The sequence below is a fragment of the Arthrobacter sp. TJ-265 genome, from assembly GCF_058269135.1.
The window spans coordinates 1-55,211 of sequence record NZ_JBZCND010000001.1; the positions used below are offsets into that span (position 1 = coordinate 1).

The following is a 55,211-nucleotide window of genomic DNA, read 5'->3' on the forward strand; positions in this document are numbered from 1 at the left end:
AGCACGCTGGGTAATCAGGTGGAAGCCAGCGCTCAACGCGTTCGCGATTACCTTCGCAGGACGCTTCGAGAAGACCACTTACTGATGAACCGCCGGACCCCACACACCGTTTATCGGACAGTCCCGGGCCACCGCGTGAGCGCCAGACCGAGCGCCATCAACAGGTAGCCGGCACGCAACAGGTAGAGACGTAGCAGGGACAATTGCTCCGGAGTCGTGGAGTCTGTTTTCGGGTTGGACTTGGACGTTGCCGGTAATGACATTGCAGTCTCCTTGTTCGCTTACCCGGATGGCTGAGGATTATTGGCAGATCCGGTCTACGCCCCGTCCGTTTGGGCTGGCGCGCTGGAGGCCTGGATTGCTGTTTGGGAGCGGCGGTGGATGACGTACTCCGCCACCGCCAGGCTGAGCACCCATGAGGCGCCTATGAGTAGCGCCCGGCTGAGCTGGTCAACGGGCCCGACCAGCAGAATCCAGGGGATGGTCACTACGACGATGGTTCCTTGGGCAATCCCGATGGCATAGGCCCGGGTCATCCATTCGCTGTGCCGGGTGTAGTCCCTGCGCCGCACCGCGAGGTAGCCCAGGATGATGCTCATGACCATGGCTGTGCCGAAGATCAGCCGGAGAATCAGTAGAAGCGGTCCGTCCAGGGGCGGAAGGTCGTAGAAAACTGCCATCCATAAACCGGACAGGGCGGCGAGCAGTCCGGTGGGAACGAGGATGCGTCCGGCGATGCGGTGCCAGCTGGTCCTGCCGCGTTTGCCTTGGCGGAGCGAGGGAACGAACTGGAACGATCCGAGCAGCAGGTAGACGGTGACAGTTGGAATGTGGATCAGCACGGGGATCGGAGCGTCGAAGAACCGCGCGTTGTCCGGTGTGACGGTACCTTCAGCCAACTCGGTCAAGCGCACCGACCCGGCGATCAAGGGGACGAGGCTGAGGAAGATCAGGGCGGCGGGTACGAGCCACTGAGTCCACCACACGTCACGGGGATTCCGGTGCGGGTGTGGCCGCGGGATGGTTCGAGGGTCAGTTGTGGCTGCAGTCTTTCTGATGGATTTCATTGAGGATCCCTTGTTCGGTGAACGAGGAGGGGCGTCTATCCGGGAGTAGTCGTTCGGTGACGGTGTCAGCCCAATTCCTGCCGGCCTAATTCCTGCTGGCTGAATCCAGCCGCTAGCAGCGCCGGGCCCGGGAGCAGCGGGTCGGAGTTGGCGAAGCCTGTGCGGGATCCTCCGGCCAGCAGGGCTCCCGTGACGACCACGAACATGTAGGCGGGTCTCATTGTCTTGAGGGGAGGCCGGAGGTGCCGAAGATCGTCAATCGGTTGGGTCGTCATGATCCTGGTCCTGGATCTCGTGATCATCGAAGTGAGCTGAATTGGATGCCATTTTCGGGCTGATGGTGGGTGACGGAGGGCATCACACGGTGATGGCGATTTTCGCTCGGGCGTGATCGTCCACGAAGGAGCGGATGGCCTCAGGGACTTGGGCCAAGGGATACGTTCTCTCGATAGTGGGTGTGACCTGACCTGATTCGATGAGCTCCCGCAACAGGTCCAGGCTCTCCCTGCCGGGCTTCGCGCTGAAGGTGCGGAGGTTCTGCCGGATGAACAATGACAGGAGCAGTGCCCTTAGGAGGCGTCCCATGGGCCCGAGGACACGACCGCCGGTACCGCTTGAGAGTACGAGCGTCCCGTGGGGCGCAAGTACCTGTCGCAGTGCCGACAGCGGGTGATTACCGATGGAATCGAAAATCAGGTCATACAGCACTTCACGCTCCGTGAGGTTCTCCTGCGTGTAGTCAATGACCTGATCCGCGCCGAGCGACCGCACCAGCTCGACGTTCCTCGTGCTGCACACACCGGTGACCTCAGCCCCCAGAGCCTTGGCGATCTGCACGGCGAACGTGCCGACACCGCCGGACGCACCATTGATCAGGACCTTCTGCCCCGCCTGAATGTTCCCGCCATCCCGCAAACCCTGCAGGGCGGTTCTTGCCGACAACGGCACCGTAGCGGCCTGCTCGAAGGTCAGGTTTGCCGGCTTCAGCGCCAGCAATTGTGCCGGTACGGCGGCGAATTCAGCGAAACTCCCGGCCTCGACCTCACCGTATACCTCGTCGCCTGGACGGAACCCGGTAACATCGGCGCCCACCTCCTCCACACGCCCCGCGAGGTCCTTGCCACGCACGATATGTTTTGGTTTGCGTACCCCGAACGCCAGACGCGCGATTAGGGGACGGCCGCTGGTGTAGACCCAGTCAGCGTGGTTGATGGATGCCGCCCGGACCCGGACCAGTACCTCGCCGTCCCCCATCGTCGGCTTGTCGATGTCCTGAAAACTAAGTGCATCCGTGGAGCCGTACCGGTCCTGGACCACCGCTTTCATGGCCGCGACCGTTGTATCTGGGCTTGTCGGTGAGCTCATGCTTTGCCTCGATCAGTGAAAATACCCTGGCAAGATAAGGCTGAGGAGTGAAGCTACCATACGCCGTAAGGTACGGTCTGCGGGCAGCCCAAATATTCTCGATCCGGCGCGCTTTCATACGCGATGGAGACAGTGTGGCACTAGCGAGACCAAAGTCAACCCCCAGGAAACCTGTCACTAGGGACAGGGCGATTCAGGTCGCTATTGGGCTTGCCGACGCCGGCGGGCTGGAGTCGCTGAGCATGCGCAGAATCGCCCAGGAACTCGGCGTCGAGGCGATGTCGCTGTACTACCACGTGAAGAGCAAGGACGGCATCATCGACGGCATCGCCGATGCTGTCATCAACGAAATTGCCCCGCCCTCTCCCGAGGATGGTTGGAAATTGGCGTTGCGGAAGCGTGCAGGATCTGCCAGAGCCGTTCTCGCCCGACATCCCTGGGCAGTAGCTCTCATGCGGAACACACCACGGCTGCAACGTTAGAACATTTTTATGCCACGATCGGCTGCTTGCGCGGTGCAGGATTCTCCCCGGCCATGACTGGTCATGCAATGTCTCGCTCGATCTCACCACTGATCACAGAAGCCGCCTGTACGCGAAGTACGCCGCCGTCAGTCTCGACGTTCGAGCGACAGGGGTATCGGGCACAATAACCTCGAGCGATCGAGCGTTCATCGAAGGAACCTACGCTCGACTGGAGAAACTACTCGACACGACGCGACCTCCCAGACAGTGGATGGTGTCGACCTGGTTCGGGATGGTCACCAGCGTCGCCCTCTCAGTCGCCGCGATCAGTTCTGCTCTGTTCTTCCTCGATCGATTCACATCACCTACGGGCAACGATGCCTGGACCGTTTCAGGGGTAGTAACGGCAGTGGTGGTGGTCGTCGTCGTCGTTCACGGAGTCCTCTGGAGTCGTTGGCGCCAAAATCTCCCGCCAGTTCAGGTCTATCGCGACGGAGAGAAACCCACCGCCGAACGAGCCAATCACTTGCTCACCAAAGAAATTATGTGGACAGTTGGCGTCGTTCTGGTTCCTGTCCTTCTCGGGATCCTCTTCGGCGCGTAGTCGCACGCCAGCCATGAGAGGCGGTTCAACGGACAAGTTGGACCGCCCCTCTTACGTGCACGTGCCCTTATACTTCCATTCCACCGGCACGGTTGAGGTCCGGCCGGCCATGGCTGTGCGCAACGACACCGCATGAGTAGCAGCCCATCGGCCCGGTAGGTGATTCGACGACGATCCGGACAACGCCGGCGTGTTCGCTGACGTCGACGACGTGAAATTCCTCCAAACCCGCGAGCAGATCACAACGAGGGCAGCTACTCGATGGTGCAGGACGTAGGCGCGCGCGGTCACACGCCGTAGGTTCAAACATTGTCGAAGCCTTCGGGATTGAGCGGCTTAGTCACTGCCGATCTTGGAAGACCTCGAGCCTCTTTCCCCTCAAGCACTCACACCGTGTCGCTCAGCCACCCCACCTCAAATAAGAAGAGCGTGTTCATCAGTGACCGCGCGGATGCTTCGGTTTGGAAAAAACATCGAAAAGTGAAGAAAAGGTGTAAAGCAGGAAATGGTTAATGAACTAATTCGGGTCGGTCGAGGAAGCCCGGGAGAAAAAACTCCACCAACTCTTGACCCCTCTCCAGGCCGAGGCATAATCTGAACCCCCACGCGGTGGGAACGTCCTTCTGATCGCCTTGTCGACCCCCTGGACACGTCGAACGTGCAACCGTGGTAATGCAGGTTGCACGGTCACCGGCCGTTCCTGGCAACCTCGCCCCAGCGAGGATGCCTGGAACGGTGGAGGCAGCAGACATAGCGCGGAAATGACGGCCGCCCGGTACAGGTTGCGGCGATTCCCGGCAAATTATCGACATGCTGGCCGGACTCTGTCGGTCCTCCCTGCAGCGCCTTCTTTCCGCTTCGAAGTATCGGGAACCAAGGTTGGAGCAGGTAATGAACAGAACAAGAGCGAAGATCACTGCGGTACTGGCCACCGCTGTCCTCGCTGCAGGGTTGACCCCCAGCGCGGCTTTCGCGCATGGTGGTTCGGGCGATTCAGGCTCATCGGAGCACGAGTCCAGCCGGAAAGTGGTGTACGAGATCCGCGAGTCCACCGAACGGTACCGGTCGATGGAAAAAGCCATCCGTGATGGGTATGTGACCACCCAGCCCGTCGAATGCGTCGAGGCTCCGGGCCTGGGAGCAATGGGCGTGCACTTCGTCAAGGGGTCCCTGCTGGACGAGCGCATCGACGCGTCGAAGCCGGAAGCACTGGTGTACATGCCCCGAAAGCTGGACAGGGAGGGCAAGTACACGCGCTACCGCCTCGTTGCGGTGGAGTTCCTGTCCACGGCACTCGAGGCACCGGTGCTCGGAGGAGTGAAGTTCGACTCGGAACCGGCTGGTTCGACGAGGCCGTTCAAGCACAGCCTGCATGCGTGGGTCTGGAAGTACAACCCGGAAGGGAAGTTCGCGCCGTGGAACCCGAGCATCAGCTGCCCGAAGGAGAAGACTCACTGACGCTGTAATCGGAAGCGGCGGCGTTCTCCATCAGGGGAACGCCGCCGTTCTCCTCGTTGTTGCCGACCTGCCGAGCGTGCTGGCAGCGGAACGTCGGACGTATCCCCTCAATCGCGGCGCGCAGTGACGAGGAGGTACTCCCAGTCCATGACCGCGCCGTCTTTATCGGCGCTGAATCTGCCGACGTGGCCGAGGAGGTCGGCGATACCGGCCACACAAGCCTAAAGACGCAGGCTTGTCAGAAGAGGGTAGGTGCTTCTGAATCGATGCCGGTGAGTAGGGGCCGGATGATCGGCTCGTTCCATCCGTGCTCGAGGAGGGCTGTGCGCAGCTCAACGGACCGGGCGCGGAAGTGGGCGCGGCCACCACCGCGCCACCGGAAAGTTGAGACATTGGCGTGCCGGCCCTTCCGGGAACGGTCCCGGGCCGCTCGAGAGCGGTCCTGCTCCCGGAACTCGACCCACTCTGTCTCGTTGGGCAGCAAAGCGAGTTCGACGACCAGATCGGGGATGTTGTTCTGAGGGACGGAGACGTTCTCTGGGGTCCTTTGCGAGGGGGCTTTCACTGCACCCCATGATTCCCCATTTCACGGCAAGTCCATGGACGTGTCACAAAGGGTTGGCCTCGATCGTGGCGCAAGGGCTAGCGATGTGCGGCTGGTCAGGTTGAGCAACAACAGGCTTTGGGGCACAGAAAGTACATTTCGAGGTTCCCGGTGTAGCGGCCGAGCAGCTCCATGACGCGGGCGCTCAGATCGCCGTAGAGTTCGTAGTTGCTCGAGCGCACCTGCAGGCCCCACGCGCGCGCCTGGCCGGCGATACTGAACCACGGCGTGCCCATCGTGATGCCGAGGGCCTTCGCCTCCGGACTCCGCGTGATCACGCAGCCGTCGTTGTTCGAGAGCACCACGAGGGGGCGGCCGTCGAGCGACGGGTCGAACGCCCGCTCGGCGGAGAGGTAGAAGTTGTTGACGTCGACGAGCGCGATACTGCTGCCGCGCTCAGACACGGTGCAGGCACCGGGTGGCGACGCCCCAGATCACCAGGGAATCAGGATCGGGGACGGGGATGGGCCGGTGGTCCGGGCTCGCGGCGACGAGCGACACCCCGGAGGATGCGATGTGGATCCGCCGGACGACGAGCTCGCCGTCGAGCACGGCGATGACCACCGAGCCGTCCCGCGGGCGCAGGGCGCGGTCGACGATCAGCTCGTCGCCGTCGGAGATCCCGGCGCCGTCCATGGCGTTCCCGGACACCCGGACGATGTACGTGCTCGTGATGTCCCTGATGAGGTGCCGATTGAGGTCGATCCGGTCCTCGAACCAGTCCTGTGCGGGAGAGGCGTATCCCGACGGCATGAGCGAACCGTCCTCGGCCCTGCCGACCGGTCGGCCCAGCGCCGCCCCGGAACCATCCATCTCCCTGCTCCTCACCGCCGTCGTCCCGCCGTCGGTTGCCCACCGACGCGTCGCCGGCCCGTCGGGACCGTGCCCGTCTTCGAAGCCTAGGCGGTGCCACCGACGCTGCCACCGACGCCGCCGGGCCCGTGACTGAGCGGCGTCAGGGGTGCTGTCCCGGGCACGTTGTTCCGGAGCAGTCGGAGCTGCCGCACAGCCCATGCGAAGACGACGACGAGAAGGTTGCGTGCCGAGAGGAGTAGCGCGACGCCGGGGTCCAGCGCCTCATGGAGCTGGGTGTAGAAGATCGGGTACACGAGGGTGGTCAGGACGGCGATCAGGACCATCAGGGCGCTCGGGACGATCCATCGACGGCCGTTCAGGGCGACGCCCACCGAGACCACGGCGACCAGCCAGATCATGAACTGGGGGGAACCTACCTTGTTGAAGACGATCAGGGCGCCGACGACGGCGAGGGTGCCGGTGGCGAGAAGCTCAGCACGGTCGACCCCTTTCTTCAGTGCGGCCACCATCAGCAGGGCGATGGACGCCACCGCGAGGCACAGGAAGGCGTCCATCCATGCGGCCAGGGGTTCCGCGAGGGAGCCGCGGATCTCCAGGGTGTGGATCTCGGCGTTGAACTCCACGGTGGTCGCGCCGGCGAGAATCGCCTGCCAGAGGCCGGGTGTCGCGAGGGGTGCCTCGAGCTGCATACCCCGCTCGCCCTGCGTCGACAGGAAGCCGAAGACGTTTCCGACTCCACCCCTGGAGGCGGCCGTTCCGACGATCACCCCGGACACCAGGAGGCCTGCAAGGAGGACCCGCACCCTCGCCTTCGCCGTCATGAGCAGCGCCAGCACGGCCGCTGCGGGCCAGACCTTGATCCAGGTCGCCAGCGACAGGACGGAGGACGCGACGACCGGGTACGCGGCCGCGAGGACCAGCCCGACGACGACGAGAGGGCCCGTGACACCGTCCACGCGGGAGAAGGCGACCGGCCCGAGGATCGCGGTGAGGGACATCCAGAGATAGGCGGCCTGCCACCCGTAGCGCGTGGAGCTGCTGGTCAGCAGTGCCAGCACGGCGGTCAGGTTGAGCACCAGGCACAGCAGGAACCACCCGAGCATGTAGAGCTGGTGCCCGAGCAGGCCGGACACGATCATCGGGAGCATCGCGGCGGCCGGGTACACCCAGGCATCATCGATTCCCAGCCAGATGCCCGTGCTGAAGCCGTGGAACGCCCAGTGGCGGTACAGGATCACATCGCCGTAGGTCTCGCCGGCGATGATCCGGGGAAGGAGCAGGGCGAAGGAGAGGATGTGGACTGCGGTGAAGACCGCGAGCACCGAGGACCTCCGGGCCCACCGTGCGGTGAGGTCCGGGCGTGGCGGGGTCATGGGGGGAGCTTCCTGCTGATAACGACCGGGCTGCACCACGATAGCAGCCGGTCCGCGTCGGCCTGGAGGAGGAGTCGCACGCGGGCCATCACCCGAGGAGGTCGAGCCGACGAGCGGCCCGAGGACCACGCGGTCAGCGCAGGCGGCTTCGCCAGTCCGCAGGGACGCGTCCTGCCGGTCCGGGCACCGGCTGATCCGCCGGGCGGCTGGTGGGCTCGGCCAGTGCCGGGCCGTCGACGAACTCCTGCGTCCGGTAGTCCCAGAACCAGTCCTCGCCCGGCTCGAAGGACGTGGCCACCGGATGCCCCGCCGCTGCCGCATGCGCGGAAGCGTGCCGGGACGGGGAACTGTCGCAGCACCCCACCTGCCCGCAGTCGGCGCACCGGCGCAGGTGGACCCACCAGCCGCCTGCGGCGTCGCACTCCCTGCAGCCGGTGCCGGAGGGGAGCGCGCTCGTATCGATGGCGTCCGTCATGATCGTCCTTCCTTCTCGACCGGACGGGCAGTGGGGGAGTACGCCCGCGTCGCTTCGAAGGCGGGAACCGCCTCCGCGGGAGCGGCCGCGGCGGCCACGAACCCGTCGGGTCGCACGAGGTAGAGCAGGCCTGCCCTGAGCGGAGTGGATCCGGTCGCCGCAAACGTGTGGAGGGGAAGTCCCAACTCGTCGGCCGCGACGCCGGCTTCCCGCGCCGCAGCGTCGTCCGCCGCGTACAGGTGCAGTTGCCAGGTGGAGGACCGGAGCGCCTCGACGTTGTCACCGATCCAGGGCAGGCGGCGGCCGACGACGGCGTCGCGGCGGCCCCGCCGGCCCGGGGGAGAACCGTCCATGCGGTAGTGGATGCGCACCTGGCCGAGGTACCCTGCGAGGCGACGGCCGATCGGCAGGCGGGGCAGGACGGCGACCGCGACGGGTACCACCACCCGCGGCACGAAGCGGCGCACCAGGACCGCCGTCCCCGACGTGGACGTGACCCCGCGGAAGACGGTGTCCGTCGTCTGCAGGAGGCGCACGGCCACCGGCCGGCGCTCGGCCTCGTAGCGGTCGAGGAGTGGCTCGGGGGCACGCCCGGACACGACGTCGTCGAGCTTGAACGCGAGGTTGTGGGCGTCCTGGAGCCCCGTGTTCATGCCCTGCGCGCCGACCGGGGAATGGACGTGGGCCGCGTCGCCGGCGAGCAACACCGGGCCGGTCCGGAAGTGCGCTGCGATCCGGTGGTGCACACGGTAGGTGGAGAACCAGCGGGAATCCTCGTACGTGACGCCGAAGACCTCGGCCATGCGGCGGCGTGCGAAGTCCTCGGTGATGGCCGGGGCGTCGTCATCGCCGGCGATACCGATCAGGCGCTGCCCGGTCCTGCCGTCATCGGCGGGCCGCATGGGGAACGCGAGGAGGAATGCGGTGGCGCCCAGGCGGACATTGATGGACGCGGGGATCAGCCCGCCGACGCCCACCGCGTCCACGAGGTAGAAGCTCTGCCGGCTGGTCGTCCCCTCGAAGGCCGTGCCGCACAGGGACCGGACGGTGGAGGACGCCCCGTCGCAGCCGACGGCGAAGCGCGCGCGGATCGTCGAGGACCCGTCAGGACCGTCGACGACGGCGTGGACGCCGCCGTCGGCCTGCTCCAGGGAGGACAGCCGGTGCCGCCACCGCACGGATCCACCGAGTGCGCGCAGGTTGTCGCCGAGGATGCGCTCGTTGGCGCTCTGCTCCAGGATGTAGATGCCGGGGTACGGCGTGATGCCCCGGCCCAGCCTCGCGAGCGGGACGGCCGCGAAGGAGGCATGCTCGAAGCCCTGCCGGATGGACTGCACGCGCACGGCCTCGGCCAGCACGCGGTCGACGACGCCGAGCTGGTCGTAGATCTCCATCGACCGTGAATGCACCCCGAGGGCCCGGGACTCCACGGTCGGTCCGTCCTTGCCGTCGACCACCGCGATGCGCACCCCCAGCTTCACCAGCCAGTTCGCCAGCATCAGGCCCGTGGGACCCGCGCCGACCACGAGCACGTCGACGTTCTCCTGAGCTGCGCCCTCGTGCGTCATGGTCGTCTCCCGGTGATCCGTTCAGCGTTCGAGCATGGTGCAGACACACGCCCGGTTGCCCTCGGCGTCCGCCAGCACCGTGAAGGCTGGCGCCGCGTCGTCATCGACCACGGTGCCCCCGGCGGCGACGGCGGCGGCGATGCGAACGTCCGCGGCGTCGTGCGGCACCCACACATCGAGGTGGAAGCGCTGCCGCGGGGTCTCGTGCGCATCCGTGTGCTGGAACCACAGGAGCGGCACCCGCCCTCCCGGGTCCGCGACGTCGTCCCCGTCCACCGCGCCGGCGTCGCCGGTCAGCAGGGCCGCCCAGAACGGACCGATGGCGGCCACGTCGGCCGTGTCGAGGGCGAGCTCGACGACGGCGGGCGCCGCGGGATCGGCTGCGACGCCCCGCTCGGCGGCGGCTGCGCTGATCCGGCGGGCGAGGTCCACGTCCCGCTCCGTCACCCCGGACGCGTCATGGCTCAGGAGCTTCACGTCGACGTGCGGGTAGGTCAGGACGACGTCGGGGTGGTGGCCTGCGTCCTCCGCGAGTTCGCCGATGGCCGAGACGAGCGCGAGGCCCGAGGCGAAGTCGCGCGTCAGGAAGCGGGCGTGCAGTGCCTGCGCGAGCTTGCGCCAGTCGACCAGGCCGGCATCGAGGATCTGCTGCGTGGTGAGGAGGGTCATGCGGCCAGTATGCCGCGTGACCGCATCCGGGAGAAGGGACTCCAAGGTTGGGCTGCCATACTGCAGGATGCCCACCCTCAGGATCCACCCGGGCCTCGGCGTGCTCGCCACCCGCTTCGACGGCGACCTCAGGGAGCGGCTGCGGGCAGCCGTGGTCAACCCGCAGCTCCTCCTGGCGGCCAAGGCGGCCCTCGCCGCGTCACTCGCCTGGACGATCGCCCAGGCCATTCCCGGGACGCCCGCAGAGTACCCGTACTACGCCCCGCTGGGTGCCCTGCTCGCGATCTACCCGACGGTGGCCGGCACCGTCAAGCTCGGCCTGCAGACCGTCATCGGGCTCACGATCGGGATCCTCCTCGCGTACGTCGCGGTGTGGGCGGGAGATCCGAACTGGCTGACCATCGCCTTCGTCGTCGGGATCGGCGTGCTCCTCAGCGGGGTGCTCAAGAGAACGGCCGGCGGCGGGTCGGGCATCGCCTCCGCGGGATTGTTCGTGCTCGTCATCGGGAACGAGAACCTGGGGTACTCGCTGGGGTATCTGGTCCAGACCCTCGTGGGGGTGGGCGTGGGCCTCGCGGTCAGTGCGCTCATCCTGCCCCCGCTCCACCTCAATGACGCGGTCGGCCAGATGAGCAGCCTGCGCAGGACGGCGGCACGCCAGCTCCAGGAGATGGGCGAGGCGCTCGAGGAGGACTGGGCGGGCGACGACCCGCGGTGGGCGGAACGCCGCGACGCCCTCACGGCGTCCGTCCGGAACGCGCGGAGCGCCCTCCAGTACGCGAACGAGAGCCGGAAGGGCAACGTCCGGCGGCGCTTCCACCCCCGGGACCTGCGCGGCGACTACCGCCACGTCGAGGTCCTGGAGATCGTCGCCTCGCACACCCTGAACATCACCAACATGCTGCAGGACGGTCTCCACGGGACGGCGACCGAGCAACCCCTCCCGGAGTCGGTCCGCGTGCCCCTGCAGGCGGCCTTCACCGCGACCGGGAACGTGCTGGACCTGTGGACGGTCGACGAGAACGACGACGAGGCCCTCGGCGAGGCCGAGCGGATCCTGAAGGTCCTCGAGACCGCGGCCTACGAGTCCTCGTCCGAGACCGTCCCCTTCGGGTCGGCCGCCGCGATCGGCATGAACCTGCACCGCATCCTGCAGACCGTCAAGCCGGAGTTGCGCAGCACGGCGCAGTCCTGACCCGGACGCGGGGAAGGGCGCCCCGAAGAGCGCCCTTCCCCGATCCCATGCGGCTCAGGTGAGATCGCGGGTCTTGGCGAACCGCTCGATGGCCTTCTGCGTGGACCGGTTGGTCAGCACCTGGATGGTGGTGCTGACCGCACCCGAGATGATGGCGAACACCAGCGCGGAGCGGAGCGTGTTCTCCAGGCCGTCCTTGCTCTTGGGCGGCGCCTCACCGGTGATCTTCTCCCACAGGAAGTCGACGAGCTTCGTCCCTACGAAGCCCGCGCCGACGCTCATGCCGACACCGAGCAACTTGAACACCACAGTCATGGTTTCTCCTTCTCATCCGAATAGTCCTGCAGCTAGCCTAGTCGGGCTCCGCACGCTCTGCGGGTGCGGGTCGCGGAGCGGCGAAGACCGGCAGGCGGCATCCCGATCCGCCGGTGTAGGATCGGGAGCGCTCAAGCAACACACGACAGGGGAGCGCCGATCCGCAGCATGCTGCCGGACCGGGCGCTGAGAGTGCGGACCGCCGCAGACCCTCGAACCTGATCCGGTTAGTACCGGCGAAGGGAGTCGAGTTCTCAGGGTGTCCGGCAACCGTGCACCCTCCCCTCCTGCAACCCAGGAGGAATCAGCATGGCATCATCGACGGCCCTGAAGGGCCTTTCTCCCCGCACCGGCCAGTGGCGCGTCGTCGACATCGTGGTGGCCTCGGTCATCGCCGTCGCCGTCGGCGTGCTGTTCTTCGTCTGGTCCGCGGGCTATTCGGGCATCAGCGTGCTCACCGCCGGCTTCCCGCCGCTCGCGGGCCTGTATTCCGGCGGCTGGCTCATCGCCGGCGTGCTCGGCGGGCTGATCATCCGGAAACCGGGCGCCGCGATCTACTGCGAGGTCCTCGCCGCGGCGGTCTCCGCCCTGATCGGCACCCAGTGGGGTATCGGCGTCCTCATCTCCGGCGCCATCCAGGGAGCAGGGGCCGAACTCGTGTTCCTGCTCTTCCTCTACCGGAGGTGGAACCTGCCGGTCGCCCTCCTCGCCGGACTCGGCGCGGGCCTGGCGCTGGCGATCAGTGAGAACATCCTCTACAACGCGCTCTGGAGCTTCGAGTTCAAGCTCCTGTACACCGTGTTCGCCGGGCTCTCCGGCGTCGTCATCGCCGGCCTGCTGTCCTGGCTGGCCATGCGCGGACTCGCGAGGACGGGCGTGCTGTCCTCCTTCGCCGCCGGCCGCACGGCGGACGTGTGACACCAGCGCAGGCGCCGTCCCCGGGAGCTGCCTCCGTCAGCGCCCGGGGATGGGGCTGGCGCCACGCCGGCCGGAAGGCCTTCGCCGCCCGCCACCTCGACCTCGACCTCCGGGCCGGTGAGCGCGTCCTGCTCCTCGGCGCGTCCGGTGCCGGCAAGTCCACCGTGCTGCACGGGCTGGCGGGACTGCTCGGCAGCCAGGACGAGGGCGAGCAGGAGGGCGCACTCCTGCTCGACGGCATCCGCCCCGCCGATGCCCGCGGCCGCGCCGGCCTGGTGCTGCAGGACCCGGAGACCCAGGTGGTCCTCGCGCGCGTCGGCGACGAGGTGGCGTTCGCCGCCGAGAACCTCGCGGTGCCGCGGGAGGAGATCTGGCAGCGGGTGCACCGCGCGCTCGACGACGTCGGGCTCGACCTCCCGCTCGACCACCCCACCACGGCGCTCTCGGGCGGCCAGAAGCAGCGCCTCGCCCTCGCCGCGGTGCTCGCCATGGAGCCGGGCCTGCTCCTGCTCGACGAGCCGACCGCGAACCTCGACCCCGACGGGGTGCTGGAGGTCCGGGACGCCGTCGTCCGCGTCCTCGACCGCACGGGCGCGACGCTCGTCGTCGTCGAACACCGGGTCGCCGTCTGGGCGGACGTCGTCGACCGCGTGATCGTGCTCGACGCCGCCGGAGGCGTCCTCGCCGACGGCGCCCCGGGCGCGGTCCTGGGCCAGGAGGGCACGCGCGCCCGGCTCGCGGAGGCGGGCGTGTGGGTCCCGGGCCGGCTGCCCGCCGTCGGCGGGCCCGTACCCGGCGGCGGCGGGGAGGTGCTGCTGTCCGCGCGGGACCTCACGGTCGCGCGGACGAAGCGGGGCCCGGCCGCCGTCGAACACCTCGCGCTGGACGTCCGCGCCGGGCAGGCGCTGAGCGTCACCGGGCCCAACGGCGCCGGGAAGTCCACGGCCGCCCTCACGCTCGGCGGCCTGCTGCGCCCCCGCGCGGGACGGCTCGAGGCATCACCGGAGCTCGCCGGTGCCGCGGGAACCGATCCCTTCCGCTGGCGCTCGGCGCAGCTCGTGCAGCGCATCGGCACCGTCTTCCAGGAACCCGAGCACCAGTTCCTCACCCCGAGCGTGGGGGAGGAGCTCGCGTTCGGGCCGCGGAGGGTCGGCGGCACCGCGGACCCCCGCCGCACCGGGGAGATCGCGGAGCGGCTGCGGCTCACCCACCTGCTGGGCGCCAACCCGTTCACGCTGTCCGGCGGGGAGAAGCGGCGCCTGTCCGTGGCGACGATGCTCGCCACGGCGCCGCGCATCCTGGTCCTCGACGAGCCGACGTTCGGCCAGGACGCCCTGACCTGGGCCGAACTCGTGACGCTCCTGCGGGAGCTGATCGAGGACGGCGTCGCGGTCGTCTCCGTCACCCACGACGCCGACTTCATCGCGGCCCTCGGCGGCGCGACCCTGCACGTCGCGGGCGGGGCGGGACGGCTGGTGTCCCCGTGAGCGGCGACCACCTGACGCCGGTCCTCACCGGCCGGACCCTCCTGCGGGCGAACCCGGTGTCCAAGCTGTTCGCCGCCGTCGTCATCACCCTCGCGCTCCTGGCGAGCATCGACTGGGTCAGCGCCGCGGTGGTCCTCGGCTGCGAGCTCGCCCTCATGCCGCTGCTGGGCATCAGCGTGGTCGGGCTCGCCCGGCGGATCTGGCCCCTGCTGGTCGCCGCCCTGCTCGGTGCCTACGGGACGGCGCTGCTCGCCGAGAAGACCGGCGGCGTGCTGCTCGACGTCGGGCCGTTCCTGTTCACCGAGGGCTCCGTCGCCGCGGGGATCGCCGTCGGGCTGCGCGGGCTGGCGCTCGCCCTGCCGGGGATCTTCATCCTCCTGACCACGGACCCCACCGACCTGGCGGACGCGCTGGCGCAGAAACTCCACCTCCCGCACCGCTTCGTCCTCGGGGCGCTGGCGTCACTGCGGCTCGTGGGCCTGCTCGTGGAGCAGTGGGAGATGCTCGGGCTCGCGCGGCACGCCCGCGGCATCGGTTCGGACGGCTCGCTCGTCGCCCGGACCCGGAACCTGCTGGGGCAGTCGTTCGGCCTGATCGTGCAGGCCATCCGGCGTGCCACCCGCCTGGCGACGGCCATGGAGGCGCGCGGCTTCGGCGGCGGGACGCGCACCTGGGCGCGGACGAGCACGTTCACGGCGCTCGACGTCGGCGTGGCCGGCGTCGGACTCGTCATCGCGGCGGGGGCGACGACGGCGGCCGTGCTCGCCGGGACCTGGAACTTCATCCTGTCGTGATCGCCGGGGCTCGATCGCCGGGGCCCGATCCCGGACCGGAAGTCCCCGGACACGGAACCGGGGGCCCGCTGGAGCGGACCCCCGGTGCCGGTCGACCAGGTAGGACGAGGTGCCTAGAGCACGTCCGAGAGGAACGACCTCAGGCGGGGCGTCTGGGCGTCGTCGAAGATCGCGGCCGGGGGGCCGGACTCCACCACGACGCCGCCGTCCATGAACGTCACGGTGTCCGAGACGTTACGCGAGAAGCCCATCTCGTGGGTGACCACGACCATGGTCATGCCCGCCGTCGCGAGGTCCGCCATGAGCGCCAGGACGCCCTTGACGAGCTCGGGGTCCAGGGCGGAGGTGGCCTCGTCGAAGAACATGACCTCGGGGTCCATGGCCAGCGCGCGGGCGATCGCGACACGCTGCTGCTGCCCGCCCGAGAGGTTGCCGGGGCGCACGTCGGCCTTGTGCTTCAGTCCCACGAGGTCCAGTTGCGCGAGGGCCTTGCTCCGCGCCTCGTCCGCAGACATCTTCCGGAGCTTGCGCAGGGCCAGCGAGACGTTGTCCAGCACGCTCTTGTGCGGGAACAGGTTGAACTGCTGGAATACCATGCCGATGCGCCGGCGCAGCTCGTCCGGGTTGTCCTTCAGGACAGACCGGCCGTCCAGCAGGATGTCTCCCTGATCAGGTTCGATCAGCCGGTTCAGGACGCGCAGGAGGGTGGACTTGCCGGACCCGGAGGGGCCGATGACCGACGCCGTCGTGCCCTGCTCCACGTGCAGGTCGATCCCCCGCAGCACGTGGTTGGAGCCGAAGGACAGGTGCAGGTTCCTGCCCGTCAGGGTCCCTGATTCTTGTGTCTTCACGCCTTCGCTCCTTCGCCGATCCTTGCGGCCAGTTCATCCGGTTCGGGCTTCTGCTTCCTGCCCACGCGCAGCCGGTTGTCGATGAAGTTGACCAGGTGCGTGAGCGGGATGGTCAGGCACAGGTAGAGCACGCCGGCAGCGATGAGCGGTGACAGGTTGCCGGTGTTGCTCGCGGCGTCGTTGCCCACCCGGAAGAGTTCGCGCTCACTGGCCACGAGGCCGATGAAGTAGATGAGCGAGGACTCCTTGATGAGCGAGATGAACTGGTTCACCAGGGCCGGCAGCACGCGCCGCACGCCCTGGGGGATCACGACGAGCTGCATCGACGAGCTGTAGCTGAAGCCGAGGGCACGCGACGCCTCCAGCTGTCCCTTCTCCACGCTCTGGATGCCGGAGCGGAAGATCTCACCGATGTAGGCCGAGGCGATCAGCGAGAGGGCGAGGATGCCCAGCGGGTACGGGCTCGTGCTGCCCGTGATCTCCCGGAGGATCGGGCCGAGCCCGAGGCCGATGAGCAGGATGATCACGACGGCGGGTAGCCCGCGGAAGATGTCCGTGTAGACGCGGGCGATCCACCGCAGCACGCGGTTGCGTGAGATCCCCATGACGGCGAGGATCATCCCGACGATCGTCCCGATGATCCCCGACGCCAGGGCGAGCATGATGGTGTTCGGCAGGCCGACGGTCAGGAGGTCCGGCAGGACAGCCGCCATCGCCTCCCAGTCGAAGAACGTCTTCCCGAGCTGTTCGAGGGCATCCATGCAGGGACCGCTACTTTACTTCCACGGCTTTGCTGCCGGGCTTCCAGTCGGAGGGCATCTCGCGGTCCGGGTACCACTCCTCGGTGAGCTCGGTCCACGTGCCGTCGGCGACGACGGCGTCGAGGCCCGCATTGAGGGCGTCGATGAGCGGCTGGTTGTCGCTGTTCACGGCGTACGCGGTGAAGTTCTCGGTGTTGATGATGGTCTCGGCGATCGTCGTGTCGTCGCCCTCCTTCACCTGACCGGTGGCCTGCTGCGACGGGGCCACCCAGGCGTCCACCTGCCCGTTCTTCACGTTCGCGTAGACGGTGTTGTAGTCGGGGAAGCGCACCGGCTCGAGACCGAGGGTGTTGGAGACGTAGTCGTCCTGGACGGTGCCCTGGACCACGCCGATGCGGGTGCTCTCCGAGAGCGAGTCGAAGCCTGTGACCGAGGAGCCGTTCTTCGTGACGACGGCCATGTAGCCGAAGTCGTAGCCGTTGGTGAAGCCCACGTTCTCGCGGCGCTCCGCGGTGGTGGAGATCGAGGAGGATCCGACGTCGAACTGCTTGTTCTGCACCTGGGCGAGGAGCGCGGAGAAGTCCGTGGACGCGAACTCGACCTCCAGGCCCAGCTTGTCGCCGATGGCGCGCAGCAGCTCGTTGTCGTAGCCGGTGAAGACGCCGTCCTCGAGGAAGATGTTCGGCGGGGCGTCCGAGAGCGTGCCGACGCGCAGCGTGCCGTCGGTGACGAGGCCGAGCTCGGCCGTGTCGATCTCGTCGATCGGCGTCGTGGTCTCGGTCGTGTACTGGTCGAGCGACTGCTGGTCGCTGCCGGCCAGGGCGTCCGTGGTCTCGGTGGGCTCGCTGCTGCCGCTGCCGCAGGAGACGGTCAAGGCGAGGAAGGGGACGGCGAATGCCGCCAGGACCTTGCGGGAGATGTTCATGATGTCCTTCGAGGTGCCGGCCCGGATGGAGGCGCGGGGAACGGGGATGGTGCGGGGGACGCCGGGTCACGGCGAGGAGGGGACAGGCTGCTGGGTGACACGCTCACTGTTCTGGGATGTGCGCGGGTGCGGGTGCCGTCACGGAGGAATGGTCCGGGACAGGCCGCACGACGCCGTACTTGCCAACCGGGGGACTTGTCCCGGCGGCCGAATCTTCACCTGGAGCACCCCACTACGGGAGAGGGTTGCTGTCCAGCCGGCCAGGGCCGAGGGCTGGAACTCTTGATTGCAGGCAAAACGCTAGGGCAGCACGAAGCACCGGGTCAAAACGAGAGGGCCGAAAACCGACGCTTGACGTAGCAGAAGGGCCTTCAGGGGCCGTTTTGTGGCGGAGATTACACGAAGCGGTCCACGAGGTCGGTGAGTTCGGCGGTCAGCGCGCTCGAGGTGCGGAGGTCCTGGCCGTCCAGCGAGAGCACCGGCGCGAGGAGCCGGATACTCGAGATCAGCCACACGGCGTCGGCCTCGAGCAGGTGGTGCGGTTCCAGCGGTCCGTAGCCGAGCTCCCACCCCTGGTCCTTCGCCGCGGCGAACAGCGCGCTCTGTGAGGTCCCAGCGAGGATCCCGCTCTCGAGCTGCGGCGTGAGGAGGGTCTTCCGGCCGTCGCGGTCGTAGGCGAGGAGGACGGTCGACGTCGGGCCTTCCAGCACCTTGCCGTCGGAGGAGGTGAAGATGACGTCGTCCGCCCCGTGCGCCTTCGCGTAGCGGACGGCGGCCATGTTGACGGCGTAGGAGAGGGTCTTCGCCCCCAGGAGCAGCCAGGGCGCGCGCTGGGCGACGGTGCTGTCGTACCCGCGCTCGAGGAAGAGGACCTTCAGGCCCGTCTCGCGCTGCCGGAGGGTGGCCTCGGGCACGCGGGAAACCTGCACCCAGGCCGTGGCCCGCCCGGCACCCTCGACGCCGCGCGTGGCGACCAGCTTCACGACGGCGTGTCCCTGGTCCGGTTCCGCTGCCGCGAACTCGCGCAGGCCGGTGCGGATCGCGCGGCTCCACGCCTCGGCGTCGGGCACGGTCAGATCCAGGGCGTCAGCCGACGCCGCGAGGCGCGCCAGGTGCGCCTGCTCCTTGCGGGGGGCTCCGTCGACGGCGAGCAGGGATTCGAAGAGGCCGTCCCCGCGGGTGGCGCCGAGGTCGGTGGCCATCAGCTGCGGCTGGGACGCGTCGGCCACCCTGCCGTCGTCATGGGCCGGGTCCAGGAACACGAGAACAGTCATGGGCCACAGCGTAGCCGCCGGAACCCCGCGGCCTCAGGTGAGTCTGACCTTCCGGGTGAAGAGTTTCTGCAGCAGGATGAAGACGAGGAGCAGGGCGCCGATCACGATGCGCGTCCACCAGGAGCTCAGCGTGCCCTCGTAGGAGATGAACGTCTGGACGATACCGAGCACGAGCACCCCCGTGAGGGAGCCGAGCACGTACCCGTAGCCTCCCGTCAGCAGCGTCCCGCCCACCACGACCGCCGCGATGGCGTCGAGTTCCAGCCCGGTGGCCGCCAGGCTGTAGCCCGAGAGGCTGTAGAACGAGAAGAGGATCCCGGCGATCGAGGAGCACAGTCCGCTGATCCCGTACACGAGGACCTTGGTGCGCGGGACGGCGAGGCCCATGAGCAGCGCCGAGGACTCTCCGCCACCGATCGCGTACACGGTCCGCCCGAACCGCGTCTGATGCAGCACGTAGAACGCGACGGCGACCACGACGAGGGCGATCACGACGCCGGGGGAGACGAACAGCGTCCCCACCAGCGGGATCCTCGCCTGCGCCATGGAGGTGAAGAAGGGGTCGGTCACGGTGATGGAATCGACGCTGATGACGTAGCAGAGGCCCCGCGCCAGGAACAGGCCCGCAAGGGTGACGATGAAGGGCTGGATCTCGAAGACCTGGATCACGAGTCCCATGAGCAGGCCGAAGGTGGCACCGGTCAGGAGGACGAGGGCGATGACCGCGGCGGGGTTCCAGCCGGCCTGCAGGAGGGCGGCGGCGATCATCATGGACAGCGCGACGACGGAGCCGACGGAGAGGTCGATGCCCCCGGTGAGGATCACGAACGTCATGCCGACGGCGAGGACGATCAGGAACGTGTTGTCGATCAGGAGGTTGAGGAAGACCTGCCCGGACAGGAACCCCGGGTACATGACGGCGCCGGCGGCGAACATGGCGAGGAAGAGGCCCATCGTCGCGAGGGTGGGGGCGTACCGCGCCTTGCCCCGCAGCCGGGTCATGCGGGGGCGGTCGAGCGGTGCCGGGGTGCGGGTGAGCACGGACATCAGGCGGCCACCTTCGGTCGGGACGGCTCGGTCACGGGCCGCCGTCGTCGGCTGAGGAGGGTGCGCGCCCTGCTGGACTGCAGGAGGCACACGATGATCACGACGAGCGCCTTGAAGACCAGGGTGGCTTCGGGTGGGACGCCGAGCGTGTAGACGGTGGTGGTGAGGGTCTGGATGATCAGCGCCCCGACGAGGGTGCCGACCAGGCTGTACCGGCCCCCGGCCAGCGAGGTGCCGCCGATGACGACGGCGAGGATGGCGTCCATCTCGATGTACAGGCCGGCGTTGTTGGCGTCCGCCGCCGTGACGTTGGAGCTGATCATGAGGCCGGCGACCGCCGCGCACAGCCCGCTGAAGACGTAGACGGTCCAGGTGATGGTCCGCGCGTCGAGCCCTGAAAGCCTGCTCGCCACCGGATTGATGCCCACCGACTCGATGAGCGTGCCGAGGGCCGTCCGGCGCGTCAGCAGGCCGGTGATCCCGAAGGCGGCTGCCGCGATGAGGATCGAGATGGGCAGGCCCAGGAAGTATCCGGCACCGATCGCCTGGTAGGAGTCGTTGGACACGGAGATGATCTGGCCGTCGGTGACCAGCTGGGCCAGTCCGCGGCCTGCGGTCATGAGCACGAGGGTGGCGATGATCGGCTGGATCCCGATGACCGAGACCAGGAAACCGTTCCACGCCCCGAGGGCGAGGCCCGCGACGACGGCGATCGCCACCCCGGTCGCGGCGGTCTGCAGGGAGGCCGGTTCGGGGGAGCTGTAGATGTACATGCAGGAGACGGCACCGGCGATGGCCGCGACCGCCCCCACCGACAGGTCGATGCCCCGCGAGGCGATGACGAGCGTCATGCCGAGGGCGATCAGGATGGTGGGTGCTCCGTTGCGGAGGATGTCGATCAGGCTGCCGTAGAGGTGGCCGTCCTGCACCCGGACCGAGAGGAAGTCCGCACGGAAGAGCTGATTCAGCAGGAGCAGGAGGACGAGGGCGAGGACGGGCCAGGTGAGGCGGTGCCTCAGCAGCGCACTCATGCGTTCGTTCCCGCGATGACCGTCATGACGTCTTCCATGGTGATGTTGTCGTTGGGTATGTCCGCGACCATCCGCCGGTCCTTGAGGACGGCGATCCGGTCGCTGATCCGCAGCACTTCCTCGAGCTCGGCCGAGATGAAGATGACGGACATGCCGTCCGCTGCGAGGCTGCTGATGAGTTTCTGGATCTGGGTCTTGGCGCCGATGTCGATGCCCCGGGTCGGTTCGTCCAGGATGAGCAGGCGCGGATCGGTGATGAGCCAGCGCGCCAGCAGCACTTTCTGCTGGTTGCCTCCGCTGAGATCCCGGATGAGCGTGTCCTTGCCGGACGGGCGGATGTCGAGGGCCTTGATGTACCGATCCGCCAGCTCGTCCTGGGTGGCACGCGGGACGCGCCGCCACCAGCCCTTGCCTGCCTGCAGCGCCAGGATCAGGTTGTCGCGGACGGACAGATCGCCGATCAGTCCCTCCTCCTTGCGGTTCTCGGAGGAGAACGCGATGCCCCGATCGATGGCGGACCGGGGGCTGCGCAGGGCGCGGCTCGTGCCGCGGATGGTCAGCTGTCCCTGATCGGCCCTGTCGGCACCGAAGAGCAGCCTCGCCGTCTCGGTGCGGCCGGACCCGAGCAGGCCGGCGAGGCCGAGGATCTCGCCGTCGTGGACGGTGAAGGTCACCTCCTGGACCGAGCCCTTCCTGCCCAGGCCCTCCGCCTGCAGGAACAGCGTCTGGTCCGTGCGGTCCGGCTGCCGTCGGCTCTCGGCCTCCTCGAGCTCGGCCAGGGCGTCCAGTTCCTTGCCGATCATCTTGGAGATCAGGCCCATGCGCGGCAGTTCGGCCGTCAGGTACTCGCCCACCAGCCTGCCGTTGCGGAGCACCGTCATGCGGTCCGAGACCTCGTACACCTGCTCGAGGAAGTGGGAGACGAAGAGGATGGCGACGCCCCGGTCCCGCAGCGTGCGGATGACCGAGAACAGCTGCTGCACCTCGTCGGCGTCGAGGCTGGAGGTGGGCTCGTCGAGGATGAGCACCCTTGCCTCGATCTGCATGGCACGCGCGATGGCCACGAGCTGCTGGATGGCGATGGAGTGCGAGGACAGGACGGAGCGAGGGTCGATGTGCCCCAGCTGCAGCTGGTCGAGGACCTCCTCCGCCTTCCGGCGGACCTCCCGCCAGTGGATGGCGCCGCGCCTGCGCGGTTCGCGGCCGAGCAGGATGTTCTCCTCGACGGAGAGGTTGGGGCAGAGGTTCACCTCCTGGTAGACCGTGCTGATCCCGGACGCCTGCGCCTCGGCCGGCGTGCCGAAGCTCGTCCGGGCCCCCAGCACGGTGATGGTGCCGTCGTCGATCGCGTAGACCCCCGTCAGGGCCTTGATGAGGGTGGACTTCCCGGCGCCGTTCTCGCCCAGGAGGGCGTGGACCTCCCCGGGGAACAGCCGGAAGTCGACGCCGTCGAGCGCTCTCACGCCCGGGAAGGCGATGGAGATGCCCTGCATGTCCACCACGGGAGCGGTCCCGCCCATGTCCTGCCTCCTGTGCTCCGGATGCGGCGGGCCGGGCCCGCCGCATCCCTCTCTCCTGGTGACGCGGCCGTCCTCGCGGGCGGCCGCGTCCGGTTCCTAGTACTCGCGGCTCGGGAGGGCTTCCTTGGCCTGCTCGGGCGTGAAGGTGGTCTCCTCGGTCACCACGCGGGCCGGGACCTCCTCGCCCGCGACCACCTTGGCAGCCAGGTCCATGAGCTGATCGCCGAGGAGCGGGTTGCACTCGACGATGAAGTTGATCTTCCCCTCCGCGAGAGCGGTCATGCCGTCCTTCACGGCGTCCACGGTGATGATCTTGATGTCCTTGCCGGGCACCTTCCCTGCGGCCTCGATGGCCTCGATGGCGCCCAGCCCCATGTCGTCGTTGTGGGCATAGACCACGTCGATGTCGGGGGTGTTCTTCAGGAACGCCTCCATCACCTGCTTGCCGCCGCTCCGGGTGAAGTCGCCGGTCTGCGACTGGACGATCTCGAGGTCGGGGTCGGCCGCGATGGCCGCCTCGAATCCTTCCTTCCGGTCGATGGCCGGAGCCGCCCCCGTGGTGCCCTGCAGTTCCACGATGTTCACCGGGCCCTCGGTCGAGGCCGAGTCCTCGACGAGCCATTCCCCGGCCTTCTTGCCCTCCTCGACGAAGTCCGAGCCGAGGAAGGTCCTGTACAGCGAGGTGTCGGTGGAGTCGACCGCCCGGTCGGTGAGGATCACGGGGATGTCCGCGTCCTTGGCTTCCTTCAGGACGGTGTCCCAGCCCGATTCGACCACCGGGGAGAAGGCGATGACGTCCACCTGCTGCTGGATGTAGGACCGGATCGCCTTGATCTGGTTCTCCTGCTTCTGCTGCGCGTCGGAGAACTTGAGGTCGACGCCCGCCGCTTCCGCGGCTTCCTGGACCGACTTGGTGTTGGCGGTACGCCAGCCGCTCTCGGCGCCGACCTGGGCGAAGCCCATGGTGATGGTGTCATCGGAACCGCCCTCTCCGCCGGCTTCGGACTGACCGCCGCAGGCGGTGAGGGCGAGGGTTGTAGCGGCGATGACCGCCACGAAGGATTTCCTGAACACTGCTGCCTCCTTGGAATCGGAACCACAGCAAGGGGTATCTGCACCGTCGTTGCTGCATGGGCGGGGAGCCCTGCGGCAATTGTGAACGGTAACAAAAGGCGGGTCAAGGGATCGGGACCACCATTCGTCGGCGATTCGACGCGGACGGGGCCGCTCCGGCAGCAAGAAGGCCGGGCCGCTCGATCGCGGCCCGGCCTCGGTAGGGGATCAGTTACTTCTGATCGCCGTCCTTCCCGTCGAGGGTCTCCCTGGCCTTGTCCTCGGCCTGGTCCACCTTTTCGGGATTGTCCTGTGCATAGTCTTCGGCCTTGTCGGCCATTCCACCACTGTCCGCCATAGAGTCCACTTTCAGCCGAACGGGTCCGCGGCCCGCCGTGGGCTGCCGCGGTCTGACCTGTTCATCGTCCGCCTCTCGGACGGGTCAGCGGTACCGGCAGGATCCGGTTGACATCCGCCCGGAAGAAGGGGGCGCCGGTGGCCTGTGGAGTGTGCCTGATCAGGTGCAGCGCTGTCAGGGGAGGGAGTCCGAGGAGGTGTCTCAGTGGTCGAGGAGTGCTGACGTGGTCAGTACCGTGGCGAACTCGTCGTGGAGGTTCGTCGCCGTCACGATCGAGAGTGTCTCGGCAGGGACAGGGTCTCCGTCCGGTGTCCTTCGATCGAAGGTGTGCGTTGCGTCGATGGCGAAGTAGGTTTGGTAACCGAGGTTGCCGGCCATGCGGGCCGTGGTCTCACAGCAGTGGTTGGTGGTGATCCCACAGATGACGACCTGCGCGATGTCCTCGGCCTGCAGCCACCCGTGCAGATCCGGGGTCCCGTAGAAGCTCGAGTTCACACTCTTGTGGACGAGGAGGTCGGGGGTCCCCGTGAGTATGTCCTTGAAGGCGTGACCGGGCCGGGAGGGGGACAGGGGCGAGTCCGGGTTGTCGGAGTCGTGCTGGACGAAGACCACGGGCCAGTCCTGGCGGCGCCAGTGCGTGACCAGCGCGGCGATGTTGTCCTCGCACGCGGGGTTGTCCCTCTCGCCCCAGAACGCGGAGTCATCGAAGCCCTGCTGGACGTCGATCACCAGGAGCGCGGGTCGATCCAGGTGGATGCGAGGTGTGCTCATCGATGGACAGTAGCACTCGGCACGTCCGAACGGGGGTGCACGGGATTCCCGGGCCCGCGCGACGGGTACGCAGCAGCACGGCCGATCAAGCGCCTGGCCGACGATGCTGCCGTTCGACGTCGTTCAGCTGGGAGGCGAGATCGGCGCGAATCACCGCATCGAGCGTCGAGGCTTCGACCGCCGTCCGGACGCGCGCCTGATGTCCGCTGAGGGCCGACGTATGTGTCGGCAGCGTTCCGGCCTGGGATGCGCTGATCGTGATCTCGGACAGCATGGCGATGCTCCGACCCGCTGTTCGAGGGTCCGTGAAGGCGTAGGTGATGAGTTGGTCCATGACGAGATCGAGGAGCTGGGCGAAGGAGGGAAGTGTGAGGTTCAGTCGGGCCCGATCGTTCGAGTCGTAGAGCGTGACGGGCCCGGTGGTCCGCTTGGTGAGGGAGCACAGGATCGCGGAGATGTGGCTGAGTGCATGGACGGCGGTCGTGGGGTCGTTGACGCCGGGCGAGAGAGCCTTGTCGGTGACATCGAGGAGTTGTTGCAGGCCGAACGACGGGTCCTGCGTGGAGGTGCGCTCGAAGTCGGTTCTCAGCGACCGGGACACCGTCTCGGTCAGCTCCGCCAGTCGGTCGCCGTCGAGTGGAACCGCCTGCGCATCCCATACCCGGGCGACCGGTACTCCGGCGACGAGGGAGGCTCCGGGTGCCACGTCGACGGACACGAAGGCGTCGAGTCGCACTGCAGCCGACAGGAGGGCGCTGGTGTCGATGCGGGTGAGGAAACCCGAGGACGGCGCGCGGACCGCATCCGGCCGGCCTTCCGGCGTCCGGACGCTCGGCCTTCGTGAGTCGTGCTCCGGAAAAACCCGTTCGAGGGTCTTGTCGGTCTCACGATGCACATCACGCAACATGGTCTCGACGCGGATCTGCCGTGCCAGGTAGGCCAGGAAGAGGACGAGGCCGACGACGCTGCTGATGGTCAGCGCGAAGGCCGTGGTCACGGCGATCTCGGGGACGAACGCCGGCCCGGCACTGGTTTCCACCCGGATACTGCGCAGCACCGTGAGAGCGAAGACGAACGTCGCAAGGAACAGGGCGAGTGTGTTGTGGACGAAACGGTCCCGTGTGAAGGTGCGCAGGAGGCGCGGGGAGAACTGGCTGCTCGCGAGCTGCAACGTGACGACCGTCAGTGAGAAGGTCAGCGACGTGACGGTGATGGTGGAACTGGCGATCGTCTCCAGCAGTGACCGCGCCGCTTCGGGCCCCCCGCCGAACAGGATCCCGGACACCACCGGCGGCATGCTGTCGTCTAACTGCCGATCGAGGTACGGAAGAGCCTGTCCGAGGACGAGCGCGATGATGACGGCGATCAGGGGAACGGGCCACAGCTGGACACGCAGGGACTCACGCACGGACTCTTTGCTCGTATCCATGCCGCTCATTCTGGCCTACCCGCACCCTGAGCCGATGGCACGTCGGTGGCCGGCTGCCCACTTGATCCTTGCCGACACGGGCAGCTACTCCCTGGGTGAACCCGGATCCAGGGTCGTTGCGATTCCGCAACGGTCCGGCGGACGACAGCCCCGCTGCTTGATCACGTAAAGACAGCCTGCTTACGATTGCTCGGAGCGCAACACGCACCCGCGGCTCCTGAGACCGGGCAAGAGACGTCGATCCCCATCCACGACGGATTCATCGGAAGAGATACGCATCCTTCCTCCACTCTCCTGCGGGTCATCCACTGCATGCCAGGAACGCCTGGCCACATCCAAAGGAGCTCTCATGCACCGCATCCAGCACGGTCGTCGCCAGTCCCTGGCCCGGGGTTCAGCCGCCCTGACAGTGATCGCCGTATTGGCGGTGACCGGCTGCAGCACTCCCGAGGAAACCAGGGACGCGATCGCCACCGGCGAGGACGGGCAGGTCGGGGTCGTGAAACTGCGCAGCATGCTCGTCGTCTCTGCAGAAGAAGGGATGCCCGGCCGCCTCCTGGGGACGCTCGACAACGAGTCCTCCGCCGCCGTCGAGGTCACGGTCAGCGACGCGGACGATCAGGTGGAGGTAACCGTGCCGGCGAACGGTCAGTACCCGCTGGACACCAATGAAGAGATCCTCAGCACCGTCGAGGAGCCCCCCGGCGCGCTGACGGAGATCACCCTGACGACGCCGTCGGAATCCGTCACACTCGACGTGCCGGTGCTCGACGGCACCCTCGACCAGTACGAACCGTATCTCCCTGATTGAGCACCGGACCCGCGGTCGACTCTCCGGCACCGCAGATCCAGGGCCGCTTACTGGTAGGTCACCAGCCACGGCTTCGGGTCGACGAGCGAGTAGGTCTGCTCGGGCGTCAGCATGGGCTGGTCCTCGTCGTGGAAGTTCTTCCACGACGGCCACGTCCCTGCGGGAGAGACGCCCTGCAGCGCGGACCAGGTGTCGAGTTTCTGCCCGGGTGTCCCGTGGCCGTCGGCGTGCAGCGTCACCGCCAGTTCGCTGCGTGAGACGTCGAGATCCGCACGGTCGCTGATCATGTCGATCCGGAACTGGTGGACCATCACGAGCTTCTGGGGCAGGGCCCGGTCCCGTGTGAGGTCCGCGAGCCAGGCAGTGGTGGCATTGATCTCGGCGGCGCTGACGCTGCCGATCTGCTGGAGTGGCCGCTCGCCGGGCAGGAGCCGCCATTCGGGGTCCAGGGCGAGACCGACGGTCGGGCGGGCGAGGAGTTCCTCGTACAGCCTGGCCTGGGACAGGAAGTCGGATCGTCCGGATTGCAGGTCGAGGACGACGTACACGCCCTGTTCCTCGGCGGCATCGACCCAGGGCCGAAGGACGTCGATCGGGGTCTCGCTCGAGTAGTCGCCGTCGGTACCGGGTTCCGCGCTGGCGATCGTGGCAATGAGGTCGAGGGCGGGGACGACTGGCTCGTCACTGAACGGCTGGTACCGGGCAGCAAGACCCTTGACCCGGGCGATCGTCTCGTCGATGCCCTGTTCCCCCAGCGCCCCGAGGGACGGTCCGCTGGGGTGCCCGTACAGGGCCACCATACGGCGGCCGGGGAAGACGGTCTGGCCACCTCCCGGCAACTGAGGGGCTGTTGCCGCCACCTGGACCCGCTGCGCGAAGACCTCCTGCGCGCCGAAAGCGGCGCCGACCGCAAGTACTGCACCGTCGGCGCGGGACCGCACGGCGTCCACGGCCGTGCTGGTGGACCGTGGGTCCGCGTCCGCGACCAGTTCGACGTCGATTCCGGCAGCCCGGGCTGTCGCAAGAGGCGCCGGCGCCGAGGACGGGGTCGCCAGGACCAGCGCATCGATCGGCTCACCGGCGGGCGTGAAGGGTGGGACCCGCGCTGCAGTGGCGGTGTCCGCCAGCACCGAGTCGGTGGAGGTCGTGGACGCGGGACCGGGTGTCGCCGCCGGTCCGGGGTCCGATGGGGTCGGCGTTGCTGCCGGGGCGGGTTCCAGCGTGAGCAGGCGTGCGTCGTCCGCACTCAGCCTTCCGATCGAGGCGGCGACGTCGCTTTCCGGTACGGCCTCGGGTGTGGTCGATACATCGAGGACGCCATCGAAGTCGGCCGCCTCGGTGGGGCCGACGACGAGGGCCCGCTGTCCGATCAGGGCGGCCCAGTCCGCTGCCGGGTCACCGTACCCGATGACCGTCTCGACCCCGAGCCTGGTGAGCTCGGCGTCGACCGTCACACCGTCGGACCCGCCCGGCCCGACGACCAGCAGGGGGACCTGCAGACCTACAGCAGCACTCGAAGCCACGGTCAGGTCGGCGTCGGTGAGATCGAGTCCCGTCTCCGACTGACGGGTGAACACCACGGCTGCAGGGCTGGTGTCGAACAGCATGCCGCTCATCGCGACGGACGACTGCGCTTCAGTGCCGGCCAAGACACGGCGCACGCCGGCTTGGGGGTCTGCAAGGAGCACCGAGGGGAGGGTCTCCGGCGCCGACTCGGCAGCAGTCGGCGCCGGAGGCCCTCCCGGGGTGCAGCCGGCAGCCGCAAGGAGGACCGCGATCGCCAGGGGGACAATGCTGGGTGCAGTACGGCGGAAGATCTGAGTCTGCTTTCGTCAGGGGCTGCCACGACTCTATCCCCTCCCCTTCCGCTCCGGGGAGCAGCCGGCGCAGCGTATCTCGAGCAGATGGCGCCGGTCAGGGAAGCCAGTGGTGCACGACCTCCTGTTCCTCGTGGGGTGGAGGGCCGTCACGGTCCGACCCCGGCGCCGCGCAGGGCTGCAGGGTGCCCGTCGTCGGCCGGGAACCCGGAGCCCAGGGCGGACAGCACGCCGCGCGCCTTCGTCCGCACCTCGGCCCACTCCTCGGCCGGGTCCGAGTCGGCCGTGATCGCCCCGCCGACGCCCAGCGTGAGACGTGTCGCGTCGCCGTCCTCCGCCAGCACGAGGGTGCGGATCACGACGGCGAGGTCCGTGGCGCCGGTCAGGCTGAAGTACCCGGCGACACCCGAGTAGGGGCCGCGCGGACCCTGCTCCAGGCGGTCGAGGATGGCCATGGTGCTGATCTTCGGCGCGCCCGTCATCGAGCCGGCAGGGAAGGCGGACCCGATCACCCCGGCGCGTGCGCTACCCGGCCGCAGCCGGGCGTCGATGCTGCTCACCATCTGGTGCACGGTGGCATAGGACTCGATGTCGCACAGCCGGCTGACGGTGACCGAGCCCGGGACCGCGTGGTGTGAGAGGTCGTTGCGGAGCAGGTCCACGATCATGATGTTCTCCGCCCGGTCCTTCTCCGAGGTCCGGAGGTCCTCGAGCAGGCCGGCGTCCTCCGTCGGATCCGCCGATCGACCGCGCGTGCCCTTGATCGGTTCCGCCTGCATGAAGCCGTCCTGTGTGAGCTTCAGGAAGCGTTCGGGCGAGGTGCTGGCGACGGCGAAGCCCGGGAAGCGGAGGTAGTGCGCGAAGGGCGCCGGACTCGCGGCCCGCAGGCGGAGATACGTCGCCAGCGGATCGAGGCGTTCCACGCGGGCCGAGAGCGACGTCGTCAGGCACACCTCGTACGTGTTGCCGTCGGCGATCTCGGCCTGCGCACGCCGGGTCTTCGCGAGGTACTCCTCGCGGGAGTCCCGGGCAGCGAACCGGGGTGCCGGGGGCGGCGGTGACGGCGGGACGGGGGACGGCGCCGCGACGGCGTGGCGGGCCTCCGTCAGCCAGGACTCCCGGTCCGGGTCGCGCCGCCCGTCCGTGAGCGTGAGCAGGAACACGGCCGCCTCGGCGTGGTCCACGACGACGGCGCGGCCCGCGAAGATCAGGGCGGCGTCCGGGAGGGCATCGGCCGGGGTGGGTACGGAGGCGCCGCCCGTCTCCCGCTTGAGCTCGTAGCCGAGGTAGCCCAGCCACCCCAGGCCGAACCCGCAGGCGAAGCCCTCCGGGGGGCGGACCGCCCGGCGTCCCCAGACGTCGTCGAGCCAGCGGAAGAAGGGTTCGCGGATGCGCGTGGTGACCGGGCCCGCCGTGATCTCCGTGATGCCGTCCCGGTGCAGGGCCTGCTGCCCGAAGGCGCCGGACGCGTCCGCCAGGATGCTGAAGCGGTTGCGCCCCTCCGGCCGGGCCGTCGTGGTCCCGGTGTCGGAGCTGTCCAGCCAGACCGCGGCGGGGGACGCGCCGTACAGGGTGGAGAACAGCGCCGCGGTGTCCGGCGTCGCGTCGATGCGCTCGCAGTCCAGCCGGAGCCCGCGCCGGCCCGCGCGCTCCGGCGCGAGCAGGATCGCGCACGCCGGCAGTCCCGTGAGTGCGAGGCGGACGGCCTGCGGTGACGGGACCCCGCGGTGGCCCTGCACGACGACGTCGGCGGCGGCGCAGGGATCGTCGCCCGCCAGCCAGGCGTCCTCCTGGTCCGCCCAGCGCTGCCAGAAGGGCGCGTAGGCCTCGCCGTCGCGTTCGATCGCGGTCCGGTGCCGGATCCCGGCGTCCGCCTCGATCCAGATCACCGCGTCGAGGTGGGGCCGCGCCGCAGCAGCCGCGGCGCCCACCCCTTCCAGGAGCACGATCTCGGCCGGCGCCGTGGTCCGTTCGGCGCCGTCCTGCCCGCGGTCCCAGTCCCAGGCGTTCCAGTGTGCGGGCCGCCCGTCCCGCAGGGGGAGGAGGACGCGCTCCACGTAGGCGCCGATGCCGTCGTCGAGCCCGTCCCAGCCCGGGTAGATGTCCTCGAGGTGGAAGAGGCTGACGCTGTGGTGCTCCCGGAGGAGGGCGGCGAGCTCGACGGCGAGGGTGGTCTTGCCCGCCCCGGACCGCCCGTCGACGGCGATGAGCAGGGGCGCGTCGGAGGGCACGGGTCAGGCCACGGCGAGCAGGGCGCCGACGCCGACGAAGAGCGAGCCGAAGGTGCGGTTGAGGACCACCTGCCCGCGGTCGTCCTGCGTGAAGCGCCGGAACGAGCGGGCGGCGCCGGCGTAGAAGAACCACATGACGAGCACGTCGATGACGACGACGGTCGCGGCCAGGACGGCGTACTGGCCGAGCAGCGGGCGGTCCGGGCGGATGAACTGGGGGATCAGGGCGAGGAAGAACACGATGGCCTTCGGGTTGAGCAGGTTGACCCAGAGGCCGCGGCGGACCATGGAGAGCGCGCCCTCGGTGCCCTGCCGGGCCCGGGCCTCGTCGTGCTCGGGCTTCTGCAGGAACTTCCGCACGCCCAGGTACACGAGGTACGCGGCGCCGGTGTACCGGATCACGTCGAACGCCAGCGGCGAGTTGGTCACGAGCAGTCCCACGCCCGCCGCCGCGACACCGATGTGTACGAGGAGGGCCGCCTGCTGGCCGAGGATCCCCCAGATGGAGCGGCGGAAACCGACGGTCAGCGCGTTGCTCATGGTGTTCACGGCACCCGCCCCGGGCACGAAGCTGATCAGGGTCCCGGCGCCGAGCAGCGCCAGCCAGAGGGAGGGGTTCACCCGTTCATGGTAAGCATTGCCGGTCGGGGCGCGGGAACGTCAGGCGTCGAGTTCGTGGCGCACGAACCGGACGACGCCCTCCACCGCGCCGTGGACCATCCGCCAGGTGGCTTCGAAGTCGCTGGCGTCGCCGTACCAGGGGTCGTAGATCCCGAGATCCTCGAGGTCGGCGTCCGTCGTCGTCGGATCGAACTCGCGCAGGAGGTGGATCCTGTCCCGTGCGTCACCGTCCGGGGCGTCCCGGCGCAGCTCCCGGTAGTGGTCGAGGTCCAGGGCGAGGATGAGGTCCCGCTCCCGGTACCAGACGGCCTCGAAGCGTCGGGCACGGTGCAGGTGGCTCTCGATGCCGAGTTCCGCCAGCTTCGCGGCCGCCCGCTCGTCGATGGGCTTCCCGGCCTCCCAGTCGGTGGTCCCCGCGGAATCGACGGCGACGTACTGCTGCAGTCCCGCCTGCCTGAAGGCGTGCGCGAGCATGAGCTCCGCCATGGGCGAGCGGCAGATGTTGCCCGTGCAGACGGTGACGATGCGGTACATCCCGCCAGCCTATCGGCGCACCGGCTCAGGCGCGGGCGAGAATCTCGACGCTCGGCATGAGGAACACGGCGTCCTCGGCACGCCCCCACCTGCGCCAGCCCTCGGCCAGGCGCTGCAGGGTCTGCCGGTCGGCGAGTCCCCGCTGGATGGTCTGCTCGGCGAAGGCGGAGTGCTCCACGCGCTCGGCCCAGGACTCCGCATGCGCGCGCCTGTCCGCGGCGGTGGCGTACACCCAGTTCGACGACGACACCTCGACGTCCGCGAAGCCGGCCGCGGCCGCCCACCCCGGCAACCGCCGGCCTGCGTCGGGCTCGCCGCCGTTCCCGCGGGCCAGCTCCCCGTACAGCTCCCGCCACTCGTCGAGCTCGCCGACCGCCGGGTACCAGGTCATCGCGCCGAAGTCCGCCTCGCGGGCGGCCACGATGCCCCCCGGCCGCACGACGCGCCGCATCTCCCGGAGCGCAGCCACCGGGTCCGCGAGGTGCTGCAGCACCTGGTGCGCGTGCACGACGTCGAACGATTCGTCGGGGACGTCGAGGTCGTACACGTTGCCCTCGCGGAACTCCACGTTGGCCACGTCCGCGTGGGTGGCGGACGCCTGCGCGACGACGTCGGCCGACCGGTCGATGCCGGTCACCCATCCGGGGGCCACGAGATCCGCGAACCCCGCGGTGATGCTGCCCGGTCCGCACCCGATGTCCAGCAGGTCCATGCCGGCCTCGAGGAAGGGCTCGAGGTAGGCGGCCGACGACGTCACCGTGCGCATCGCATGTGCAGCCGTCACGCTCGGGTGGTGTCCGTGGGAATAGACCTCGTTGTTCATGCCTGGAAGGCTAACCGGCGGACCGGTCCGCAGCCAGTCCGACGCCGTCCCGCGCGTCGTCCTTCGCGGCGACCGTGGCGTCGGTGATCTTCTGCATCATGTCGCGCAGCAGTGACAGCTGCTCGTCCGTGTACTGGTCGAAGACGCCGTTGATGTGGCGGGCGAGCGGGGCGAACAGCATCGCGCCGGTGCTGAGGGCCTTCTCGGTCAGCTGGAGGTGGACCTGCCGCCGGTCGACCTCACTGCGTCGCCGTGTGACGTGGCCGGCGGAATCGAGGCGGTCGACCAGGGCCGTGGTGGCCGGCGAGCTCAGGTTCAGCTCCTCGCGCAGCAGGCCGGGGGTGACGGTGAGGCCGGCCCGGGCAGCGCCCATCATGATGCTCAGGGCATGGAGATCGGTGCGGTACAGGCTGTCGCGCTCACTGGCGGCCTCCACGTAGCGCTCGGTCTCGATGGTGAACTGCCGCATGAGTGCCATGAGCTCGTCCCTCGTGGCCATGGATCCTCGCCTCCTGTCCCTTCCAGCTTAGGCCCGTTCCCAACTATCTCCATCATAGATATACTTTGCTGTAGAGATACCCCTGGAGAGGTGTGGAGTGCGATGAAGAACAGATGGCTGAGGGTGCTGCTGCCCGTCGTGGTGGTCCTGATCTGGCTGATCGGAGCGGCGGTGGGCGGCCCGACCTTCGGGCGGCTCGAGGAGGTCTCGAGCAACGACCAGGCGTCCTTCCTGCCCGCCGGCGCCGAGTCGACGGAAGCCGGGGAACTGCAGCAGAGGTTCAGTGACTCGGACGCCGTTCCCGCCGTGATCGTGGCGGAATCGGACACCGCGATCGATCCGCGGGACCTCGGCGCCTACGAGGAGCTCGGCGCGACGCTCGGCGGTGTCGAGGGCCTCGAACCCCCGGCCGAGGGGGCGCCGGCGGTCGCCGGTCCCATCCCGTCGGAGGACGGGTTCGCCGTCCAGTACATCGGCTTCGTCTCCTCCGACGCGGAACTCGCGGAGGTGGTCGGCGAGCTGCGCACCATCCTCGACGACGACCTGCCCGAGGGCGTCACCGGCTACGTGACCGGCCCGGCCGGGTTCACCAACGACCTCGTCGAGGCCTTCGGCGGGATCGACGGCATCCTGCTCGCCGTCGCCCTCGGCGCGGTGTTCCTCATCCTCCTCGTCGTCTACCGGTCCATCGTGCTGCCGTTCCTCGTCCTGCTGACCTCGGTGTTCGCGCTGGCGACGTCGATCCTGCTGATCTTCTGGCTCGCGAAGATCGACGTGATCCAGCTCAGCGGCCAGAGCCAGGGCATCCTCTCGATCCTCGTGATCGGCGCCGCCACGGACTACGCGCTGCTGCTCGTCGCCCGGTTCCGGGAGGCGCTCACGGAGAACGAGACGAAGTGGCAGGCCATGCGCGTGGCCTACCGCGGTTCGATCGAGCCGATCCTCGCCTCCGGCGCCACCGTGATCCTCGGCCTGCTGTGCCTGCTCTTCTCGGATCTCAACTCGAACCGGAGCCTCGGGCCGATCGCCGCCATCGGCATCGCCTTCTCGCTCGCCGCGGCGCTCACGCTCCTCCCCGCGTTCCTCCTCCTGTTCGGCAGGGCGGCCTTCTGGCCCCTGCTCCCGCGCTACAACCCCGCGTCGGCCGCCGTCGTCGCCCCGCACCACGGCAGGCACGCCGCGGCGACCGGCGCCGGGCCGGAGACCGGGCTCGAACGGCTGAAGGGACTCTGGCGGCGCGTGGCCCTGCTCGTGGGCCGCCGCCCGCGCGTGCTGTGGATCGCGTCGCTGCTCGTCCTGGTGGCGGGCGCCCTCGGGCTGACCCAGCTGCAGGCCAACGGCGTCCCGCAGTCCGCCCTGATCCTGACGCCGTCCAACGCGGTCGACGGCCAGGAGGCCCTCGCCCGCCACTTCGACGCCGGCTCCGGGAGCCCCGTCTACGTCGTCGCTTCGGAGGCCGACCAGGAGGCCGCGCTCGACGTCGTCTCGGCGCAGGAGGGCATCTCCGACGCCGCCGTGACCGCTGACCCGAGCGGCGCCGCCGTCGTCGAGGACGGGCAGGTCCTCATCAGCGGCACGCTCGAGTACCAGGCCGACTCCGAACAGGCGGAGGACGTCGTCCGCGGGCTGCGGACCGCGCTCGACGACGTCGGCGGAGGAGACGCGCTGGTGGGCGGCGTCACGGCGGTGGCGATCGACACGAACGACACCGCGCTCGCCGACCTCGTCAAGATCATCCCGATCGTCCTGGCGGTCATCCTCGTGGTGCTGATCATCCTGCTCCGTTCCGTGCTCGCGCCGGTAATCCTCGTGGCCAGCGTTGCGCTCTCCTACGCCACGGCGCTCGGTGTCTCGGCGGTGGTGTTCAACACCGTCCTCGGGTTCGAGGGGGCCGACGCATCGGTGCCGTTGTTCGGCTTCGTGTTCCTGGTGGCCCTGGGCGTGGACTACAACATCTTCCTGATGACCCGGGTCCGGGAGGAGTCCCTCCGGATCGGCACGCGGCCCGGCATCCTGCGGGGGCTCGGCGTGACGGGCGGCGTCATCACCTCGGCCGGAGTGGTCCTGGCGGCGACCTTCGCCGCACTGGGCGTGATCCCGATCCTGTTCCTCGCGCAGATCGCGTTCATCGTGGCCTTCGGTGTCCTCCTCGACACCATCCTGGTGCGCTCGCTGCTCATCCCGGCCCTGGCGTACGACATCGGCCCGAGGATCTGGTGGCCGTCCCGGCTCGGCAGGGTGCCGTCCCCGCGGTAACGGGCGGGGCCGACCCGGTCCCGCGGAGAACGGCCCGTCTCCCGGCTCCGGCACAGCCCGGGCCGGGAGGGCTCCTAGGATCAACCCGTATAACTGGAGGATGACTCCCCGAACGAGAACCCCCGACAAGCGAGCCCGCCGTCCGGTGCGTCGCTTCGTCGTCGCCCTGGTGGGCATCGACGGCGCGGGCAAGACGACGGCCGCCTCGGCGCTCGGCGGGCTCCTCGGAACCACGACGCCCACCATGGTCCTCGCCAATCCATCGGGCCGGCGCACCATGACGGCGTGGACCGCGCGGCTCGGCCTCGACGTTCCGCCACGGTCCCTCGACCTCCTGGAATCCGTGGTCCGGGCGGTCAACGTGCTCACCAACCACCTGCGCGCCCACCGGTTCGACGGCGTCGTCATCCTGGACCGGCACCTGCACTGCCAGCAGGCGCTGCGCACCACCCGCGGACTGCCGCGGGGCAGGTTCCTCGCTGCGCTGGCCCGCACGCTGCCGGCCCCGGACGTCGTCGTGTTCCTCGACGTCAGCCCGGAGGAGGCCCTCCGCCGGATCACCGCGCGGGGCTCCGACACCGAACGCGTGGAGCACCTCCGGGCCTACCGCGACGCCTACCGCGGGCTTCCCGAATTCGCGGGTTTCCGGCGCGTGGATGCCGACGGCGCGCAGCCCCGGGTCGTCGAGGAGCTCGAGGGGATCGTCGACGGGGCCGGCCGGGTCGCGGCGCGGTGCGCGACGGCGGACCGTCCTCCGCGTGGGGTGGACGATGCAGCTGCTCCCGCTGGATAAGGTTTCAGGTATGAATGAGATCGCCGCCTTCCTCGACGCACGCATCACCGAGGACGAGAAAGCCGCCCGCACGGGCACCCTCCCGGAAGAAGTGTGGGGTGCGCGGGGCTGGTACGAGCCCGCGCGGGTCCTGTCGGAATGCGAGGCCAAGCGGCGTCTCCTGCAGTTCGCGCTCGCCGACCTCGGTGAGCCCCACGGGTCGAGCGTGCTGAAGCTGCTCGCCGGTCCCTGGGCCGGCCACGGGGGCTACCGGCCGGAGTGGAAGGCCTGACCGGAGGACGGCTCAGGCGCCCGGAGCCCGACGCCGCCCGGCCGGCACCGGGTGACGGGACGGTGAAGCGCAGCGGTCGTACCGGCAAACGTCCTGCTCCAGCGCAAGCTTTGCGCAAGAACTCCGTGCAGGTGCACGCCGCCCACCTGCCGTCGCTAGGCTTGGAGTGTGCCCCTACCTTCGACTCCGTCAGGCCCCGACCAGTATCAGGGCCGGTATCCGGTGGACGGCGCGGCACCCCTCCCACACGATGCCGCCCCGTCCCTCGACGCGCCGGGCAAGGCGGCGCCCCTCGTGGACCCCTCGGTCCTCGGGGACATGGCGCGCGACTTCTCCGACCCCGCCGTCGTCCTCCGGTTCGCGCGTGACTTCTCCGCGACGCTCGAGGGCAAGCTCGAGCGGTTGGAGCTGAGGATCGGGGCCGGCGATGCCACGGGCGCCGAGGACGCCGTCCTCAGCGTGACGACGTCGGCCATGATGGTGGGCGCGGTCCGCCTCGACCAGGCTGCGCGGGTGGTCCACCGGATGATCGTCGCCCACGACCTCGACGGCGCCCGGCGCGCGAGCGCCCTGCTGCGTGCGTGCGCAGCGGACACGCTCGGGGTGCTGCGGGCAGGCTACCCGGACCACCCCGGGGCGGCAGCTCTCAGCTAGTCCTTGTTTCGGGGCACGACGCGGAACCCCACGCCCCGCACCGTCGTGATGAGGTCCGGGCCGCCGTCCACGCGCGCCAGCTTCTGGCGGAGATTCGCGATATGCACCTCGATGGCCCGCTCGTCCGTACGGCTGACGAAGTTGTACCCCCGGTAGTCCCCGCCCCGGGACACCCGGACCAGCTCCTCCTTGGTCCGGACGGCGCCGTTGCCGCGCATCAGCTCGTACAGCAGATTGAATTCGGTCTTCGTGAGCGGCAGTTCCACGCCGGCACAGCTGGCGATCCGCGCGTCGCCGTCCACCGTGATGCCGCCGTTTCGCAGGACGTTGGCGGACTTCGCCGGGACGGCATCGTCGTCGGACGGGGTGGGCGCGGGGGCTGCGAGTGCCTCGGTCCGGGCCGGCGGGGAGTGCGTGTTCTGCCCGATGCGTGGGCGGCGGAGCATCGCGTCGATGCGGGCCCGCAGTTCGCGGGGCCGGAACGGCTTCAGGACGTAGTCGTCGGCTCCGGCCTGGAGTGCGGTGAGGATGTCCATCTCGTCGCTGTGGCCGCTGAGCACGATCACGTAGCAGTCGGTGGTGTTGCGGATCCGGCGCAGGACCTCGTAACCGTCGATATCGGGGAGCCCGATGTCCAGGGTCACCAGCATCGGGTGCTGCTGGCGGACCACGTCGACACCGTCGCGCCCGGTGGTCGCACCACTGACCACGAAGCCGCCCTGTTCCAGGACGGCGCAGACCAGGTTCCGGATGTCGAGATCGTCCTCGATGACGACGGCGGCCCGACGATCGCCCGGTGGGGAGCTATTCATCGCGTGCTGCACCGGGGCGGTTCCGTGGGGCGGCCGGGGTCTGCCGGCGGGCGGGTCTGGGAACTGGGGGGACGTGGCGTGTCCGAGGCATACTCCGTGGACCTGTTCTCTTCGGCGGCCCGGCTGACCTCAGGGGTCCCGTGGCTTTGCGTCCCCGGCTCGCACCGGGTTTGCCTTTGTCGACGAGCGGCTGCTCGCTCGACGATAGTAGCAACCCCCACCGACGCCGTCATGAACGACGGGGAGCGCCGTCGGTCCGTGGCGCCACGGCACCCGACGCAGGGTGTCTCCCTCGCCGTCAGCTCCTCCGCGCAGGTGGGCGGAGGAGGAGCGCCGCGGACCGCAGTACCGCGTCGCTGACGGCAGCCAGGGACGTGGATCCGTGGCGCCACTGCTGCCAGTACAGGGGGACGTCCACGTGGCCTCCCGGGTCGAGCAGGACGAGGCCCTGGGGGTCGGACCGCAACTCCAGTTCGGACACGAGGCCCCACCCCATGCCGAAGCGGATCGCGTCCGCGAAGGCCTGCGCCGCGGGCAGGAAGTGACGCGGCGGGTCGAAGGCACTGCGGATGCGCGAACGGAGGTACTGGTCCTGGAGGTCGTCCTTCCGGTCGAAGAGGACCACGGGGGTGCGGGAGAGCCGTCCCGGCGTCGCCCCGTCGGCGAACCAGGTGTCCCGGAAGTCCACGGAACAGACGGGCACGTAGCGCATGACGCCGAGCGGCTGCGAGGAACATCCCTGCACGGGAGTGGCCACGGACGTGATGGCCGCCGAGGCGGCACCGCTGCGCAGCAGGTCGAGGGAGTAGTCCTCGTCCTCCCGGAGGATCTCGAGCTGCAGGGTGTCTGCGACGCGGGCGAGGGCCGGCAGTACCCAGGTGTGCAGCGAGTCGCCGTTGGCCACGATCGTGATCCGCCGGCGGGGGCCGTCGCGGGCGGAGTCGAGCTCGGTGGCGAGGTCCGCCGACAGCAGTTCGAGCTGCCGCGCGAAGCGGACGATCGCCTCTCCCGCTCCGGTGGGGCGGAGGGGGCGTGTGCGGGTGAGGACCGGGCGCCCGACGGCCACCTCGAGGGCCCGGATCCGCTGGCTGATCGCTGAGGGCGAGACGGACAGCGTGGAGGCCGCTGCCTCGAAACTGCCCTTCTCGATGATCGCCGCAAGGGCTTCGGCCTGTCCCGGATCGACTAATCGCATAAGCAACTCTTATCTCGGTGAAGAAGCATTAGTTTGTCTAAGCATAAGTGCCGGCCCTAGGTTGGTTCCGTGATCTCCACCGCCGCCACCGGCTTCGCCGCCGGACTGACCCTGATCGTCGCCATCGGCTCGCAGAATGCCTTCGTGCTGCGCCAGGGCCTGCGGCGGTCCCATGTCGCGCTGGTCGTGGTGGTGTGCGCCGTCTCGGACCTCGTGCTCATCGTGCTCGGCGTCGGCGGGTTGGGAGCGGCGATCGAGCAGGCCCCCGTGCTCGTGGAGGTGGTGCGCTGGGCCGGGGCGGCTTTCCTCACGGGATACGCCGTCCTCGCGGGGCGGCGCGCGCTCCAGGGGGAGCGGCTCGACGTCGGCGGAGGGCCCGCGACGACGTCCTGGCGTGCCGCGCTCGGAACCTGCCTCGCCCTCACCTGGCTCAATCCGCACGTCTATCTCGACACCGTGCTGCTGCTGGGATCACTCGCGAACACGCACGGCACGCCGGGCCGGTGGTGGTTCGGCGCGGGCGCCGCCCTCGGCAGCATCCTGTGGTTCTCGGCGCTCGGCATGGGGGCGCGCTTCCTCGCCCCCGTCTTCGCCCGCCCCTGGGCCTGGCGCATCCTCGATGCACTGATCGCCGCGGTCATGCTCCTGCTGGCCGTGCTCCTCGTCCTGCGGTAGCGCGCGTCGGTGGTCGCGGCGCTACCCGCGGCTATTCCTCGTTGGCGCGCTCCTCGATCCAGTCCGTCGCCGCGTCCGAGAGCAGGATGCCGTCGGGGCCGCGCTCGCCCATCCACCACGACTCGGAGGCCACCAGGCCGCCGGCCCTGCTGATCTCGGCGACCACCTCGGGCGTGAGCGCCTCACCGTTGTGGGCGATCAGCCACTCCCTGGTCTGCGGCGTGACGCTGTTCCACCATTGTTCGAGATCCATGGGCGACAGTATGGCACCCCCGCGGATCACCCCCGGCGGGTGATCGCCGGGACGACAACCGATGACCTCTTCCTACACTGTGCGTCGCACACCATAGTGTTGACATGGAAATCGACGAGGGCCTGGTCGCCGGACATCTGCAGGAACTGCGGCGCGGGACGGTCGTCCTGGCGTGCCTCACCCGGCTGCGCACCCCCGACTACGGGTATGCGCTCCTGGGCTCGCTCGACGACCTGGACCTCCAGGTCGACGCGAACACGCTCTATCCACTCCTTCGGCGCCTCGAGAAGCAGGGCCTGCTGACCAGCGAGTGGGACACCGCCGAATCCCGTCCGCGCAAGTTCTACCGGACGAGCCCGGCCGGCGACGACCTCGCCGCCACCCTCACCGCCGACTGGGATCGGCTGACCGCCTCGCTGCACCGCCTCGCCGAAGGGGAACTGCCATGACCACGCTGACCGATCGCTATGTATGGGCAGCCGTCCGCACCGTGCCGGACTCCCAGCGCGCCGAGATCGAACCCGAGATCCGGGAGATGATCGGCGACGCCGTCGACGCGCACCGCACCGCCGGGGAGGAGCCCGGCACCGCCGAACGCTCGGCCCTCATGGAGCTGGGCGACCCGGAACGCCTCGCTGCCGACTACGTGCAACGCCCGCTCCTGCTGATCGGGCCCCGGTACTACCTCGACTGGATGCGGCTCCTGAAGACCCTCCTGTCCATCGTGGTCCCGATCGCCACCACGGTGGTCTTCCTCGTGCAGTTCCTGAGCCAGGGGGATCTCGGTGCGGCCATCGGCAGTGCGGTGGCGACCGCGTTGAGCGTCACGGTGCACGTCAGCTTCTGGACCACGCTGGTGTTCGCCGTCCTCGAGCGTGCGAGCGTCACCGACACCGGGGTGGAGTGGTCGCCCGACCGCCTCCCGGCACTGCCCGACCACTCCCGGCGCAGCCGGCTGCCGGAGTTCATCGCATCCCTCGTCTTCCTCGCCGCCCTGGCGGTGACCGTCCTCTGGCAGCAGGTGTCCTCCGTCGTCAGGGCCGCGGACGGAAGCGCTGTCCCGCTGCTCGATCCCGCGCTGTGGTCCTTCTGGCTCCCGTGGTTCCTCGGGCTGATCGCCGCCGAGGCCGTCTTCGCGGCCTGGCTGTACCTGCGGGACTGGTCCTGGGCGGCCGCCGTCGTGAATCTCGTCCTCGCCCTCGCCTTCGCGGTGCCCGCGGTCCTCCTGTGGTCCGGGGGGCGGCTGCTCAATCCCGACTTCGTCGACGCCGTCGGGTGGGATCCGGCCGCCGCGACCGGCGGCGGCTGGACCATCGCCTCCATCGTCACCGGGGTGGTGGTCCTGTTCGTCGCCTGGGATGTGGTGGACGGGTTCCTGAAGGCGCGACGCGCCTCGCACGTCACGCCGCAACGCGCCGTCCTCACGCATCACTGATCCTCCACCCGCTTCTCCACCCGCTTCTCCACCCGCTTCTCCACCCGCTTCTCCACCCGCTTCTCCACCCGCTTCTCCATCCGCGGTCGGGATCCACAGGGAACGCGCGTACGGTGGCGTGATGGCAGCCACCGAGTCCCGTCAGCAGCACATCGTGAGCACCCTCGTGGAGGCCCACCAGGACCTCATGGGCGTCGACCCCCTCGCCTTCCGGGCGCGGTTCCGGAAGATGGCCGCCGATCCGTACGCCTTCTACCGGGGCAGTGCGGCCCTGTTCTACACCGACATGGCACAGCTCGACGACGCCTGGGCGGACGAGCGCACGAGCCGGGTGTGGATCCACGGCGACCTGCACGCGGAGAACTTCGGCACCTACATGAGCAACGAGGGCCGCCTCACGTTCGACGTCAACGACTTCGACGAGGCCTACGTGGGCCACTTCTCGTGGGACCTCCGCCGCTTCGTCGCGTCGCTGACGCTGCTGTGCTGGCAGAAGGCACTGCCGTCGCAGTCGGTGCGCGACCTCTCGCGCATCTACCTCGAGGCCTATCTCGGCCGGGTCGCGGACTACGTGGAGGACGAGCAGTCCACCTTCGCCTTCGGACTCGACAACACGGACGGACCCGTCTACCGGGTGCTGCAGCAGGCCCGGGCGGCGCGCAGGACGCGGCTGCTCGACGCGCTCACCCTCATCGAGGACTACGAGCGCCAGTTCCGGGACGACGGGTCGATCCGGGTGCTCGACGACGACGAGCACCGGGAGGTGGCCGACGCCTTCGACCGCTACCTCTCCACCATCCCGGACAGCGAGCGGTCCCGCCGGCGGGTGTTCTACCGGGTGAAGGGCATCGTGGGCAAGAAGGGGTTCGGGATCGGCAGTGCCGGCCTGCCGACCTACAACGTGCTGATCGAGGGGTTCGACGAGGCCCAGGAGAACGACATCATCCTCACGATGAAGCAGTCGAACATCGCTGCGCCCAGCCGGATCGTGGACGACGAGCGGGTCCGCGGCTACTTCGTGGACGACGGGCACCGCGCCGTCATCAGCCAGCGGTCCCTGCAGACCCACACCGACCCGTTCCTCGGCTACACGACGATCCGCGGCGTCTCCTTCGTGGTGTCGGAGCTCTCGCCCTACAAGCGGGACCTCTCCTGGGAGGACCTCACCGAGCCCGAGCAGATGGTGCCGGTGCTCGAGGCGCTGGGGCAGGCGACGGCGAAGATCCACTGCTCGACCGACGAGGACAGCGACCATGACCTCGTACCGTTCCGCACCGAGACCGCCATCCTGGCCGCCGTGGACCGCTCACGCGAGGACTTCCTCGAGGACATCGTCGGGTTCGGAGAGGCCTACGCGGCCACGGTGCGCGAGGACCACGCGCTCTTCGTGGACGCCTTCCGCGAAGGACTCATCACCGCCGTACCGGCCGCCTAGAGGCCGGAGTTGAGTCGATCGGACTCAACTCCGTTTGGACCTGACCCGGCCGGCCCGTATACTTGAGTGCAGAACGCTCAATCTACGCGCCCGGCGGATGAGCGCCTCGCAAACCCCGGGCAGTCGAAAGGAATTTGCATGTCACGTGCAGTAGGTATTGACCTCGGAACCACCAACTCGGTCGTCTCGGTTCTCGAAGGCGGCGAGCCCACCGTCATCGCGAACGCCGAGGGCGCCCGCACCACGCCGTCGATCGTCGCATTCTCCAAGTCCGGCGAGGTCCTGGTGGGCGAGATCGCCAAGCGCCAGGCAGTCAACAACATCGACCGCACCATCGCGTCGGTCAAGCGCCACATGGGAACCGACTGGAACGTCGCCATCGACGACAAGAAGTACACGCCGCAGGAGATCTCGGCGCGCATCCTCCAGAAGCTCAAGACCGACGCCGAGAGCTACCTCGGCGAGAAGGTCACCGACGCCGTGATCACCGTGCCGGCGTACTTCAACGACGCCGAGCGCCAGGCCACCAAGGAGGCCGGCGAGGTCGCGGGCCTGAAGGTGCTGCGTATCGTCAACGAGCCCACCGCCGCGGCCCTCGCCTACGGCCTGGACAAGGGCAAGGAGGACGAGCTGATCCTCGTGTTCGACCTCGGCGGCGGAACGTTCGACGTCTCCCTGCTCGAAGTCGGCAAGGACGAGGACGCCTTCTCCACCATCCAGGTCCGCTCGACCGCCGGTGACAACCGCCTCGGTGGCGACGACTGGGACCAGCGCGTCGTGGACTACCTGCTCTCGCAGGCCAAGGCCAAGGGCGCCGACCTCTCCAAGGACAAGATCGCCCTGCAGAGGCTGAAGGAAGCCGCCGAGCAGGCCAAGAAGGAACTGTCCTCGGCGACGTCCACCAACATCTCCCTGCAGTACCTCTCGGTGACGCCGGACGGCCCCGTCCACCTCGACGAGCACCTCTCCCGCGCCAAGTTCCAGGACCTCACCAAGGACCTCCTGGACCGCACGAAGAAGCCGTTCCACGACGTCATCACCGAAGCCGGCATCAAGGTGGCCGACATCGACCACATCGTCCTGGTCGGCGGCTCCACCCGCATGCCCGCCGTCGGCGAGCTCGTCAAGGAGCTCGCGGGCGGCAAGGAGCCCAACAAGGGCGTCAACCCGGACGAGGTCGTGGCCGTCGGTGCCGCGCTGCAGGCCGGTGTCCTGAAGGGCGAGCGCAAGGACGTCCTCCTCATCGACGTCACCCCGCTGTCCCTGGGCATCGAGACCAAGGGCGGCATGATGACCAAGCTCATCGAGCGCAACACGGCCATCCCCACCAAGCGCAGCGAGACCTTCACCACGGCGGACGACAACCAGCCGTCGGTGGCCATCCAGGTGTTCCAGGGCGAGCGTGAGTTCACGCGTGACAACAAGCCGCTGGGCACGTTCGAGCTGACCGGCATCGCACCGGCTCCGCGCGGCGTCCCGCAGGTCGAGGTCACGTTCGACATCGACGCCAACGGCATCGTGCACGTGTCCGCCAAGGACAAGGGCACCGGCACCGAGCAGTCGATGACCATCACCGGTGGTTCCTCGCTCTCCAAGGAGGACATCGACCGCATGGTGCGCGAGGCCGAGGAGCACGCCGCCGAGGACAAGAAGCGCCGCGAGGCCGCTGACATCCGCAACGGCGCCGAGCAGCTCGCCTACTCGGTGGACAAGCTGATCGCCGACAACGCGGACAAGCTGCCCGAGGAGGTCAGGACCGAGGTCCAGGCCGACGTCGACGCCCTCAAGAAGGCCCTGGAGACGCAGGACAACGACGACGAGGTCAAGGCGGCCTTCGAGAAGCTGCAGGCCTCGCAGTCCAAGCTCGGCGAAGCGATCTACGCCTCGGCGCAGCAGGACGCCGGCCAGGCCGGCGCAGCGCCCGCCGACGACCAGCCAGCCTCCGCCGGTACCGACGAGGACATCGTCGACGCCGAAGTGGTTGACGAAGACACCAGCGAGAAGAAGTAGTCATGCCGCACCACGGAAACGAAGAAGAGCACCAGTCGGAACCGGTGAACTCATCCGACAGCCGGAGGATCGACCCCGAGACAGGCGAAGTCCGTGGGCAGCAGCAGGACGCCGGCGAGCCGGCCGCGGAGGAATCCGCGGCCGGAGCGCAGGCCACGCCCGCAGCCGACGCTTCCGACGGGGACGCCCTGGCCCAGGCCGAGGCCATTCTGAACGAGGCCGGTGCCGAGGGCGAGAGCAACCCGGCGGTGGACGTCGTCGCGGAGCTCCGCAACGACCTGCTCCGCCTGCAGGCGGAGTACGTCAACTACCGGCGCCGCGTCGAGCGTGACCGGGACGTCGCCCGCGACCAGGCGGTCATCGGCGTCCTCAACTCGCTGATGCCCGTCCTCGACGACATCGACGCCGCCCGTCAGCACGGCGATCTCGCGGAGGGACCGTTCGCGGCCATCGCGGGCAAGCTCGAGAACGTCCTGAAGACGTACGAACTGACCCGGATCGACGAGATCGGCGTCGCGTTCGACCCGAACGTCCACGAGGCGCTCATCCAGCAGCCGAGTGCGGACGTCCAGGCCGACAGCGTCAGCCAGATCCTCCGCGCGGGCTACCGCAAGGGGGAGCGCGTCCTCCGGGCCGCCCAGGTGATCGTGGCAGTGCCGGAGTAATCAGCGGCACGGGCGCCGGGACAGTTCCCGAACGGCGGCAATGAAATTCCTGAGGGCCTTGGCGGCCCTTGGAATATTGAAGCCGCCTTCCTCGGGAACTGTCCCGGCGTAGCACGCTTACCCACTTTTCGAATCGGAAGAACAACGGAAGGAGACGCCCAGTGGCTAGTCAGGATTGGGTCGACAAGGATTTCTACAAGATCCTGGGTGTCTCCAAGGACGCGTCCGGCGACGACATCAAGAAGGCGTACCGGAAGCTCGCGCGCAAGCACCACCCGGACCAGAACCAGGGGGCTGCGGCGTCGGAGCGCACCTTCAAGGATGTGTCGGAGGCCTACTCCGTCCTGTCCGACGCCGAGCAGCGCCAGCAGTACGACGCCATCCGCGCGATGGGCGGCGGCGCGCGCTTCTCCGCAGGCGGAACAGGCGGCGGCGCCGGGGCCAACGCCGGCTTCGAGGACGTCTTCGGCAACCTCTTCGGCCAGGGCGCAGGCACCCGCCAGCGCACCGGTTTCTCGAACGGCAACCTGCCCCCCGAGTTCGCCGACCTGCTCGGTGGCGGGGGCATGGGCGGCGGCGGCTTCCCCGGCGGGTTCCAGTCCACCCGCCCGCAGAAGGGCGCGGACCGCACGGCGAGCACGTCCATCTCCTTCGCCGGTGCCATCAACGGCACGACGATCGGCCTGCGCGAACCCTCCGGGGAGCAGATCGACGTCCGGATCCCGGCCGGGATCCGCGACGGCCAGAAGGTCCGGGTCAAGGGCAAGGGCCAGCCGGGCCAGGCCGGTCCCGGTGACCTCATGGTCAGCGTCAGCGTGAAGGAGCATCCGCTCTTCAAGCGCGACGGCGACAACATCCGCCTGCACGTGCCCGTCAGCTTCCCGGAGGCGGCGCTGGGCGCCGAGATCCAGGTGCCGACGCTCAGCGGCGAGATGGTCACGATGCGGGTACCCGCCGGCACGCCGTCGGGCAGGACCCTCCGGCTCAAGGGCCGTGGGGTGAAGACCTCGAAGACGACCGGTGACCTGCTGGTGGTCGTCGACGTCGTCGTTCCGCAGAACCTCTCGAAGGAGGCGGAAGCGGCGGTGGAGACGTTCCGCGCCGCCACGAAGGACGCGGATCCGCGGGCGGGCCTGGCCGCGAAGGCGCGCCTGTAGCAGGACGTTCGCGCAGTACCTCCGAGCAGCATCCGGGAGCATCGGCAACGGAAGGAGACCCGCCATGGACCACACCTTGCCCATCTATGTCATCTCGGTGGCCGCCGAGCTCGCCGACATGCACCCCCAGACGCTCCGCCAGTACGACCGCCTGGGCCTCGTGACGCCGAGCCGGGCGCCGGGCCGTGCGCGGCGCTACTCCCAGAAGGACGTCAGTACGCTGCGCGAGATCCAGCGACTCTCGCACGAAGGGGTGTCGCTGGAGGGTATCCGGCGGATCCTCGACCTCGAGAACCAGGTCGCGGCGCTCCAGGCGCGCGTCGCGGAACTGACCTCCGAACTGGCGGCCCGCCACGTCCACGCCGAATCGAGCCGGGTCTTCGCCGCCGGTCTCGCGGGGGACGTCGTCACCCTCGTCCGCGGGCAGCGTCCCCGCCCCCGCAGCCAGGCCCTCATGGTGTGGCGCCCCGAGTCGGCGCGCACCTCCACCCAGGCGTTCAACTAGCCCCCGGAGGACCCGGGGCCGGTCCGCACCGCGGGCCCCGCCCCGGTGGAGCCGCGGACCACCAGGTCCGCCTGGAACAGGATCTCGTTCCGCGAGGCCCGGTCCCCGTCCAGTTCGGTGACCAGCGCGTGGACGGCGGCCTCCGCCATCGCCGCCACGTTCTGCCGCAGGGTCGTCAGCGGCGGATCGGTGAAGGCCATGAGCGGGGAATCGTCGAAACCCACCACCGAGATGTCCTCCGGCACCCGCAGGCCGCGGGTCCGGGCGGCACGGACGGCGCCGAGGGCCATCACATCGGAGGCGCAGACGATCGCCGTGTGTCCCGCGTCGATGAGCTCGTTCGCTGCGCTCTGCCCGCCCTCGATGGTGAACATGCTCGTCGCGACGTGCGGCTCGGCGTCGTCCTCGCCGAGGAACTGGACGAGCCCGGAGCGGAAACCCTCCAGCTTGCGACGGCTCGGGATGAAACGGTCGGGGCCCGTCGCGAAGCCCACGCGCTGGTGGCCCTGCGCCACGAGGTGCCGGACGGCCGTGCGGATGGCGGTGGCGTCGTCGTTGGAGACGGATGGCGCGTCGATCTCGGGCCTGGCCCCGTTGACGAGCACGAACGGCACCCGGCCGCGCAGCCGCCGGTAGCGCTCCATGCTCGCCCGGCCGTCGGAGTGGGCGGCGCAGACGAAGATGATCCCGCTGACGCCCTGGTCCAGCATGAGGGCGACGTACTCGTCCTCGGTGATGCCCCCGCCCGGTAGGGTGCACAGGGCAGGGATGTAGTCGTTGGGTGCCAGCAGGGCCGCGATGGCGCCGGCGAAGGCCGGGAAGATGGGGTTCACGAGGTCCGGGACCACGACGCCGATCTGCCCCTTGGAGCGCCCGGCCGTGCGGGAGGGCCGCTCGTAGCCCAGGCTGTCCATCGCCGCGAGGACGGCCTCCCGGGTCTCCTGGGAAGCACCGCCCTTGCCGTTCAGGACGCGCGACACGGTGGGGACGCTGACGCCGGCAGTGCGGGCGACGTCGTCCAGGCGTGGCCGCTCGCGACGCTTCCCGGGGGTCATGGCCCTAATCTAGCGCAGGCCGCGGGCGCTCCCGAAAGATTGCGTGAAAGTTTTGCGAAGACCTTCTGCTCAGCCCCCGGCGTCCCTAGGGTAAGAGTATCCACTCCTCCTCAGTCCGGCCTGCAGCGACGCATGGCCGGGGAAGGACCACCATGACCCTGAACACCACGGATACGGGCCGGACCGGCGGAAGGCCGCCCCTTCGGCGCCGGTCCCGGCTCGCCGCCGTCGTCCTGACCGCGCCGCTCCTCGCGACCCTCATGCCTGCGCCCGCCCTGGCCGACCACACGACGCCGCCGGGTACGGTCGCGCTCGTGGGCTCCCTGCAAGCGGAACTCGGCTGTCCCGACGACTGGCAGCCGGAGTGCGCAGCCACCAGACTCGTACCCGTGGACGGCTCGCCGGACACCTGGTCGGCGACCTTCGATGTCCCCGCCGGATCCTACGAGTACAAGGTGGCGCTGAATGAGTCCTGGGGCGAGAACTACGGCGCCGACGGCGCTGCCGGTGGCGCGAATCTCGCGCTGCAGGCTCCGGGCGGCCCCGTGACCTTCACCTACGACCACCGCACGCACGTCATCTCGAGCGACGCGCCCCCGGCGCCCACGGGGTCGACGGCGGCGCACTGGCTCACCGCGGACACCCTCGCCTGGGGTGCGGAGCTGCCGGAGGACGCCCGCTTCCGGCTGTACTCCGCCCCGGAGGGCGGACTCGTCGCCGAGGACGATCGTGTCACGGGTGGCACCTACCTCGACCTCCAGCGCGGCAGCGATGACCTGCCTGCGGATCTCGCCGCCCGGTACCCGCACCTGGCCGACCTCATGACCGTGACGCTCGGGAAGAAGGACGCCCGGAAGGCCGGTGAACTCCTCAGGGGTCAGCTGCTCCTCGCCGCCGTCGGGCCGGACGGGAAGGTCCTGGCCACCACCGGCGTCCAGGTGCCCGGAGTGCTCGACGACCTCTACGCAGGAGCCGAACGCCGGCAGCTCGGCCTCAGCTGGAAGGGCAGGAAGCCGCACCTCGACCTGTGGGCCCCGACGGCGCGCAGCGTCTCCGTACAGGTCTTCCGCGACGGCTCGGGCGGCGAGCCGATCGCCACGCGCCCCCTGCGCGCGGGCAAGGACGGCGTCTGGAGCGTCGACGGCGAGAAGGACTGGAACGGTGCGTACTACCTCTACGACGTCGAGGTCTTCGTCCCCGAGACCGGCGCCGTGGAACGCAACCTCGTGACCGACCCCTACAGCGTCGGCCTGTCCACGAACTCGGAGCGTTCACTGATCGTGGACCTCACGGATCCGGCGCTCATGCCGTCGTCGTGGTCCACCCTGCCGAAACCTGTCCTCGAGCGCCCCGAGGAGCTGTCCGTCTACGAACTCCACGTGCGGGACTTCTCCATCTCCGACGCCACCGTGCCCGAGGCCGAACGCGGCACGTACGCCGCATTCAGCCGGCCGGACAGCGCCGGCATGCAGCGGCTCTCGGAGCTGGCCGACAACGGGCTCAACGCCATCCACCTCCTGCCCGTGAACGACATCGGCACCATCGAGGAGGACCGGGCGCGGCAGTCCGAACCCGCCTGCGACCTCGAGGCGTTCGCCCCGGACAGCACCGGACAGCAGCAGTGCGTCACCGACGTCGCCGCCCGGGACGGCTTCAACTGGGGCTACGACCCGCTGCACTACACGACGCCGGAGGGCTCCTACTCCACGAACCCCGAGGACGCCACGCGCATCCGCGAGTTCCGCGGCATGATCGCCTCGCTCAACGGGTCCGGGCTGCGGGTCATCCAGGACATCGTCTACAACCACACCGCGGGTGCCGGCCAGTCGTCGGAGAACAACCTCGACCGGATCGTGCCCGGCTACTACCACCGCCTCGACCCCGAGTCGGGTGCCGTCGAGACCTCGACCTGCTGCCCGAACACGGCGACCGAACACACCATGATGGGCAAGCTGATGGTCGACTCGATCGTGACGCTCGCGCGCACTTACAAGCTCGACGGCTTCCGGTTCGACCTCATGGGGCACCACTCGAAGCAGAACATCCTCGACGTCCGTGCGGCCCTCGACACGCTGACCCTCGAGCGCGACGGCGTGGACGGCACGTCCATCTACCTCTACGGCGAGGGCTGGAACTTCGGGGAGGTCGCGGACAACGCCCGGTTCGTCCAGGCCACGCAGGCCACCATGGCCGGCACAGGCATCGGCACGTTCAACGACCGGCTCCGCGATGCCGTGCGCGGCGGCGGACCCTTCGACGACGACCCCCGGATCCAGGGCTTCGCCTCCGGGCTGCTGACCGACCCGAACGGCGTCGCCGGCAACGGCACCACGGCCGAACAGCGCGCCGAGCTGCTGCTGTCGCAGGACCAGATCCGGGTGGGGCTCACCGGCAACCTGAGGGACTACACGTTCACCGACCGCACCGGCCGGCAGGTCACGGGCGCCGACGTCGACTACAACGGGTCGCCGACCGGGTACGCCGCGGACCCGCAGGAGAGCATCACCTACGTGGAGGCGCACGACAACGAGACGCTCTTCGACGCGCTCGCGTTCAAGCTGCCGGCCGACACCCCGATGGCCGACCGCATCAGGATGCAGACGCTGGCGCTGTCCACCACGGCCCTCGGCCAGGGGGTCTCCTTCTGGCACGCGGGAGGCGAGGCGCTGCGCAGCAAGTCGCTGGACCGCAACAGCTACGACTCCGGCGACTGGTTCAACATCCTCGACCACACGGGCACGGACAACGGCTTCGGCCGGGGGCTGCCGCCGCGGGCTGACAACGAGGGCAAGTACGCGTTCATGCGGCCGCTGCTGGCCGACCCGGCGCTCAAGCCGTCACCGGCTGACATCGACGCCGCGAGCGGGCAGGCGCAGGAGCTGCTGCGGATCCGGCAGGGCAGCCCGCTGTTCAGCCTCGGCACGGCCGCGCTCGTCCAGCAGAAGCTGTCCTTCCCGGGCAGCGGCCCGGACCAGACGCCCGGCGTCATCGTGATGCACCTGGACGACACCGTCGGTCCCGATGTCGATCCCGGGCGGAAGGGCATCGTCGTGGTCTTCAACGCCTCCGACGAGCCCACCACCCAGCGCGTCCCCGCCGCCGCCGGCAAGGGCTTCGCGCTGCACGCCGTCCAGGCGGACGGGAGCGACGACATCGTCCGCCAGGCGGCGGCCACCGCGGACGGGACGTTCACCGTCCCTGCCCGCACGGTTGCGGTGTTCGAGGCGCGGTAGTCCGCCCCCGGGGCCCGGCATCCCTTCCGGGGTGCCGGGCCACGTGCGTCCCGGGAAGAATCGGCGCGCGTCGCCGCGACGATCGGACCTGGCTGAACCCGGAGACCACGGTGGCTCGCACGACGAGTACCGTCTCGAGCCGGGTGCGTGACGCGGAGGTCTGCGCTACACCGCCAGGGGGACGGGATGCACCTCGTCCGCGGGATGACCTGTGCGTTCGTGAATGCGCTTCACGGCGTCCGCGGACGGGGCGTCGGACAGGCAATAGACGACGCCCGCCTCAGGGTCGGCCCAGGCGCTCCTGAAGACGACGTCCTCCTCGCCCTGAATGGCGAGATCTGCCGCGTGAGCCGCCTCCAGATCCTCCTTCGTCAGGCCCTTCATGTTGTGGTGGACATCCATGAATGAAGGCATGACAACCCTCCTCGATCGTGGTTGATATTGGCTGCAGGGGTGTGAGGTCTGCAGGATAGATGCCTGGCGGAGGGTCGTCAAGAGGCCCGCCCTGGTGTCGGGCCGGGTCCGGGTCAGGCCGACGGGGCGGCGGTGCTCGACCGGATGATCAGCGCGGTCCGGGCGGAGTGGTTGGTGGGACGGTACGCGTCCGGGTCCTGCAGGATCTGCAGGAGGCGCTCGACGGCGCGCTTGCCCTGCTGCTGCGGGAACTGGGCGACGGTGGTCAGGCCGAGCGCCTCACCGAGCTCGTGCCCGTCGATGCCGATGACCGAGACGTCCTCGGGGACGCGCAGGCCCAGCTCGCGGGCGGCCAGGATGGCGCCGATGGCCATCTCGTCGGAGGCACAGAACACGGCGGTCGGGGTGTCCCGCGGGTAGCCGAGGAGCTGCTTCGCCTGGCTGTGCGCGCCCTGGATGGTGAAGTCGGCATCCACACGCCAGGAGTCGAGGATCTCCAGGCCTGCCGCGGCCATCGCCGATTCGTAGCCGTGGCGGCGCGTGCCGGCGATCCGGAAATCGTTCTCGAAGGCGTCGGACCCGCCGATGTGGGCGATCCGCCGGTGCCCGAGGTTGATGAGGTGCTCGGTGGCGAGTTCCGCGATCTCGCGGTCGTTGACGCTGTAGGTCTCCGCGCCGGGGAGCGGGCCGCCGATCCCGACGACGGGCTTCCCGACGGCCAGGAGCTGTCCCAGTTCCTCGCGGCTCAGTTCGAGGGAGACCGGGATGACGCCGTCGCAGCGCTGGCGCAGCAGGAACTCGGAGAGGACCCGGTCGCGGATGGCGGCGTCCTCGTTCAGGTTGTAGAGCGTGAGATCGTAGCCGGCGGTGAGGAGGGACGCCGCGAGGCTGTCCACGATCTGGGAGTAGTACCAGCGGGCGACGGACGGCACGACGACGCCGATGTTGCGGTGTCGCCCGGAGGCCAGGGACGAGGCGGTCGAGCTGACGACGAAGTCGAGCTCCCTCGCCGCCTGCAGCACGCGGGCGCGCGCACGCTCGGAGACCCGGCCGTTGCCGCTGAGGGCCCGGGAGACGGTGGCGGTGGACACGCCGGCCAGCTGGGCGACGTCCTTGATGCCGGCCATGGTCCCCTTTCCGCGTGGGCAGCAGTGACGGGGACACCCCGCCAGGGTGTCCCCGTCCGATCATTGCGGATCCTGTGCGGATCTCCTACCCGGCGGCGGCCATCAGCCAGACGCAGGCGTTCGGGGCGAGCGTGCCCTCCGTGACCGAGCCCGGCGTGCTGGCGGCGATGACGGTGCCTTCCGGCAGGGGAGCGGCGAACTCGCCCATGTTGAGCACCACCATCACCTCGCCGTTCCGGAAGGCGACGACGTCGGACGCCTCGAACTCACGGGACCAGCTGAGGGACCCGGCGCCGAGGCGCAGGTCCCGGCGGAGCTGCAGGGCCGTCCGGTACAGGGAGAGGGTGGACTCGGGGTCTGCGGACTGCGCGTCGCGCGCGTACTCCGCCCAGCCCTCGGGCTGCGGCAGCCACGGGGCCACGGGCGCCTCGGCGTCACCGAACCCGAACGCCGGCGCCTCGGCCTGCCAGGGGAGGGGGACGCGGCATCCGTCGCGGCCGATCCTCTCGCCGGCCGTGCGGACGAAGGTCGGGTCCTGCCGGGCGTCGTCGGGCATTGCCGTGTGGTCGGGCAGGCCGAGCTCCTCGCCCTGGTAGAGGTAGATCCCACCGGGCAGCGCGAACATGGCGAGCGACGCGGCGCGGGCGCGGGCGAGACCGGTCGCGGTGTCGGGCTGCGCGTCCGAGCGGCCGATGCCGTCGCCGCCCCGCGGCGGGCCGTCCGTCAGCCCGAAGCGGCTGGCGTGCCGCACGACATCATGGTTGCTGAGCACCCAGGTGGTGGGTGCGTCCACGGCGTCGAACGCGGTGAGGGAGGAGGAGATGACGTGCCGGAGTCCGTGGGCGTTCCACGGGTGGTGGAGGTAGGCGAAGTTGAACGCCTGGTGCATCTGGTCGGGGCGGACCCAGTTCGTGAGCCGCGGCAGGGGGTCGATCGAGGCTTCCGCGCACAGGATCCGCTCGCCGTCGTACTCGGCGAGGATGGCCCGCCACTGCCGGTAGATGTCGTGGATCTCCTCCTGGCCGAACATGGGCGCCTCCCAGCCGGGGAAGCCCTCGGAGGATCCGCCGTCGGCGCGTCCGCCCCAGTCCGGCAGCCCCTCGGCCTTGATGAGGGCGTGGGCCACGTCGACGCGGAAGCCGCCGACGCCGCGGTCGAGCCAGAAGCGCAGGACCCGCTCGAACTCGGTCCGCACAGCCGGGTTGTCCCAGTTGAAGTCGGGCTGCGAGGAGTCGAACAGGTGGAGGTACCACTGGCCCGGCGTGCCGTCGGCGTCGATGACGCGGGTCCAGGCCGGCCCGCCGAAGTGCGACTGCCAGTTGTTGGGCGGCTCGCTGCCGTCCGTACCGCGGCCGTCACGGAAGATGAACATCGCCCGTTCCGCGGAGCCCGCGGGAGCCGCGAGGGCGGCCTGGAAGAGCACGTGCTCGCTGGAGCAGTGGTTGGGGACGAGGTCGACGATCACGCGGATGCCCAGGCGGTCGGCGCGGGCCACGAGGGCGTCGAAGTCGGCGAGCGTGCCGAACAGGGGGTCGACGTCGCAGTAGTCCGCGACGTCGTAGCCGCCGTCGCGCTGGGGGGAGGTGAAGAACGGCGAGAGCCAGAGGGCGTCGATGCTGAGCTCGGCGAGGTGCTCGAGTTCGGCCGTGATGCCCGGGAGGTCGCCCATGCCGTCGCCGTTCGAGTCGCGGAAGGACCGCGGGTACACCTGGTAGATGACGGACGAGCGCCACCACTG

53 protein-coding genes, 1 pseudogene and 3 riboswitches (1 of these 57 running past the window's edge) are annotated in these 55,211 nt (G+C 69.3%); of the genes and pseudogenes, 21 read left to right on the top strand and 33 right to left on the bottom strand.

Annotation, left to right across the window (positions count from 1 at the left end; genetic code table 11):
* Positions 1-317: 317 nt before the first annotated feature.
* From AC4D2E_RS00005 to AC4D2E_RS00015, 3 genes are all read right to left on the bottom strand, one after another.
* Positions 318-1,067: a DUF2306 domain-containing protein gene (locus tag AC4D2E_RS00005; RefSeq protein ID WP_490951303.1), complete on the bottom strand. Its 750-nt coding sequence runs from the start codon at positions 1,065-1,067 to the stop codon at positions 318-320.
* A gap of 65 nt (positions 1,068-1,132) precedes the next feature.
* Positions 1,133-1,288 carry a hypothetical protein gene (locus tag AC4D2E_RS00010; protein ID WP_490951304.1) on the bottom strand — a complete coding sequence of 52 codons (156 nt, stop codon included), beginning with the start codon at positions 1,286-1,288 and terminating at the stop codon, positions 1,133-1,135.
* Positions 1,289-1,424: 136 nt separating this feature from the next.
* Complete coding sequence (locus AC4D2E_RS00015; protein WP_490951305.1) at positions 1,425-2,393, bottom strand: NAD(P)-dependent alcohol dehydrogenase; 969 nt, start codon at positions 2,391-2,393, stop codon at positions 1,425-1,427.
* A gap of 173 nt (positions 2,394-2,566) precedes the next feature.
* Here AC4D2E_RS00015 and AC4D2E_RS00020 point away from each other — a divergent pair, with 173 nt between their 5' ends.
* The 3 genes from AC4D2E_RS00020 to AC4D2E_RS00030 all read left to right on the top strand — a co-directional run bounded on the left by AC4D2E_RS00020 (position 2,567) and on the right by AC4D2E_RS00030 (position 4,958).
* Entirely contained in the window at positions 2,567-2,914 is a 348-nt protein-coding gene (locus tag AC4D2E_RS00020) for a TetR family transcriptional regulator (protein WP_490952301.1), read from the top strand.
* 253 nt (positions 2,915-3,167) lie between these two features.
* The gene (locus AC4D2E_RS00025) at positions 3,168-3,500 is read left to right on the top strand and encodes a hypothetical protein (protein ID WP_490951306.1); all 333 of its coding nucleotides are present in this window, start codon (positions 3,168-3,170) and stop codon (positions 3,498-3,500) included.
* 891 nt (positions 3,501-4,391) lie between these two features.
* Positions 4,392-4,958 carry a hypothetical protein gene (locus AC4D2E_RS00030; protein ID WP_490951307.1) on the top strand — a complete coding sequence of 189 codons (567 nt, stop codon included), beginning with the start codon at positions 4,392-4,394 and terminating at the stop codon, positions 4,956-4,958.
* 696 nt (positions 4,959-5,654) lie between these two features.
* On the opposite strand, the pseudogene AC4D2E_RS00035 reads toward AC4D2E_RS00030, so the two are convergent.
* The 6 genes and pseudogenes from AC4D2E_RS00035 to AC4D2E_RS00060 all read right to left on the bottom strand — a co-directional run.
* A pseudogene (locus tag AC4D2E_RS00035) lies at positions 5,655-5,966 on the bottom strand (Y-family DNA polymerase); the annotation flags it as partial.
* Positions 5,959-6,315, bottom strand: coding sequence for a LexA family protein (locus AC4D2E_RS00040; protein WP_490952302.1), 357 nt, complete (start codon positions 6,313-6,315; stop codon positions 5,959-5,961). The gene AC4D2E_RS00040 and the pseudogene AC4D2E_RS00035, both read right to left, overlap by 8 nt.
* A 146-nt stretch (positions 6,316-6,461) precedes the next feature.
* A complete protein-coding gene (locus AC4D2E_RS00045) occupies positions 6,462-7,751 on the bottom strand; it encodes a hypothetical protein (RefSeq protein WP_490951308.1) in 1,290 nt (429 codons plus the stop codon).
* Between the two features lie 133 nt (positions 7,752-7,884).
* Positions 7,885-8,226, bottom strand: coding sequence for a UBP-type zinc finger domain-containing protein (locus tag AC4D2E_RS00050; RefSeq protein WP_490951309.1), 342 nt, complete (start codon positions 8,224-8,226; stop codon positions 7,885-7,887).
* The gene (locus AC4D2E_RS00055) at positions 8,223-9,794 is read right to left on the bottom strand and encodes an FAD-dependent monooxygenase (protein ID WP_490951310.1); all 1,572 of its coding nucleotides are present in this window, start codon (positions 9,792-9,794) and stop codon (positions 8,223-8,225) included. The genes AC4D2E_RS00050 and AC4D2E_RS00055 overlap by 4 nt, the downstream gene beginning before the upstream one ends.
* Positions 9,795-9,815: 21 nt before the next feature.
* On the bottom strand, positions 9,816-10,463 hold the full coding sequence (locus AC4D2E_RS00060) for a 4a-hydroxytetrahydrobiopterin dehydratase (protein ID WP_104167939.1): 648 nt from the start codon (positions 10,461-10,463) through the stop codon (positions 9,816-9,818).
* Between the two features lie 67 nt (positions 10,464-10,530).
* Between AC4D2E_RS00060 and AC4D2E_RS00065 the strand changes: the two genes are divergently transcribed.
* Positions 10,531-11,658, top strand: a complete 1,128-nt coding sequence (locus AC4D2E_RS00065) for an FUSC family protein (protein ID WP_490951311.1) — start codon at positions 10,531-10,533, stop codon at positions 11,656-11,658.
* 54 nt (positions 11,659-11,712) lie between these two features.
* Here AC4D2E_RS00065 and AC4D2E_RS00070 read toward each other — a convergent pair whose 3' ends face one another.
* Positions 11,713-11,973 carry a DUF4235 domain-containing protein gene (locus AC4D2E_RS00070; protein WP_104167941.1) on the bottom strand — a complete coding sequence of 87 codons (261 nt, stop codon included), beginning with the start codon at positions 11,971-11,973 and terminating at the stop codon, positions 11,713-11,715.
* Positions 11,974-12,110: 137 nt separating this feature from the next.
* A riboswitch (TPP riboswitch) is annotated at positions 12,111-12,235 on the top strand.
* Between the two features lie 47 nt (positions 12,236-12,282).
* Here AC4D2E_RS00070 and AC4D2E_RS00075 point away from each other — a divergent pair.
* Genes AC4D2E_RS00075 through AC4D2E_RS00085 form a run of 3 tightly spaced genes read left to right on the top strand, consistent with a single transcriptional unit; the run spans position 12,283 to position 15,172 of the window.
* Positions 12,283-12,891 carry an ECF transporter S component gene (locus tag AC4D2E_RS00075; RefSeq protein ID WP_104167942.1) on the top strand — a complete coding sequence of 203 codons (609 nt, stop codon included), beginning with the start codon at positions 12,283-12,285 and terminating at the stop codon, positions 12,889-12,891.
* Positions 12,888-14,378 (top strand): ABC transporter ATP-binding protein, encoded by a 1,491-nt coding sequence (locus AC4D2E_RS00080; RefSeq protein ID WP_490951312.1) that lies wholly within the window; start codon positions 12,888-12,890, stop codon positions 14,376-14,378. The genes AC4D2E_RS00075 and AC4D2E_RS00080 overlap by 4 nt, the downstream gene beginning before the upstream one ends.
* A complete protein-coding gene (locus AC4D2E_RS00085) occupies positions 14,375-15,172 on the top strand; it encodes an energy-coupling factor transporter transmembrane component T family protein (RefSeq protein ID WP_258069888.1) in 798 nt (265 codons plus the stop codon). The genes AC4D2E_RS00080 and AC4D2E_RS00085 overlap by 4 nt, the downstream gene beginning before the upstream one ends.
* Positions 15,173-15,285: 113 nt before the next feature.
* On the opposite strand, the gene AC4D2E_RS00090 is transcribed toward AC4D2E_RS00085, so the two are convergent.
* The 10 genes from AC4D2E_RS00090 to AC4D2E_RS00135 form a co-directional block, all read right to left on the bottom strand.
* The gene (locus AC4D2E_RS00090; protein WP_104167944.1) at positions 15,286-16,023 is read right to left on the bottom strand and encodes an amino acid ABC transporter ATP-binding protein; all 738 of its coding nucleotides are present in this window, start codon (positions 16,021-16,023) and stop codon (positions 15,286-15,288) included.
* Positions 16,020-16,784, bottom strand: a complete 765-nt coding sequence (locus tag AC4D2E_RS00095) for an amino acid ABC transporter permease (RefSeq protein ID WP_104167945.1) — start codon at positions 16,782-16,784, stop codon at positions 16,020-16,022. Before AC4D2E_RS00095 ends, AC4D2E_RS00090 begins: the two co-directional genes overlap by 4 nt.
* Positions 16,785-16,794: 10 nt before the next feature.
* Entirely contained in the window at positions 16,795-17,709 is a 915-nt protein-coding gene (locus tag AC4D2E_RS00100) for an ABC transporter substrate-binding protein (RefSeq protein WP_490910155.1), read from the bottom strand.
* Between the two features lie 170 nt (positions 17,710-17,879).
* Positions 17,880-17,997, bottom strand: a riboswitch (SAM riboswitch).
* Positions 17,998-18,104: 107 nt separating this feature from the next.
* A complete protein-coding gene (locus AC4D2E_RS00105; RefSeq protein ID WP_490910154.1) occupies positions 18,105-18,983 on the bottom strand; it encodes an aminodeoxychorismate lyase in 879 nt (292 codons plus the stop codon).
* A 33-nt stretch (positions 18,984-19,016) separates the two neighbouring features.
* On the bottom strand, positions 19,017-20,030 hold the full coding sequence (gene yjfF, locus AC4D2E_RS00110; protein ID WP_104167948.1) for a galactofuranose ABC transporter, permease protein YjfF: 1,014 nt from the start codon (positions 20,028-20,030) through the stop codon (positions 19,017-19,019).
* A complete protein-coding gene (locus tag AC4D2E_RS00115) occupies positions 20,030-21,061 on the bottom strand; it encodes an ABC transporter permease (protein WP_104167949.1) in 1,032 nt (343 codons plus the stop codon). The genes yjfF and AC4D2E_RS00115 overlap by 1 nt, the downstream gene beginning before the upstream one ends.
* Complete coding sequence (locus AC4D2E_RS00120) at positions 21,058-22,581, bottom strand: sugar ABC transporter ATP-binding protein (RefSeq protein WP_219815715.1); 1,524 nt, start codon at positions 22,579-22,581, stop codon at positions 21,058-21,060. The genes AC4D2E_RS00115 and AC4D2E_RS00120 overlap by 4 nt, the downstream gene beginning before the upstream one ends.
* Positions 22,582-22,677: 96 nt before the next feature.
* A complete protein-coding gene (locus tag AC4D2E_RS00125) occupies positions 22,678-23,655 on the bottom strand; it encodes an ABC transporter substrate-binding protein (protein ID WP_104167950.1) in 978 nt (325 codons plus the stop codon).
* Between the two features lie 538 nt (positions 23,656-24,193).
* A complete protein-coding gene (locus AC4D2E_RS00130) occupies positions 24,194-24,763 on the bottom strand; it encodes a cysteine hydrolase family protein (protein ID WP_490951313.1) in 570 nt (189 codons plus the stop codon).
* 85 nt (positions 24,764-24,848) lie between these two features.
* Complete coding sequence (locus tag AC4D2E_RS00135) at positions 24,849-26,192, bottom strand: DUF2254 domain-containing protein (protein ID WP_490951314.1); 1,344 nt, start codon at positions 26,190-26,192, stop codon at positions 24,849-24,851.
* A 349-nt stretch (positions 26,193-26,541) separates the two neighbouring features.
* Here AC4D2E_RS00135 and AC4D2E_RS00140 point away from each other — a divergent pair, with 349 nt between their 5' ends.
* Positions 26,542-27,003 carry a hypothetical protein gene (locus AC4D2E_RS00140; protein WP_490910149.1) on the top strand — a complete coding sequence of 154 codons (462 nt, stop codon included), beginning with the start codon at positions 26,542-26,544 and terminating at the stop codon, positions 27,001-27,003.
* A gap of 47 nt (positions 27,004-27,050) precedes the next feature.
* On the opposite strand, the gene AC4D2E_RS00145 is transcribed toward AC4D2E_RS00140, so the two are convergent.
* From AC4D2E_RS00145 to AC4D2E_RS00170, 6 genes are all read right to left on the bottom strand, one after another.
* Entirely contained in the window at positions 27,051-28,691 is a 1,641-nt protein-coding gene (locus AC4D2E_RS00145) for a hypothetical protein (RefSeq protein WP_490951315.1), read from the bottom strand.
* A gap of 278 nt (positions 28,692-28,969) precedes the next feature.
* Entirely contained in the window at positions 28,970-31,051 is a 2,082-nt protein-coding gene (gene pabB / locus AC4D2E_RS00150; RefSeq protein ID WP_490951316.1) for an aminodeoxychorismate synthase component I, read from the bottom strand.
* Positions 31,052-31,054: 3 nt separating this feature from the next.
* The gene (locus AC4D2E_RS00155) at positions 31,055-31,672 is read right to left on the bottom strand and encodes a LysE family transporter (protein WP_104167956.1); all 618 of its coding nucleotides are present in this window, start codon (positions 31,670-31,672) and stop codon (positions 31,055-31,057) included.
* 39 nt (positions 31,673-31,711) lie between these two features.
* Positions 31,712-32,206, bottom strand: a complete 495-nt coding sequence (locus AC4D2E_RS00160; protein ID WP_104167957.1) for a low molecular weight protein-tyrosine-phosphatase — start codon at positions 32,204-32,206, stop codon at positions 31,712-31,714.
* 25 nt (positions 32,207-32,231) lie between these two features.
* Positions 32,232-33,029: a methyltransferase domain-containing protein gene (locus AC4D2E_RS00165; protein WP_490951317.1), complete on the bottom strand. Its 798-nt coding sequence runs from the start codon at positions 33,027-33,029 to the stop codon at positions 32,232-32,234.
* A gap of 10 nt (positions 33,030-33,039) precedes the next feature.
* Positions 33,040-33,528: a MarR family winged helix-turn-helix transcriptional regulator gene (locus AC4D2E_RS00170; protein ID WP_104167959.1), complete on the bottom strand. Its 489-nt coding sequence runs from the start codon at positions 33,526-33,528 to the stop codon at positions 33,040-33,042.
* Between the two features lie 102 nt (positions 33,529-33,630).
* On the opposite strand from AC4D2E_RS00170, the gene AC4D2E_RS00175 reads away from it, so the two are divergent.
* From AC4D2E_RS00175 to AC4D2E_RS00190, 4 genes are all read left to right on the top strand, one after another.
* The gene (locus AC4D2E_RS00175) at positions 33,631-35,784 is read left to right on the top strand and encodes an MMPL family transporter (protein WP_490951318.1); all 2,154 of its coding nucleotides are present in this window, start codon (positions 33,631-33,633) and stop codon (positions 35,782-35,784) included.
* A 100-nt stretch (positions 35,785-35,884) separates the two neighbouring features.
* On the top strand, positions 35,885-36,577 hold the full coding sequence (locus AC4D2E_RS00180; protein WP_490951319.1) for an AAA family ATPase: 693 nt from the start codon (positions 35,885-35,887) through the stop codon (positions 36,575-36,577).
* A 10-nt stretch (positions 36,578-36,587) separates the two neighbouring features.
* The gene (locus tag AC4D2E_RS00185; RefSeq protein ID WP_490910143.1) at positions 36,588-36,848 is read left to right on the top strand and encodes a DUF6221 family protein; all 261 of its coding nucleotides are present in this window, start codon (positions 36,588-36,590) and stop codon (positions 36,846-36,848) included.
* A 168-nt stretch (positions 36,849-37,016) separates the two neighbouring features.
* Positions 37,017-37,502 (top strand): hypothetical protein, encoded by a 486-nt coding sequence (locus AC4D2E_RS00190; RefSeq protein WP_490951320.1) that lies wholly within the window; start codon positions 37,017-37,019, stop codon positions 37,500-37,502.
* On the opposite strand, the gene AC4D2E_RS00195 is transcribed toward AC4D2E_RS00190, so the two are convergent.
* Positions 37,499-38,314: a response regulator transcription factor gene (locus AC4D2E_RS00195; protein ID WP_490951321.1), complete on the bottom strand. Its 816-nt coding sequence runs from the start codon at positions 38,312-38,314 to the stop codon at positions 37,499-37,501. The genes AC4D2E_RS00190 and AC4D2E_RS00195 overlap by 4 nt on opposite strands.
* A 110-nt stretch (positions 38,315-38,424) precedes the next feature.
* A riboswitch (cyclic di-GMP riboswitch) is annotated at positions 38,425-38,499 on the bottom strand.
* Between the two features lie 113 nt (positions 38,500-38,612).
* Positions 38,613-39,509 carry a LysR family transcriptional regulator ArgP gene (locus AC4D2E_RS00200; protein ID WP_490951322.1) on the bottom strand — a complete coding sequence of 299 codons (897 nt, stop codon included), beginning with the start codon at positions 39,507-39,509 and terminating at the stop codon, positions 38,613-38,615.
* Between the two features lie 69 nt (positions 39,510-39,578).
* On the opposite strand from AC4D2E_RS00200, the gene AC4D2E_RS00205 reads away from it, so the two are divergent.
* On the top strand, positions 39,579-40,184 hold the full coding sequence (locus AC4D2E_RS00205; protein ID WP_490951323.1) for a LysE/ArgO family amino acid transporter: 606 nt from the start codon (positions 39,579-39,581) through the stop codon (positions 40,182-40,184).
* 31 nt (positions 40,185-40,215) lie between these two features.
* On the opposite strand, the gene AC4D2E_RS00210 is transcribed toward AC4D2E_RS00205, so the two are convergent.
* The gene (locus tag AC4D2E_RS00210) at positions 40,216-40,437 is read right to left on the bottom strand and encodes a hypothetical protein (RefSeq protein WP_104167966.1); all 222 of its coding nucleotides are present in this window, start codon (positions 40,435-40,437) and stop codon (positions 40,216-40,218) included.
* Positions 40,438-40,541: 104 nt separating this feature from the next.
* On the opposite strand from AC4D2E_RS00210, the gene AC4D2E_RS00215 reads away from it, so the two are divergent.
* From AC4D2E_RS00215 to AC4D2E_RS00245, 7 genes are all read left to right on the top strand, one after another.
* Positions 40,542-40,886: a PadR family transcriptional regulator gene (locus tag AC4D2E_RS00215; RefSeq protein ID WP_104167967.1), complete on the top strand. Its 345-nt coding sequence runs from the start codon at positions 40,542-40,544 to the stop codon at positions 40,884-40,886.
* Positions 40,883-41,872, top strand: a complete 990-nt coding sequence (locus AC4D2E_RS00220; protein WP_490951324.1) for a permease prefix domain 1-containing protein — start codon at positions 40,883-40,885, stop codon at positions 41,870-41,872. The genes AC4D2E_RS00215 and AC4D2E_RS00220 overlap by 4 nt, the downstream gene beginning before the upstream one ends.
* 121 nt (positions 41,873-41,993) lie before the next feature.
* Positions 41,994-43,307 carry a DUF2252 domain-containing protein gene (locus AC4D2E_RS00225; RefSeq protein WP_104167970.1) on the top strand — a complete coding sequence of 438 codons (1,314 nt, stop codon included), beginning with the start codon at positions 41,994-41,996 and terminating at the stop codon, positions 43,305-43,307.
* Positions 43,308-43,445: 138 nt separating this feature from the next.
* Positions 43,446-45,317 (top strand): molecular chaperone DnaK, encoded by a 1,872-nt coding sequence (gene dnaK, locus AC4D2E_RS00230; protein WP_104167971.1) that lies wholly within the window; start codon positions 43,446-43,448, stop codon positions 45,315-45,317.
* 2 nt (positions 45,318-45,319) lie between these two features.
* Positions 45,320-45,982, top strand: coding sequence for a nucleotide exchange factor GrpE (locus AC4D2E_RS00235; protein ID WP_104167972.1), 663 nt, complete (start codon positions 45,320-45,322; stop codon positions 45,980-45,982).
* Positions 45,983-46,143: 161 nt separating this feature from the next.
* A complete protein-coding gene (locus tag AC4D2E_RS00240) occupies positions 46,144-47,139 on the top strand; it encodes a DnaJ C-terminal domain-containing protein (RefSeq protein WP_490951325.1) in 996 nt (331 codons plus the stop codon).
* Positions 47,140-47,203: 64 nt separating this feature from the next.
* Entirely contained in the window at positions 47,204-47,644 is a 441-nt protein-coding gene (locus AC4D2E_RS00245; RefSeq protein ID WP_104167974.1) for a heat shock protein transcriptional repressor HspR, read from the top strand.
* Here the strand turns inward: AC4D2E_RS00245 and AC4D2E_RS00250 are convergent.
* A complete protein-coding gene (locus AC4D2E_RS00250) occupies positions 47,641-48,699 on the bottom strand; it encodes a LacI family DNA-binding transcriptional regulator (protein WP_490910135.1) in 1,059 nt (352 codons plus the stop codon). The genes AC4D2E_RS00245 and AC4D2E_RS00250 overlap by 4 nt on opposite strands.
* 152 nt (positions 48,700-48,851) lie before the next feature.
* Between AC4D2E_RS00250 and pulA the strand changes: the two genes are divergently transcribed.
* A complete protein-coding gene (pulA, locus tag AC4D2E_RS00255; RefSeq protein WP_490951326.1) occupies positions 48,852-51,932 on the top strand; it encodes a pullulanase-type alpha-1,6-glucosidase in 3,081 nt (1,026 codons plus the stop codon).
* A 165-nt stretch (positions 51,933-52,097) separates the two neighbouring features.
* Here the strand turns inward: pulA and AC4D2E_RS00260 are convergent, their stop codons facing one another.
* The 3 genes from AC4D2E_RS00260 to AC4D2E_RS00270 form a co-directional block, all read right to left on the bottom strand.
* On the bottom strand, positions 52,098-52,346 hold the full coding sequence (locus tag AC4D2E_RS00260; RefSeq protein ID WP_104167977.1) for an SCO4226 family nickel-binding protein: 249 nt from the start codon (positions 52,344-52,346) through the stop codon (positions 52,098-52,100).
* 113 nt (positions 52,347-52,459) lie between these two features.
* Positions 52,460-53,473 (bottom strand): LacI family DNA-binding transcriptional regulator, encoded by a 1,014-nt coding sequence (locus tag AC4D2E_RS00265; protein ID WP_104167978.1) that lies wholly within the window; start codon positions 53,471-53,473, stop codon positions 52,460-52,462.
* Between the two features lie 85 nt (positions 53,474-53,558).
* Positions 53,559-55,211 carry the 3' portion of a glycoside hydrolase family 13 protein gene (locus tag AC4D2E_RS00270; RefSeq protein ID WP_490951327.1) on the bottom strand. 90 nt of this gene lie beyond the right edge of the window, so only the last 1,653 of its 1,743 coding nucleotides appear in the window; its start codon lies beyond the right edge, outside the window; its stop codon occupies positions 53,559-53,561.

Coding starts and splice junctions, on each gene's coding strand:
- AC4D2E_RS00180 (WP_490951319.1), top strand. CDS start 35,885: ATGACTCCCCGAACGAGAACCCCCGACAAGCGAGCCCGCCGTCCGGTG.
- AC4D2E_RS00070 (WP_104167941.1), bottom strand. CDS start 11,973: ATGACTGTGGTGTTCAAGTTGCTCGGTGTCGGCATGAGCGTCGGCGCG.
- AC4D2E_RS00140 (WP_490910149.1), top strand. CDS start 26,542: ATGCACCGCATCCAGCACGGTCGTCGCCAGTCCCTGGCCCGGGGTTCA.
- AC4D2E_RS00170 (WP_104167959.1), bottom strand. CDS start 33,528: ATGGCCACGAGGGACGAGCTCATGGCACTCATGCGGCAGTTCACCATC.
- AC4D2E_RS00260 (WP_104167977.1), bottom strand. CDS start 52,346: ATGCCTTCATTCATGGATGTCCACCACAACATGAAGGGCCTGACGAAG.
- AC4D2E_RS00005 (WP_490951303.1), bottom strand. CDS start 1,067: ATGAAATCCATCAGAAAGACTGCAGCCACAACTGACCCTCGAACCATC.
- AC4D2E_RS00185 (WP_490910143.1), top strand. CDS start 36,588: ATGAATGAGATCGCCGCCTTCCTCGACGCACGCATCACCGAGGACGAG.
- AC4D2E_RS00030 (WP_490951307.1), top strand. CDS start 4,392: ATGAACAGAACAAGAGCGAAGATCACTGCGGTACTGGCCACCGCTGTC.
- AC4D2E_RS00040 (WP_490952302.1), bottom strand. CDS start 6,315: ATGCCGTCGGGATACGCCTCTCCCGCACAGGACTGGTTCGAGGACCGG.
- AC4D2E_RS00200 (WP_490951322.1), bottom strand. CDS start 39,509: ATGCGATTAGTCGATCCGGGACAGGCCGAAGCCCTTGCGGCGATCATC.
- AC4D2E_RS00135 (WP_490951314.1), bottom strand. CDS start 26,192: ATGGATACGAGCAAAGAGTCCGTGCGTGAGTCCCTGCGTGTCCAGCTG.
- AC4D2E_RS00075 (WP_104167942.1), top strand. CDS start 12,283: ATGGCATCATCGACGGCCCTGAAGGGCCTTTCTCCCCGCACCGGCCAG.
- AC4D2E_RS00045 (WP_490951308.1), bottom strand. CDS start 7,751: ATGACCCCGCCACGCCCGGACCTCACCGCACGGTGGGCCCGGAGGTCC.
- AC4D2E_RS00235 (WP_104167972.1), top strand. CDS start 45,320: ATGCCGCACCACGGAAACGAAGAAGAGCACCAGTCGGAACCGGTGAAC.
- dnaK (WP_104167971.1), top strand. CDS start 43,446: ATGTCACGTGCAGTAGGTATTGACCTCGGAACCACCAACTCGGTCGTC.
- pulA (WP_490951326.1), top strand. CDS start 48,852: ATGACCCTGAACACCACGGATACGGGCCGGACCGGCGGAAGGCCGCCC.
- AC4D2E_RS00065 (WP_490951311.1), top strand. CDS start 10,531: ATGCCCACCCTCAGGATCCACCCGGGCCTCGGCGTGCTCGCCACCCGC.
- AC4D2E_RS00055 (WP_490951310.1), bottom strand. CDS start 9,794: ATGACGCACGAGGGCGCAGCTCAGGAGAACGTCGACGTGCTCGTGGTC.
- AC4D2E_RS00120 (WP_219815715.1), bottom strand. CDS start 22,581: ATGGGCGGGACCGCTCCCGTGGTGGACATGCAGGGCATCTCCATCGCC.
- AC4D2E_RS00010 (WP_490951304.1), bottom strand. CDS start 1,288: ATGAGACCCGCCTACATGTTCGTGGTCGTCACGGGAGCCCTGCTGGCC.
- AC4D2E_RS00245 (WP_104167974.1), top strand. CDS start 47,204: ATGGACCACACCTTGCCCATCTATGTCATCTCGGTGGCCGCCGAGCTC.
- AC4D2E_RS00225 (WP_104167970.1), top strand. CDS start 41,994: ATGGCAGCCACCGAGTCCCGTCAGCAGCACATCGTGAGCACCCTCGTG.
- AC4D2E_RS00215 (WP_104167967.1), top strand. CDS start 40,542: ATGGAAATCGACGAGGGCCTGGTCGCCGGACATCTGCAGGAACTGCGG.
- yjfF (WP_104167948.1), bottom strand. CDS start 20,030: ATGTCCGTGCTCACCCGCACCCCGGCACCGCTCGACCGCCCCCGCATG.
- AC4D2E_RS00015 (WP_490951305.1), bottom strand. CDS start 2,393: ATGAAAGCGGTGGTCCAGGACCGGTACGGCTCCACGGATGCACTTAGT.
- AC4D2E_RS00100 (WP_490910155.1), bottom strand. CDS start 17,709: ATGAACATCTCCCGCAAGGTCCTGGCGGCATTCGCCGTCCCCTTCCTC.
- AC4D2E_RS00115 (WP_104167949.1), bottom strand. CDS start 21,061: ATGAGTGCGCTGCTGAGGCACCGCCTCACCTGGCCCGTCCTCGCCCTC.
- AC4D2E_RS00095 (WP_104167945.1), bottom strand. CDS start 16,784: ATGGATGCCCTCGAACAGCTCGGGAAGACGTTCTTCGACTGGGAGGCG.
- AC4D2E_RS00105 (WP_490910154.1), bottom strand. CDS start 18,983: ATGACTGTTCTCGTGTTCCTGGACCCGGCCCATGACGACGGCAGGGTG.
- AC4D2E_RS00265 (WP_104167978.1), bottom strand. CDS start 53,473: ATGGCCGGCATCAAGGACGTCGCCCAGCTGGCCGGCGTGTCCACCGCC.
- AC4D2E_RS00210 (WP_104167966.1), bottom strand. CDS start 40,437: ATGGATCTCGAACAATGGTGGAACAGCGTCACGCCGCAGACCAGGGAG.
- AC4D2E_RS00160 (WP_104167957.1), bottom strand. CDS start 32,206: ATGTACCGCATCGTCACCGTCTGCACGGGCAACATCTGCCGCTCGCCC.
- AC4D2E_RS00175 (WP_490951318.1), top strand. CDS start 33,631: ATGAAGAACAGATGGCTGAGGGTGCTGCTGCCCGTCGTGGTGGTCCTG.
- AC4D2E_RS00195 (WP_490951321.1), bottom strand. CDS start 38,314: ATGAATAGCTCCCCACCGGGCGATCGTCGGGCCGCCGTCGTCATCGAG.
- AC4D2E_RS00250 (WP_490910135.1), bottom strand. CDS start 48,699: ATGACCCCCGGGAAGCGTCGCGAGCGGCCACGCCTGGACGACGTCGCC.
- AC4D2E_RS00130 (WP_490951313.1), bottom strand. CDS start 24,763: ATGAGCACACCTCGCATCCACCTGGATCGACCCGCGCTCCTGGTGATC.
- AC4D2E_RS00060 (WP_104167939.1), bottom strand. CDS start 10,463: ATGACCCTCCTCACCACGCAGCAGATCCTCGATGCCGGCCTGGTCGAC.
- AC4D2E_RS00025 (WP_490951306.1), top strand. CDS start 3,168: ATGGTGTCGACCTGGTTCGGGATGGTCACCAGCGTCGCCCTCTCAGTC.
- AC4D2E_RS00165 (WP_490951317.1), bottom strand. CDS start 33,029: ATGAACAACGAGGTCTATTCCCACGGACACCACCCGAGCGTGACGGCT.
- AC4D2E_RS00220 (WP_490951324.1), top strand. CDS start 40,883: ATGACCACGCTGACCGATCGCTATGTATGGGCAGCCGTCCGCACCGTG.
- AC4D2E_RS00050 (WP_490951309.1), bottom strand. CDS start 8,226: ATGACGGACGCCATCGATACGAGCGCGCTCCCCTCCGGCACCGGCTGC.